Source organism: Mesorhizobium sp. P2_A8, from assembly GCF_056404935.1.
This window is the reverse complement of the sequence record NZ_JBFUDB010000011.1, coordinates 1-54,253: the sequence shown is the minus strand read 5'-3', so window position 1 is coordinate 54,253 and position 54,253 is coordinate 1. Positions and strand designations below refer to the sequence as shown.

Annotated in this window: 60 protein-coding genes and 1 pseudogene; 30 read left to right on the top strand and 31 right to left on the bottom strand. The window is 63.3% G+C overall.

What is annotated here, in order from left to right:
• The first annotated feature begins 19 nt into the window (after positions 1 to 19).
• The 6 genes from AC1D10_RS29630 to AC1D10_RS29605 all read left to right on the top strand — a co-directional run bounded on the left by AC1D10_RS29630 (position 20) and on the right by AC1D10_RS29605 (position 4,792).
• Positions 20 to 526 carry an Lrp/AsnC family transcriptional regulator gene (locus AC1D10_RS29630; protein WP_379098735.1) on the top strand — a complete coding sequence of 169 codons (507 nt, stop codon included), beginning with the start codon at positions 20 to 22 and terminating at the stop codon, positions 524 to 526.
• On the top strand, positions 523 to 1,683 hold the full coding sequence (locus AC1D10_RS29625; RefSeq protein ID WP_477278252.1) for a saccharopine dehydrogenase family protein: 1,161 nt from the start codon (positions 523 to 525) through the stop codon (positions 1,681 to 1,683). The genes AC1D10_RS29630 and AC1D10_RS29625 overlap by 4 nt, the downstream gene beginning before the upstream one ends.
• A gap of 105 nt (positions 1,684 to 1,788) precedes the next feature.
• On the top strand, positions 1,789 to 2,577 hold the full coding sequence (locus AC1D10_RS29620) for an ABC transporter substrate-binding protein (RefSeq protein ID WP_477278250.1): 789 nt from the start codon (positions 1,789 to 1,791) through the stop codon (positions 2,575 to 2,577).
• 102 nt (positions 2,578 to 2,679) lie between these two features.
• Entirely contained in the window at positions 2,680 to 3,351 is a 672-nt protein-coding gene (locus AC1D10_RS29615) for an amino acid ABC transporter permease (protein WP_477278248.1), read from the top strand.
• Entirely contained in the window at positions 3,348 to 4,022 is a 675-nt protein-coding gene (locus AC1D10_RS29610) for an amino acid ABC transporter permease (RefSeq protein ID WP_477278246.1), read from the top strand. Before AC1D10_RS29615 ends, AC1D10_RS29610 begins: the two co-directional genes overlap by 4 nt.
• Positions 4,023 to 4,048: 26 nt before the next feature.
• Positions 4,049 to 4,792: an amino acid ABC transporter ATP-binding protein gene (locus AC1D10_RS29605; protein WP_477278244.1), complete on the top strand. Its 744-nt coding sequence runs from the start codon at positions 4,049 to 4,051 to the stop codon at positions 4,790 to 4,792.
• 87 nt (positions 4,793 to 4,879) lie between these two features.
• Here AC1D10_RS29605 and AC1D10_RS29600 read toward each other — a convergent pair whose 3' ends face one another.
• From AC1D10_RS29600 to AC1D10_RS29555, 10 genes and pseudogenes are all read right to left on the bottom strand, one after another.
• Positions 4,880 to 6,964, bottom strand: coding sequence for a tetratricopeptide repeat protein (locus AC1D10_RS29600; protein WP_477278242.1), 2,085 nt, complete (start codon positions 6,962 to 6,964; stop codon positions 4,880 to 4,882).
• Positions 6,965 to 7,199: 235 nt separating this feature from the next.
• Positions 7,200 to 8,441, bottom strand: a complete 1,242-nt coding sequence (arsK, locus tag AC1D10_RS29595) for an arsenite efflux MFS transporter ArsK (RefSeq protein ID WP_477278240.1) — start codon at positions 8,439 to 8,441, stop codon at positions 7,200 to 7,202.
• Positions 8,434 to 9,861, bottom strand: coding sequence for an NAD(P)-binding domain-containing protein (locus AC1D10_RS29590; RefSeq protein ID WP_477278238.1), 1,428 nt, complete (start codon positions 9,859 to 9,861; stop codon positions 8,434 to 8,436). Before AC1D10_RS29590 ends, arsK begins: the two co-directional genes overlap by 8 nt.
• Positions 9,862 to 9,904: 43 nt before the next feature.
• The gene (locus AC1D10_RS29585) at positions 9,905 to 10,225 is read right to left on the bottom strand and encodes an ArsR/SmtB family transcription factor (protein ID WP_111543255.1); all 321 of its coding nucleotides are present in this window, start codon (positions 10,223 to 10,225) and stop codon (positions 9,905 to 9,907) included.
• Between the two features lie 63 nt (positions 10,226 to 10,288).
• The gene (gene arsC / locus AC1D10_RS29580; protein ID WP_477278236.1) at positions 10,289 to 10,711 is read right to left on the bottom strand and encodes an arsenate reductase (glutaredoxin); all 423 of its coding nucleotides are present in this window, start codon (positions 10,709 to 10,711) and stop codon (positions 10,289 to 10,291) included.
• Positions 10,708 to 10,863 (bottom strand): annotated as a pseudogene (locus AC1D10_RS29575) (aquaporin family protein); the annotation flags it as partial. The pseudogene AC1D10_RS29575 and the gene arsC, both read right to left, overlap by 4 nt.
• A 7-nt stretch (positions 10,864 to 10,870) precedes the next feature.
• Positions 10,871 to 11,569, bottom strand: coding sequence for an RES family NAD+ phosphorylase (locus tag AC1D10_RS29570; protein WP_477278234.1), 699 nt, complete (start codon positions 11,567 to 11,569; stop codon positions 10,871 to 10,873).
• On the bottom strand, positions 11,563 to 11,991 hold the full coding sequence (locus AC1D10_RS29565; RefSeq protein WP_477278232.1) for an MbcA/ParS/Xre antitoxin family protein: 429 nt from the start codon (positions 11,989 to 11,991) through the stop codon (positions 11,563 to 11,565). The genes AC1D10_RS29570 and AC1D10_RS29565 overlap by 7 nt, the downstream gene beginning before the upstream one ends.
• Before the next feature lie 113 nt (positions 11,992 to 12,104).
• Positions 12,105 to 13,538, bottom strand: a complete 1,434-nt coding sequence (locus tag AC1D10_RS29560) for an aldehyde dehydrogenase family protein (RefSeq protein ID WP_477278230.1) — start codon at positions 13,536 to 13,538, stop codon at positions 12,105 to 12,107.
• A gap of 153 nt (positions 13,539 to 13,691) precedes the next feature.
• Positions 13,692 to 14,159, bottom strand: coding sequence for an N-acetyltransferase family protein (locus AC1D10_RS29555; protein ID WP_477278228.1), 468 nt, complete (start codon positions 14,157 to 14,159; stop codon positions 13,692 to 13,694).
• Between the two features lie 285 nt (positions 14,160 to 14,444).
• On the opposite strand from AC1D10_RS29555, the gene AC1D10_RS29550 reads away from it, so the two are divergent.
• Positions 14,445 to 15,035: a cation efflux transmembrane domain-containing protein gene (locus tag AC1D10_RS29550; protein WP_477278226.1), complete on the top strand. Its 591-nt coding sequence runs from the start codon at positions 14,445 to 14,447 to the stop codon at positions 15,033 to 15,035.
• Positions 15,036 to 15,071: 36 nt separating this feature from the next.
• Here AC1D10_RS29550 and AC1D10_RS29545 read toward each other — a convergent pair whose 3' ends face one another.
• The 4 genes from AC1D10_RS29545 to AC1D10_RS29530 all read right to left on the bottom strand — a co-directional run bounded on the left by AC1D10_RS29545 (position 15,072) and on the right by AC1D10_RS29530 (position 17,903).
• Positions 15,072 to 15,812 carry an SDR family oxidoreductase gene (locus AC1D10_RS29545; RefSeq protein ID WP_477278224.1) on the bottom strand — a complete coding sequence of 247 codons (741 nt, stop codon included), beginning with the start codon at positions 15,810 to 15,812 and terminating at the stop codon, positions 15,072 to 15,074.
• A 63-nt stretch (positions 15,813 to 15,875) separates the two neighbouring features.
• Complete coding sequence (locus AC1D10_RS29540; RefSeq protein ID WP_477278223.1) at positions 15,876 to 16,478, bottom strand: flavodoxin; 603 nt, start codon at positions 16,476 to 16,478, stop codon at positions 15,876 to 15,878.
• A 23-nt stretch (positions 16,479 to 16,501) separates the two neighbouring features.
• Positions 16,502 to 17,491 (bottom strand): aldo/keto reductase, encoded by a 990-nt coding sequence (locus tag AC1D10_RS29535; protein WP_477278221.1) that lies wholly within the window; start codon positions 17,489 to 17,491, stop codon positions 16,502 to 16,504.
• Positions 17,492 to 17,507: 16 nt separating this feature from the next.
• Complete coding sequence (locus AC1D10_RS29530) at positions 17,508 to 17,903, bottom strand: (R)-mandelonitrile lyase (protein ID WP_379098679.1); 396 nt, start codon at positions 17,901 to 17,903, stop codon at positions 17,508 to 17,510.
• A 171-nt stretch (positions 17,904 to 18,074) separates the two neighbouring features.
• Between AC1D10_RS29530 and AC1D10_RS29525 the strand changes: the two genes are divergently transcribed.
• The 3 genes from AC1D10_RS29525 (at position 18,075) to AC1D10_RS29515 (ending at position 20,649) form a co-directional block, all read left to right on the top strand.
• Complete coding sequence (locus AC1D10_RS29525) at positions 18,075 to 18,974, top strand: LysR family transcriptional regulator (RefSeq protein WP_477278219.1); 900 nt, start codon at positions 18,075 to 18,077, stop codon at positions 18,972 to 18,974.
• A 78-nt stretch (positions 18,975 to 19,052) separates the two neighbouring features.
• A complete protein-coding gene (locus AC1D10_RS29520) occupies positions 19,053 to 19,466 on the top strand; it encodes an ester cyclase (protein WP_477278217.1) in 414 nt (137 codons plus the stop codon).
• Between the two features lie 121 nt (positions 19,467 to 19,587).
• Positions 19,588 to 20,649, top strand: coding sequence for a YeiH family protein (locus AC1D10_RS29515; RefSeq protein WP_477278215.1), 1,062 nt, complete (start codon positions 19,588 to 19,590; stop codon positions 20,647 to 20,649).
• Positions 20,650 to 20,799: 150 nt separating this feature from the next.
• Here the strand turns inward: AC1D10_RS29515 and AC1D10_RS29510 are convergent, their stop codons facing one another.
• The 5 genes from AC1D10_RS29510 to AC1D10_RS29490 all read right to left on the bottom strand — a co-directional run bounded on the left by AC1D10_RS29510 (position 20,800) and on the right by AC1D10_RS29490 (position 24,488).
• Complete coding sequence (locus AC1D10_RS29510; RefSeq protein ID WP_477278213.1) at positions 20,800 to 21,297, bottom strand: GAF domain-containing protein; 498 nt, start codon at positions 21,295 to 21,297, stop codon at positions 20,800 to 20,802.
• A gap of 184 nt (positions 21,298 to 21,481) precedes the next feature.
• Complete coding sequence (locus AC1D10_RS29505; protein WP_095200474.1) at positions 21,482 to 21,796, bottom strand: GYD domain-containing protein; 315 nt, start codon at positions 21,794 to 21,796, stop codon at positions 21,482 to 21,484.
• A gap of 285 nt (positions 21,797 to 22,081) precedes the next feature.
• Positions 22,082 to 22,240, bottom strand: a complete 159-nt coding sequence (locus AC1D10_RS29500) for a hypothetical protein (RefSeq protein ID WP_477278211.1) — start codon at positions 22,238 to 22,240, stop codon at positions 22,082 to 22,084.
• A gap of 230 nt (positions 22,241 to 22,470) precedes the next feature.
• Positions 22,471 to 24,102, bottom strand: coding sequence for a chaperonin GroEL (gene groL / locus AC1D10_RS29495; protein ID WP_477278210.1), 1,632 nt, complete (start codon positions 24,100 to 24,102; stop codon positions 22,471 to 22,473).
• Positions 24,103 to 24,173: 71 nt separating this feature from the next.
• Positions 24,174 to 24,488 carry a co-chaperone GroES gene (locus tag AC1D10_RS29490; RefSeq protein ID WP_379098644.1) on the bottom strand — a complete coding sequence of 105 codons (315 nt, stop codon included), beginning with the start codon at positions 24,486 to 24,488 and terminating at the stop codon, positions 24,174 to 24,176.
• A 249-nt stretch (positions 24,489 to 24,737) separates the two neighbouring features.
• On the opposite strand from AC1D10_RS29490, the gene AC1D10_RS29485 reads away from it, so the two are divergent.
• Both AC1D10_RS29485 and AC1D10_RS29480 read left to right on the top strand, forming a co-directional pair.
• Positions 24,738 to 24,992, top strand: a complete 255-nt coding sequence (locus tag AC1D10_RS29485; protein WP_111543236.1) for a hypothetical protein — start codon at positions 24,738 to 24,740, stop codon at positions 24,990 to 24,992.
• Entirely contained in the window at positions 24,989 to 25,255 is a 267-nt protein-coding gene (locus AC1D10_RS29480; protein WP_379098641.1) for a DUF1488 family protein, read from the top strand. Before AC1D10_RS29485 ends, AC1D10_RS29480 begins: the two co-directional genes overlap by 4 nt.
• A 66-nt stretch (positions 25,256 to 25,321) precedes the next feature.
• Here the strand turns inward: AC1D10_RS29480 and AC1D10_RS29475 are convergent, their stop codons facing one another.
• The 4 genes from AC1D10_RS29475 to AC1D10_RS29460 all read right to left on the bottom strand — a co-directional run bounded on the left by AC1D10_RS29475 (position 25,322) and on the right by AC1D10_RS29460 (position 27,260).
• The gene (locus AC1D10_RS29475) at positions 25,322 to 25,543 is read right to left on the bottom strand and encodes a DUF6500 family protein (protein ID WP_477278208.1); all 222 of its coding nucleotides are present in this window, start codon (positions 25,541 to 25,543) and stop codon (positions 25,322 to 25,324) included.
• 70 nt (positions 25,544 to 25,613) lie between these two features.
• Complete coding sequence (locus AC1D10_RS29470) at positions 25,614 to 25,805, bottom strand: hypothetical protein (RefSeq protein ID WP_477278206.1); 192 nt, start codon at positions 25,803 to 25,805, stop codon at positions 25,614 to 25,616.
• Between the two features lie 5 nt (positions 25,806 to 25,810).
• Entirely contained in the window at positions 25,811 to 26,017 is a 207-nt protein-coding gene (locus AC1D10_RS29465) for a hypothetical protein (RefSeq protein WP_477278204.1), read from the bottom strand.
• Positions 26,018 to 26,192: 175 nt separating this feature from the next.
• Positions 26,193 to 27,260, bottom strand: a complete 1,068-nt coding sequence (locus AC1D10_RS29460; protein ID WP_477278202.1) for a diguanylate cyclase domain-containing protein — start codon at positions 27,258 to 27,260, stop codon at positions 26,193 to 26,195.
• Positions 27,261 to 27,527: 267 nt separating this feature from the next.
• On the opposite strand from AC1D10_RS29460, the gene AC1D10_RS29455 reads away from it, so the two are divergent.
• The 5 genes from AC1D10_RS29455 (at position 27,528) to AC1D10_RS29435 (ending at position 33,925) form a co-directional block, all read left to right on the top strand.
• Positions 27,528 to 28,571: a LacI family DNA-binding transcriptional regulator gene (locus AC1D10_RS29455; protein WP_477278200.1), complete on the top strand. Its 1,044-nt coding sequence runs from the start codon at positions 27,528 to 27,530 to the stop codon at positions 28,569 to 28,571.
• 62 nt (positions 28,572 to 28,633) lie between these two features.
• Positions 28,634 to 29,881, top strand: coding sequence for an ABC transporter substrate-binding protein (locus AC1D10_RS29450; RefSeq protein ID WP_477278198.1), 1,248 nt, complete (start codon positions 28,634 to 28,636; stop codon positions 29,879 to 29,881).
• 231 nt (positions 29,882 to 30,112) lie between these two features.
• Complete coding sequence (locus AC1D10_RS29445) at positions 30,113 to 31,039, top strand: carbohydrate ABC transporter permease (RefSeq protein WP_477278196.1); 927 nt, start codon at positions 30,113 to 30,115, stop codon at positions 31,037 to 31,039.
• Positions 31,039 to 31,896, top strand: a complete 858-nt coding sequence (locus tag AC1D10_RS29440) for a carbohydrate ABC transporter permease (protein ID WP_379098621.1) — start codon at positions 31,039 to 31,041, stop codon at positions 31,894 to 31,896. The genes AC1D10_RS29445 and AC1D10_RS29440 overlap by 1 nt, the downstream gene beginning before the upstream one ends.
• A 22-nt stretch (positions 31,897 to 31,918) precedes the next feature.
• Positions 31,919 to 33,925, top strand: coding sequence for a glycoside hydrolase family 127 protein (locus AC1D10_RS29435; protein WP_477278194.1), 2,007 nt, complete (start codon positions 31,919 to 31,921; stop codon positions 33,923 to 33,925).
• 108 nt (positions 33,926 to 34,033) lie between these two features.
• Here the strand turns inward: AC1D10_RS29435 and AC1D10_RS29430 are convergent, their stop codons facing one another.
• The gene (locus AC1D10_RS29430; protein WP_477278192.1) at positions 34,034 to 34,747 is read right to left on the bottom strand and encodes a gamma-glutamylcyclotransferase; all 714 of its coding nucleotides are present in this window, start codon (positions 34,745 to 34,747) and stop codon (positions 34,034 to 34,036) included.
• A 142-nt stretch (positions 34,748 to 34,889) separates the two neighbouring features.
• A complete protein-coding gene (locus AC1D10_RS29425) occupies positions 34,890 to 35,798 on the bottom strand; it encodes a LysR family transcriptional regulator (protein WP_477278191.1) in 909 nt (302 codons plus the stop codon).
• A 97-nt stretch (positions 35,799 to 35,895) separates the two neighbouring features.
• On the opposite strand from AC1D10_RS29425, the gene AC1D10_RS29420 reads away from it, so the two are divergent.
• The gene (locus tag AC1D10_RS29420) at positions 35,896 to 37,119 is read left to right on the top strand and encodes an MFS transporter (RefSeq protein WP_477278189.1); all 1,224 of its coding nucleotides are present in this window, start codon (positions 35,896 to 35,898) and stop codon (positions 37,117 to 37,119) included.
• Positions 37,120 to 37,173: 54 nt separating this feature from the next.
• Positions 37,174 to 37,866, top strand: coding sequence for a DUF2270 domain-containing protein (locus tag AC1D10_RS29415; protein ID WP_477278187.1), 693 nt, complete (start codon positions 37,174 to 37,176; stop codon positions 37,864 to 37,866).
• A 99-nt stretch (positions 37,867 to 37,965) separates the two neighbouring features.
• On the opposite strand, the gene AC1D10_RS29410 is transcribed toward AC1D10_RS29415, so the two are convergent.
• The gene (locus AC1D10_RS29410) at positions 37,966 to 38,109 is read right to left on the bottom strand and encodes a hypothetical protein (RefSeq protein ID WP_379098609.1); all 144 of its coding nucleotides are present in this window, start codon (positions 38,107 to 38,109) and stop codon (positions 37,966 to 37,968) included.
• 377 nt (positions 38,110 to 38,486) lie between these two features.
• Between AC1D10_RS29410 and AC1D10_RS29405 the strand changes: the two genes are divergently transcribed.
• The 4 genes from AC1D10_RS29405 (at position 38,487) to AC1D10_RS29390 (ending at position 42,877) form a co-directional block, all read left to right on the top strand.
• Positions 38,487 to 40,751, top strand: a complete 2,265-nt coding sequence (locus tag AC1D10_RS29405) for a PAS domain-containing sensor histidine kinase (protein ID WP_477278184.1) — start codon at positions 38,487 to 38,489, stop codon at positions 40,749 to 40,751.
• A gap of 16 nt (positions 40,752 to 40,767) precedes the next feature.
• On the top strand, positions 40,768 to 41,136 hold the full coding sequence (locus tag AC1D10_RS29400; RefSeq protein WP_477278182.1) for a response regulator: 369 nt from the start codon (positions 40,768 to 40,770) through the stop codon (positions 41,134 to 41,136).
• Between the two features lie 78 nt (positions 41,137 to 41,214).
• Positions 41,215 to 41,448, top strand: coding sequence for a hypothetical protein (locus AC1D10_RS29395; protein ID WP_477278180.1), 234 nt, complete (start codon positions 41,215 to 41,217; stop codon positions 41,446 to 41,448).
• 247 nt (positions 41,449 to 41,695) lie between these two features.
• Positions 41,696 to 42,877 (top strand): aminotransferase class V-fold PLP-dependent enzyme, encoded by a 1,182-nt coding sequence (locus AC1D10_RS29390; RefSeq protein WP_477278178.1) that lies wholly within the window; start codon positions 41,696 to 41,698, stop codon positions 42,875 to 42,877.
• Positions 42,878 to 43,068: 191 nt separating this feature from the next.
• On the opposite strand, the gene betI is transcribed toward AC1D10_RS29390, so the two are convergent.
• Positions 43,069 to 43,671, bottom strand: coding sequence for a transcriptional regulator BetI (betI, locus tag AC1D10_RS29385; protein WP_477278176.1), 603 nt, complete (start codon positions 43,669 to 43,671; stop codon positions 43,069 to 43,071).
• Between the two features lie 108 nt (positions 43,672 to 43,779).
• Between betI and choX the strand changes: the two genes are divergently transcribed.
• From choX to AC1D10_RS29360, 5 genes are all read left to right on the top strand, one after another.
• Entirely contained in the window at positions 43,780 to 44,709 is a 930-nt protein-coding gene (choX, locus tag AC1D10_RS29380; protein WP_477278174.1) for a choline ABC transporter substrate-binding protein, read from the top strand.
• Between the two features lie 62 nt (positions 44,710 to 44,771).
• The gene (locus tag AC1D10_RS29375) at positions 44,772 to 45,626 is read left to right on the top strand and encodes an alpha/beta fold hydrolase (protein WP_477278172.1); all 855 of its coding nucleotides are present in this window, start codon (positions 44,772 to 44,774) and stop codon (positions 45,624 to 45,626) included.
• A 44-nt stretch (positions 45,627 to 45,670) separates the two neighbouring features.
• Positions 45,671 to 46,516 (top strand): ABC transporter permease subunit, encoded by an 846-nt coding sequence (locus AC1D10_RS29370; protein WP_477278170.1) that lies wholly within the window; start codon positions 45,671 to 45,673, stop codon positions 46,514 to 46,516.
• A gap of 650 nt (positions 46,517 to 47,166) precedes the next feature.
• Positions 47,167 to 47,724, top strand: a complete 558-nt coding sequence (locus tag AC1D10_RS29365; RefSeq protein WP_379098600.1) for an OsmC family protein — start codon at positions 47,167 to 47,169, stop codon at positions 47,722 to 47,724.
• A 38-nt stretch (positions 47,725 to 47,762) separates the two neighbouring features.
• Positions 47,763 to 49,004: an NAD(P)-binding domain-containing protein gene (locus AC1D10_RS29360; RefSeq protein ID WP_477278168.1), complete on the top strand. Its 1,242-nt coding sequence runs from the start codon at positions 47,763 to 47,765 to the stop codon at positions 49,002 to 49,004.
• 70 nt (positions 49,005 to 49,074) lie between these two features.
• On the opposite strand, the gene AC1D10_RS29355 is transcribed toward AC1D10_RS29360, so the two are convergent.
• The 3 genes from AC1D10_RS29355 to AC1D10_RS29345 are packed head-to-tail and all read right to left on the bottom strand — an operon-like array spanning position 49,075 to position 51,253.
• Positions 49,075 to 49,524: a CoA-binding protein gene (locus AC1D10_RS29355; RefSeq protein WP_477278646.1), complete on the bottom strand. Its 450-nt coding sequence runs from the start codon at positions 49,522 to 49,524 to the stop codon at positions 49,075 to 49,077.
• A 5-nt stretch (positions 49,525 to 49,529) separates the two neighbouring features.
• Positions 49,530 to 49,901, bottom strand: a complete 372-nt coding sequence (locus AC1D10_RS29350; RefSeq protein WP_111543472.1) for a 2Fe-2S iron-sulfur cluster-binding protein — start codon at positions 49,899 to 49,901, stop codon at positions 49,530 to 49,532.
• Positions 49,898 to 51,253: a selenium-binding family protein gene (locus tag AC1D10_RS29345; protein WP_477278165.1), complete on the bottom strand. Its 1,356-nt coding sequence runs from the start codon at positions 51,251 to 51,253 to the stop codon at positions 49,898 to 49,900. The genes AC1D10_RS29350 and AC1D10_RS29345 overlap by 4 nt, the downstream gene beginning before the upstream one ends.
• 318 nt (positions 51,254 to 51,571) lie before the next feature.
• On the opposite strand from AC1D10_RS29345, the gene AC1D10_RS29340 reads away from it, so the two are divergent.
• Positions 51,572 to 52,162 (top strand): ankyrin repeat domain-containing protein, encoded by a 591-nt coding sequence (locus tag AC1D10_RS29340; protein ID WP_477278163.1) that lies wholly within the window; start codon positions 51,572 to 51,574, stop codon positions 52,160 to 52,162.
• 12 nt (positions 52,163 to 52,174) lie between these two features.
• Positions 52,175 to 52,678, top strand: a complete 504-nt coding sequence (locus AC1D10_RS29335; RefSeq protein ID WP_477278161.1) for a YHS domain-containing (seleno)protein — start codon at positions 52,175 to 52,177, stop codon at positions 52,676 to 52,678.
• A 15-nt stretch (positions 52,679 to 52,693) separates the two neighbouring features.
• On the opposite strand, the gene AC1D10_RS29330 is transcribed toward AC1D10_RS29335, so the two are convergent.
• Positions 52,694 to 54,253, bottom strand: a 1,560-nt coding sequence (locus tag AC1D10_RS29330; protein WP_477278159.1) for a tetratricopeptide repeat protein, incomplete at its 5' end; no start/stop codon positions are given.

The window sequence follows — 54,253 nt, the reverse complement described above, 5'->3', positions numbered from 1 at the left end:
TTTATGAAAGACAAGGCCTTTGCGGGAACATCTCGATCTGACCGATCGGCGGCTCGTCAAACAGCTGTCGCAGGACGCGCAGCCGGGCATCAACCGCCTCGCCGAGATGTTGGCGATTTCGGTGCCGACGGTGCGCACGCGGCTGCGCAACCTGCTCGACCGCAACCTGCTCAAGATCGTCGGGCTCTTGAACCTGACCGAGCGCCCCGAGCTGATTTCGGCCATTGTCGGCATCAACGCCCAGGGCCGCGGCCGGGCCCGCGAACTGGCGCAGCGCATTTCAGAACTGCCCTTCGTCAACTCGGCTTCGGTGGTCACCGGGCGCTTCGACATCATCGTCGACGTGACGGTGGCCGGTGACGTCGCCGATCTCTACCGCGTCACCAGCGAGTTGATCCCGGGTGCCGGCGAGCCGGGCGAAGTCGTGCGCAGCGAAACCTTCGTCGTCATGGCGTCCTGCAACAAATGGGTCAGCCTGCCGGAAGGCTGCTGGTCTGACGACAGCATCCGCAAGGAGCCGGCATGAGAATAGCGGTTCTCGGCGGCCTCGGCCTGCAAGGCCGGGCGGCCATCGCCGATCTCGTCGCCAGCGGTGTCGAGGACGTGGTTTGCGTCGACACGGCACCGGATGGTGCGGCTCGCCTTGCCGGCCTGACCGATCTTGCCCGCGTGCGCTTCGTGGTACCCGAGGGCGCGATCGGCCCGGCGCTGGCCGGCGTGCTGACGGACGTCGACGCCGTCATCGACCTGTTGCCGCAGCCGCTTATGCGCGAGGCGATCCAGGCCGCGATCGCAACACGCACGCCGCTGGTCACCACCAATTACGGCAAGGCCATCGCCGACCTGGCGCCGGCAGCCGAACAGGCCGGCGTCTCGATCATGACCGAATGCGGGCTCGATCCCGGCATCGACCTTGTGCTCTACGCCCGCGCCGCAAGGCAGTTCGACAGCATCGCCTCGATCGATTCCTATTGCGGCGGCATCCCCGAACCGAAGGCGATGGCCAAGCCGCTGTGTTACAAGGTGAGCTGGAACTTCGACATGGTTCTGGTCAGCCAGAACCGTGACAGCGTGATGATCGAGGACGGCGAACGCGTCGCGGTGCCGGCCGGCCAGCAGCACGACAATCCTTTCATCCACGAGATCGAGGTCGCCGGCCTCGGCCGGCTTGAAGCGTTCCCCAATGGCGATGCGCTGCACTATGTCGAGATGCTGGACTCCGCCAAGGGGCTGCGCCGCTCCGGCCGCTACACGCTGCGCTGGCCGGGATGGTCGGCGTTCTGGGCGCCGCTGAAGGAGCTCGGGTTCCTCTCCGAAGACAAGGTTTCCGGCACCACGGTGAGCCCGCGCGAGTTCCTCGGCCGGCTGCTCGGCCCGCAATTGCAATATGGCCCGGACGAGAAGGACCTGTGCGTGATGCGCAATGTCTTTTCCGGCCTCGAAGGCGGCCGCCGCAAGACGGTGACGTCGGACCTGATCATCGAGCGCGACCTGGCCTCGGGCCTGTTCGGCATGAGCCTCGGCGTCGGCTACCCCGCCAGCATCGTGGCGCAGATGCTGGCGCGCGGCGACATCAGCAAACCCGGCCTCCTCAACCCGCTGCTCGACGTGCCCGACGGTCCCTTCTTCGACGAACTGGCCAGGCGCGGCATCAAGGTCGCCGAGACGGTGGCCTGGGACTGAGGATTTTCGAACGGTGGCCGCCGCCGGCAACGGCGCTGCCGCTCAAAAAAGCACCCCGAAGGGTGAAACAACAACGTGGAACGATAAAACAAGGAGGAATGCCAAATGAAGATTGCCAGACTTTTCATCGCCGGACTTGCGCTCGCCGGGCTGACCACTGCGGCCAGCGCCGGGACGCTGGACGAAATCACCAAGCGCGGCGAACTGCGCGTCGCCGTGCAGACACAGGGACCGCCCTTCTCGCTGGTCGGCGCCAATGGCGAACGCACCGGCAGTTCGGTTGAACTGGCCGAGCTGATGGCCAAGGAAATGGGCGTCAAAATCACCTTCCTCGATTTCGACTGGGACGGGCTGATCCCGGCGCTGCTGTCGGGCAAGGCCGATCTGCTGGTCGCCGACATGACGCCGACACTGGCGCGCGGCATGAAGGTCGCCTTCACCACACCTTACATGTATACGGGCAGCACCGTCTTCACCAAGGCCGACAGCAAGTTCAAGTCGACCGACGACTGCAAGGCCAAGGGCACCAAGATCGCCGTTCTGCTCGGCGCCACCGGCGAAAAGGAAGCCAAGACCGCCTTCCCCGATGCCGACATCAAGAGCTACAAGGGCGGCGGTCCGCTGCTGCTCGACGCCGTCAACAACGGCCAGGCCGATTGTGGCGTCAACGACGTCTCGGCGGTTAAGGGCCAGTCGACGGCCTATCCGGCCGGCACCTTCACCATCATGCCGGATCTCTTGTCGAAGGAGCCGCTTGCCTTCGCCACCCGCTATGACGAGCCGGACCTGCTGGTCTGGATGAACCTGTTCCTCAACCAGGTCAGCATCGACGGCCGGCTGCAGAAGAACCTCGACTATTGGGTCAATTCCGACGCCTGGAAGAAGGACCACTAAGCAGCACTTCGTTCGGACGAAACCGCGCCAGACTGGATCGGCGCGGTTTCGTCCAACACGCTGCCGTCACGGATAGACTTCGCTCTGGGGACTCACCCAACGATGCTCGAAAATTTCAGTTTCCGCACCATCGTCGAATACCTGCCTTTGTTCGGGCAGGGCCTGGTCACGACCGTCTGGCTGTCGGCGCTGTCCTTTGTCGGCGCGCTTGTCGTCGGCATCGTGCTGTGCGCCATGAACCTGCAGCGCGGCTGGCTGTTTCGTACGCCGGCCAAGGCCTATATCGACGCGGTGCGGGCCACGCCCTTGCTGGCGCAGCTCTATTTCCTCTATTTCGGCCTGCCGCGGCTCGGCTTCGTGCTGCCGGAGCTGGTCGTCGGCATCCTCGCGCTGTCACTCAACAGCGGCGCCTATGTCGCTGAAATCATTCGCGCCGGTATCCTGTCGATCTCGCGCGGCCAGGTCGAAGCCAGCGTCGCCTCGGGCATGACCTATGTCCAGCGCATGCGCCTGGTCATCCTGCCGCAAGCCTTCAAGGTGACCATCCCGCCGCTGCTCGGCCAGGCGATCGTGCTGGTCAAGGACTCCGCACTTCTGTCGCTGATCTCGGTTGCCGAGTTGACGCGCGCCGGCCAGTTGCTCGCCTCCGACCGCTTCATGCCGGCGGAAGGTTTTCTCACCATCGCCGCTTTCTACCTCTTGCTCTATTACTGCCTGAAGGGACTGGCTTCTCTGTCCGGCCGCTGGCTCGGCACAGCGGGGGCGCGGACATGATCTGGCAACAGCTGCAAAGCCTCGTCGGCAGCTATCCGCTGGCACTGCGCGGCCTCGGCATGACGGTGGTGCTGTCGCTGATCAGCCTGGTGCTCGGCACCCTGCTCGGCTTCGGCCTCGGCATCCTGCGCACCGGCGGCAACCGGCTGATCGGCAGCGTCATCGGCGCCTGGGTCGACCTGATCCGCGGCACGCCGTTCCTGGTGCAGATCTTCCTGATCTTCTTCATCCTGCCGGAGTTCGGCATCGAGCTCGATGCCTTCACCGCCGGCATCATCGCGCTGACCAATCTTGCCGCCTGCTTCATCTGCGAGATCGTCGCCGCCGGCATCCGTTCGGTGCCGACCGGCCAGGTCGAGGCGGCACTGGCGTCAGGCCTGTCGCGCTGGCAGCGCATGCGCCAGGTGGTGCTGCCGCAGGCGATGCGCATCGTGCTGCCGCCGCTGGTCGGGCAATATGTGCTGCTGATCAAGGATTCTTCGGTCGTCTCGGCGATCGGGCTCACCGACCTCACCCGGGTCGGCTGGCTGGTGGTGCAGCGTGTACCCAACGGCTTGCTGGTCTTCTTCCTCGTCGGCGTCGGCTATTTCATCGTCTGCTATCCGCTGATCATGCTCGCCCGCCGGCTCGAGCGGCGCATGGGTGCGGCGCATGGCGAGGTACAGCTATGACATCGAACCCCAAAGGTCCGGAAAATATGACCAAAACCGGCATGATCGACTTTCGCGGCGTCAACAAATGGTTCGGCCCGCTCAATGTGCTGAAGGACATCACGCTCAGCGTCGAGCCACGCGAAGTGGTCGTCGTCTGCGGTCCGAGCGGCTCCGGCAAGAGCACGCTGATCCGCTGCGTCAACGGCTTGGAGGCGATCAAGGATGGCGATCTCGTCGTCGACGGCCAGCGCCTTGGTGACCCCGCCACCAACATGACGCAGTTGCGCACCGAGATCGGCTTCGTCTTCCAGTCGTTCAACCTCTACCCGCACAAGACCGCACTCGAGAACGTCACGCTCGCCCCCATCCATGTCCGCAAGATCCCGCGCACCGAAGCCGAAAAGGCCGGGCGCGAACTGCTGGCCAAGGTCGGTCTCGCCGACAAGGTCAACGCCTATCCCGCGCAGCTCTCCGGCGGCCAGCAGCAGCGCGTGGCGATTGCCCGTTGCCTCGGCATGCGGCCCAAGATCATGCTGTTCGACGAGCCGACCTCGGCACTCGACCCCGAGATGATTTCCGAAGTGCTCGACGTCATGGTGGCGGTCGCCGAGGAAGGCATGACCATGATGGTGGTGACGCACGAGATGGGCTTTGCCCGCAAGGTCGCGCAGCGCGTGGTGTTCATGGACGCCGGCGCCATCGTCGAAAGCGGCACGCCGGACGAGTTCTTCTCGCACCCCAAGACCGACCGCAGCCGCGCCTTCCTCAGCAAGATCCTGCGGCACTGAAGCAATACCGCAAGGTTATCGCGGCCGCGGAACCTGCGCATCGGACAAGCGGAGAACCCGCCGAGACGCGCATGTTCGAGAAGCGCATCACTGCGCCTTGCCCATGGCGCGAAGCGCGTTGGTCGCCGCGGTGTATTCGATGAAACTCCTCGGGCAATCGCGCACCGCAAGCCGGTAAAGGCGCACGGCCTCTTCCTCGCGATGTTGCAGCCGGTGGAACTCGGCGCCGAAGACATTGGCCTCGCAGACTTGCTCATTCTGCGTCATGCTGTCTTGATCTTCGGCGGCGGCCAGCGCCATTTCGGGCGTCTGGTCGCCCAGCAGCATGCGGACCAGCGGCGCCGGCCATTTCGTCATGTCGAGCTTGGCGTCGCGCAGGATACTCGGCTGCCCATTGTGGCGGCGGGTGAGGTCGAGCCACATCGCGTAGTAGGCATTGTCGGCCTGCAGCGCCGCCGCCTGTTCGAAGTCGGCCTGCGCCTTGACGGGCGAACTGGAATAGAAGCTGAGCATTCCCCTGCCACCGTAGAGATCGGCGTCTTTCGGGTCGATGCGTATGGCTTCGTCGTAGTCGCCGAAGGCGCCGTTGTAATCCGCCTTCTGCTCCCGCACGAGGCCGCGACACTCGAAAGCACTGGCATCTTTCGGACTGAGACTGATGGCCTTGCCGCAATCCGCGATGGCGCGCTCGTGCTCCCCCTTGTAGAGCCAGACAAGGCCGCGACCGCTATAGGCATCGGCATACTTGGGTTCGAGGCTGATCGCCTCATCGTAATCCGCGATGGCTCTGTCGTACTGAGCCTTGCGGCTGAACACCCAGCCGCGCCTCCGGTAGGCAGCAGCATATTGCGGGTCGAGTTTTATCGCCTGATCGTAGTCGGCGATGGCGCTGTCGTATTGGCCCTTGCGGCTGAACACCCAGCCTCGGTTCCTGAAGGCGCTGGCCATATCAGGCTTGATCATGATGGCGACGTTGTAGTCTGAAATGGCGCGGATGTATTCGCTCTTGGACGCCCAGGCCCTGCCCCTCTCGTTATAGATCCAGGCATCTCCTGGAGTGATGATGATTGCCTGGTCGTAGTCCGCGATTGCACGGTCGAGGTCACCCTTTTCAAACCAGATGAGACCCCGATTGTTGTAAGCCTTGGCGTAATTCGGATCGACGCCGATCGCCTTGTCGAAATCCGCCATGGCGCGGTCGGGCTCCTTCTTCAACGACCACGTCCAGCCACGATTATTGTACGCTACCGCATCTCTGGGATCGACATCGATAGCTTGCCCGAAATCCGCGATGGCACGGTCGTAATCTTTCTTTCCGAGCCAGACATTGCCACGATCCCTATAGGTCTCGGCATCCCTTGGATCGAGCTTGATGGCCTCGCCATAGTCGGCAATGGCGCGATCGGTGTCGCCCTTCCTGACCCATGCGTCGCCGCGGCGGTGCCAGGCATTTACGTGTTTCGGATCGAGGCTGATCGCCTGGTCATAGTCGGCGATGGCGCGCTCGTCATTGCCCTTGTACGCCCAGGCTAGCCCGAGGTTGAAATACTGATCGGGGTCTTGCGGATCGAGAAAGATCGCCTGGCTGTAGCTGGTGACGGCGCCGTCGTAATCGCCCGTGCGCAAAAAGGCATTGCCGCGATTGTTGTAGGCGGTGCTGTTTGACGGATCGAGGCTGATCGCCATGTCGAGGTCGGCGATGGCTTTGACATAATCGCGCTTGACGTCGTTCCAGATCATGCCCCGGTTGCTGTAGGCAACGGCGAGTCGCGGATTGAGGCTGATCGCCTGGCTGTAGTCGGCAATAGCGCGGTCGTAGTCACTCTTGTGGCCCCAGGCCAGCCCGCGGTTGTTGAAGGCATCGGCGTCTTTCGGATCAAGGCTGATCGCCTCGCCGTAATCGCCAATGGCGAGGTCGTAAGCACCCATATCGTCCGATGCGTTGGCGCGGTTGTAATAGGCAAGGGCCCGATCGCTGGAGGTCGTCGCCTTGTCCGCGATGACGCCTGTGCAGGCGGCGATCCGCTTGGCGGTTTCAAGCTTGTCGTTACCGCAATCTTCCACACCGCCAGCCACGGCGGGAGCGCCGAGCGCAAGCAGGACAAGAAGACTGGCGAGGACCCGCCGCCCCTGCTGCATCAGCCGCTCGACTTGCCACCCATCAAACATCATGTCAGCAGATTCTGGATCACAAATACGGGTTGCTGGTCTCGTGCTAGACTTGATCAAACAAATCCTTGGTCTTCGCAAGTCGGCACCGCAAAGAAATGGTCAAATCCAACCCGCTACGCAGGCCTGTCAGCGCATGCAGGTCGGATCAGCACGCCCGGGACGCGCTTTCTTCGTCAATATGACGGTGCTGGTTTGCCAAAGCCTCTGCCGCGCCGGAGCAAGATTCTGTGTTGCTCTAGCGCGCCTCTTCCGGCCTGCCGCCAATCGCAAACGCAAACCGGCTGTCGCGCCGTCTCAGCAGCGCGATGGCGAGGAAGGCGATGACGCCACTCGCGGCGACGACGACCAGCACCCACAGCGAATTGGCGACGGATGTCCGCGCCATCATGAAGGCGAGCGCGAACGGCGCGAAGGCCGAGGTGAACTGGCGGGCAGCGCTCGCCCATCCCAGCCGCGCGCCATAGCCTTCGCGGCCGAAGAGCTCGAGCGGCAAGGTGCCGCCGACAATGCTGGTGAGGCCGGAGCCGAGGCCGAACAACAGCACGAACAGGAAGGCGCCGGGCAGCCATGGCGTGGTCAGCAGCAACGCGCACAGCCCGGCCGTGAGCAGCGAAGCGGCAATGACGGCGAGATGCGTTTGCTGAAGGCGGCCGCCAAACAGCATGTTGATCAACCGGCTGGCGACCTGCGCCGGCCCGAACAGGGTCGAAACGAAGAGACCGGCCGCACCGAGCCCCAGTGCCGCCGTCAGCGGCACCATGTGGATGAGGATCGCCGACAGCACGAAGCCCTCGGTGGCGAACCCCGCCAGCATCAACAGGAACGCCGCCCGTCCGCGCCGCGGATCGGGCCGCGCCCCCGCTTCATGGACCGGCCCGCGCTGCTGCGGCGTGGCCGTCGCGTGGCGGCGCGACAGCCGCATCAGCCAGGCGTGGATCGGCAGGCAGAGCCCGAGATTGAGCGCCGCGAACAAAAGATAGACCTCGCGCCATGTCAGATGCGCATGCAGCGCCGAGGTCAGCGGCCAGAACAGGGTCGAGGCGAACCCGGCGATGAGCGTCAGGTGGGTGATGCTTCGTTGCGGCCGGGGCACCCCGATCTGCACGATCGCCACAAAGGCGGCGCTGTAGAGGACGAAGCTGGAGGCCAGTTCCATTGCCAGCAATGCCAGAACAAAGGTCACCCGGCCGGGCGAGACGGCGCACAGCGCCAGCGCGAGGGCCGCCGCGACCGAGCCGACGGTCATGATGCGCCCGGCGCCGAACCGGTCGGCCCAGCGCCCGGCCGTGGGCGCGAACAGGCTGCCGGCAAACAGCGAGGCGGACAAGGCGCCGAACACCCACCCTTCCGCGAGGCCGAACTCCCCAGCCATTGCCGGCGCCAGGATCGAGAAGCTGTAATAGAGCGTGCCGTAGCCGATGATCTGGGTCAGCCCGAGCCCCCAGATCGCCTTGCGCAGGACAGACCGGTCAGGCATCGGCGCCTACGGCCTCCGCCGCCTTGGCGCCAACCGAGGGGCGGCCTGTCGCGCAACCGCAGCCCGACGCGCCCTTTGCCTTGGCGTCCGCATCCCTGGCGCAGCAGGCATCGACATTGACTGGCGAAGGTCCGCCGCAGCAGCCTTCGCTGTCCAACCCCGTGACGACGTCGGCACTGCACACGCCGGTCTCCGGCAGCACCAGCCGCACCTCGCCGGCCGCGACATGGTCGCCGGCAATGTCGGCGACCACCGAACGGACCTGCTCGTAGCCGGTCGCCATCAGGAAGGTCGGGGCACGGCCGTAGGATTTCGAGCCGACGATGGTGAAGCCGGGTTCGGGGTGCGCGAGCTCCCTTATGCCATGCGCGGGAACCGTGCCGCAGGAATGGAAATTCGGATCGATCAGCGGCGCCAGCGCCGGCGGCGCTTCGACGGCGGGATCGAGCGCGATACGGATTTCGCCGAGGAACGACAGGTCGGGCCGGAAGCCGGTGGTGACGACGATGCGGTCGACGGCAAGGCTGAACGGCCTGCCGGCCAGGCTGGCGTCGACGGCAAGTCCCTCGCCCTGCGTCTCGATGCTATTGACGGCGAAGGCCGCCAGCATGTTCAGCCGTCCGTCCGCCATCGCCTGCTTGGCGGCGAGCCCAAGCGCGCCACGTTCCGGCAACTGGTCGTTCAGCCCGCCGCCAAGCAGCCGATCGACGCTGGCGTGGCGCAGCGCCCAGAAGATCTCGGTGTCCGGCGCCGCGTCCTGCAACTCCATGAGCGCCAGGGCGACATTGATGGCCGAGTGCCCGCCGCCAACGACGAGGACCCGCTTGCCCGCATAGCTGTCCCTGGCTTTGCCGACCACGTCGGGAATGCCGTAGGCGATGCGCCCGGAGGCCGTGCTTTCGCCGGCAACCGGCAGCCCGTCGACGCCGATGGGGTTCGGCCGCGACCATGTTCCGGACGCGTCGATGACGGCGCGCGCGAGAACGCGGTGCTCGCCGCCGGCATCGCGGTAGCGGATGACGAAGGGAGCGTCCTTGCGACCGTCATTGGCGACCTTGTCATGTCCCTGACGGGTGATCGCGGTGACCTCGGCGCCGAGCTTCAGGTTGCCGGAGATCCCGGGAAGTGCGGCAAGCGGCGCCAGATAATCGCGCACGATCTCGCCGCCGGTCGGCAGGCCCCGCATGTCCGGCGCCGTCCAGCCGGAGCGGTCGAGCAGCGCCCGCGCCGCCGCGTCGATATTGTATTGCCAGGGCGAAAACACCCGCACATGGCCCCATTCGAGCAGTGCAGCACCGACGCTTTCGCCACGTTCCAGGATGAGCGGACGGAGGCCGCGTTCGACGAGATGCGCGGCGGCGGCGAGGCCGACCGGGCCTGCCCCGATCACCGCCACGGGAAGACTTGCCATCATGTCCATATGTTCGATCCTTCCGGTATCTTCGAATTACAAAGCAAAAAAATCAGGCCAGCGCCTTGCCGACTGCAGGCGCGCAGGTGGCATCGGCGCAGCACTCATCGGCGAGATAGCCGATCAGGGCATTCATGCCGGGATAGTTGGCGCGGCAGATCAGCGTTGTCGCTTGCCGCTCCTGCGTCACAAGGCCGGTGTCGACCAGACGTTTGAGGTGATGCGACAGCGTCGAGGACGGGATGTCGAGCTTGCCCTGGACGCTGCCGACGGCAAGCCCGCCGTCACCGGCGCGCACGAGGATGCGGTAGAGCTGAAGCCGCGTCGGGTTGCCCAGCGCTTCGAGCTGGGCGGCTGCTTTTTCGAGTTTCATGGAAATAAGCTACGCGGCGCTTGCCGAGTCGTCAACCAAATTTCGAAAAATGTGGAAATACCATCAGCCGCCCCGCTTGCCCGAAGCGCCGATGACCACCTCGCCATCCTCCTTGGCGAACGCGCCGATGTCCGGGTTGGGCAGGATGTCCAGCACCTTTTCCGACGGCCGTGCCAGCACGACGCCGAGCGGGCTCACCACGATCGGCCGGTTGATCAGGATCGGATGCGCCAGCATGAAATCAAGGATCTCGTCGTCGGACCATTTCGGATCGGCGAGGCCGAGTTCGGCATAGGGCGTGCCCTTCTCGCGCAGCACCTTACGCGGTGTCATGCCCATGGCCGCGATCAACTCGACCAGCGTCTGCCGAGACGGCGGCGTCTTCAGATATTCGATCACCTCCGGCTCCTCGCCCGACTGCCGGATAATGGCCAGCGTGTTGCGCGAGGTGCCGCAGGCCGGATTGTGATAGATGGTGATGGTCATTTCGCGGCTTTCATCTGTCTGGTTGGTTTCGGTTCGGCAAGCAGCCAGCCCGCCAGGGCCATGGCCAGCAGCGCTCCCAGCAATTCGGCAGCTATGAAACCCGGCAGGTCGACCGGGCGGATGCCGAGCGGACTCGGAGACAGAGCCCGCGCCCTGCCATCATGTGACCGCCAGCACCTTTCCCGTATCGTGCTGGCGTACGAAATCCACCCGGGCGCCGTCCCAATGGTAGCTGTAATGCCGGCCCTGGACCGGGATGGCGATCGCGTCCGGCCAGAAGATGCCGATGCAGCCCCCGCCTGGCATGCGCACGCTGGTCCACACCAGCCCGTCGCTGCCGGCGGCCCGTAGCGCCCGCCCTTCCGCCTGCGAGGCGCTGTAGTCGTCCGGATCGAGCACGCCGGGCACCGCGTTCACGTCATCGAGGTCGCGGTCGACGCTGCCGATCAGGACGCGGAAATCCGCCGTCCAGCCCGGATCCTCATTGGTGGCGCGCATGAATTTCTGATGGTGGTGGATGGTCTCGGCGAGCGCCACCTCTTCGCTGTCGCCGGCATAGTAGAGGCCGTAGCTGCCATCCGAGAACCGGCCCGGCCGCAGGGTCGAACAATGCACGAAGGGCGCCATCACGAAGCTGGCGCCGGGGCCTGAAATCCGCCGGGCGGCCGACACCTTGCCGAGATCGCCGATCTCAAGCCGGATGCGTGGGTTCGTCTTCTCCTCGACGGCGGCCAGTGCCTCCCAGTCGCGCGGGTCGGCAATGTCCTCGAACAGGTCGATCGGCGGATGGATGGAGCGGATGATGCGGAAGGTCTGGGGCCAGTGGACGCGGCGACGAACCGCAAGCCCACTCACCATGCGCCACGCTCCGCATCAAGCCATTCGCGCATCGCGGCAAGGTCGGCGATCTCTCCGCGCAGCATCAGGTCGAGCGCCGATTGGCCGCCGAAGATGGCATTCGGCTTGCGGATCCAGGCATAGCCGCGCGCCGGCTCCGAAAAGAGGTAGCGCAGGCCCTTATGGATGCCCATCAGATGCGCCATGCGGGTGCGCAGGTCGCGATCGATCCTGCCGATGCCGCCCTCCTTCGAGCGTGCCCCAATCTTCCAACGTGCCCACGTGCGCGCCGACATGCCGCCGAGCAGGATGCAGGCCTCCAGGTCGGTGAGATTCCAGGCCTTGAACAGGTTGACAGTGGTGCGCGCCAGCGCGCCCGCCTCGTCGTCGGTGATGACGCTTCCCACCGTGGCCGGTGTGGTGACTATCGGCTGAAGCTGCATTTTTGCTCCTCACTATTGGCAGATATATAGCACGTATCTGCCAATTGGCAAGGCTGGGGTGTGGCGCGCCGCCGCGTCATCAGGGCGGCCCTTGGCGAAACTGGGTCGTGTGCCTACTCCGCCGCCTCGTAACCGGCGATGCCCTTGATCTCGAGGAAATCCTCGAGCCCGTATTCGGCATATTCGCGGCCGTTGCCCGACTGCTTGTAGCCGCCAAACGGCAGGCCGGCGTCCCAGGTCGGATAGTTGATGTAGACATTGCCGGTGCGCATCCGCGCCGCCACTTCGCGCGCCTTCTGCATGTCCTTGGCCTGGATGTACGAGGCAAGGCCGTAGACCGTATCGTTGGCGGTTTCGATCACCTCCTCGACGCTGTCGTAGGGCATGATCGCCAGCACCGGTCCAAAGACCTCCTCGCGCGCGATCCGCATGTCGTGGGTGACGTCGGCGAACACGGTCGGCCGGACATAATAGCCGCGGTTGAGTTCGGCAGGACGGCCGGGGCCGCCGGCAACCAGCGTCGCACCCTCGTCGATGCCGCTCTGGATCAGCTCCTGGATCTTGTCGAACTGGACCTGGCTGACGACCGGGCCGAGCTTGGTGCCGGCCGCGTCGGCGGGACCGACGGTGAACTTTTCCGCCGCGGCCTTGGCATAGCCGGCGGCCTCGTCGTGGCGGTCGCGTGGCACGAACATGCGCGTCGGCGCGTTGCAGGACTGGCCGCTGTTGCTGAAGCAGCCGGCGACGCCCTTGGTGACGGCCTTCGCAAGATCGACATCGGGAAACAGGATGTTGGCCGACTTGCCGCCGAGCTCCTGATGCACGCGCTTGACTGTATCGGCGGCGGCCTTGGCCACCAGGATGCCGGCGCGGGTCGAACCGGTGAACGACATCATGTCGATGTCGGGGTGGCTGGACAGCGCCTGTCCGACGCCCGGTCCATCGCCATTGACGAGGTTGAAGACGCCCTTCGGCACCCCGGCCTCGTCCAGGATTTCGGCGAAGATGATGGCGTCGAGCGGCGCGATCTCGGACGGCTTGAGCACCATGGTGCAGCCGGCGGCAAGGGCGGGACCGACCTTGCAGGTGATCTGGTTGAGCGGCCAGTTCCACGGCGTGATCAGGCCGACGACGCCGATCGGCTCCTTGACCACGAGCGAGCTGCCCTTCACGTGGCGGAACTCGAACGACTTCAGCACGTCCGCCATCTTCTGCAGATGCGCGAGACCGACGCCGACCTGGCTGTCCAATGCCATCTGGCGCGGCGCGCCCATCTCGCGCGACACGGCGAGCGCCAGATCCGCGCTGCGCTTCTTGTAGATCTCTATGATGCGGTTCAAGAGCTCGAGCCGCTCGCCGACGTCTGTGAAGCCGAACGTGCTGAAGGCGCGCTTGGCCGCCGCCACCGCCTTGTCGGCATCGGCCTTGGAGCCGAGCGAGATCTGCGCGAAGGCATCCTCGTTCGACGGATCGATGACGTCGAACGTGTTGGGAACAACCGGATCGACCCACGCGCCATCGATATAGAACTGCAGATTGTGTGACATGGTTTTCTCCCTGGGGTGCGCCGCATGGCCGTGCCGACCGTCATATGTGGCTAGAAATAACGATGCACAAACGGCGCTGTCAAACGCAAGAGCCAAGTGATTGAGCCAGCCTGTGCAATATGCCTTCGTCGTCCTGGGGCGGGCCGCTCGGCATCAGCCTGCCAGCCTCTTGCTCATATAGACCGTCACACCATTCATGAACGGCTCTTCCCGGTCCACGATATAGCCGCATCTTTTGTAGAGCGACACATTGGCCTCGAAGGCGCCGTTGGTCAGCAGGCGCAGCTCGCGGCGCTCCGCTTCGATCGCCTGGCGCTCGGCCCGCTCCAGCAAAAGCCGGCCGATGCCCCTGCCCTGCGCCCGCGGTACGACGCAGACATTCTCGATCCAGAGGTGATCCTCGGCCAGCATGGTTTCGATCATCCCGACAATGGCGCCATCCTCGACGGCGAGATCGAACGGATGCTCGGCAACGGCCTTGTCGTAGTCGGCGCGCATCGGCAGCGGCTCGCGGCCAATCACCGGCACCCATTTGGCATAGGCGGCGCGAACGATATCCCTGATCGCGGGGGCATCCGCCGGCTCGGCCGGCCGAAGCCGGATGGAAGAAGTGATTGTCATCGAAAATGCTCCAGGCATGAAAAACCCCGCCGGCGGCTGTCGCGGGCGGGGCTGGAAACGAACGAACCGGGTCTATCGTGCCGGTCTTTGTCGTCGCGCAATCAGCTTGCCGCTCCGCACTGTGCGAGGGCGGCGTCGCTTGGTGTTGGTGGGCGCAAGGACGAACATGGCGTCAAGCTGGAGCAGGAAGAGCGGCGCTGTCAAGCCGACAGCTCAATCGGTAATGTCTCATCTCATGGAATCGCTAATGCCTTGCGGTAACGGCAATTGATCGATGGACAAAATATGACCAGGACGCTGAACAAGGCGGTGCGGATGGTCGCCATCCTGAACCTTGGCTATTTCGGAATCGAGTTTGCCGTGGCCGTGTGGATCGGATCGGTCTCGCTGTTCGCGGACAGCATCGATTTTCTCGAGGATGCATCCGTCAACCTGCTGATCATGGTCGCGCTGGGCTGGACCATCCGCAATCGAGCGCGGCTCGGAATGGCGCTGGCGGGAATACTTCTGATCCCGGCTTTGGCGACCCTTTGGACGGCCTGGGAGAAATTCAACATCCCGATCCCGCCAGCGCCCGTTCCGCTAACGCTTACCGCGGCCGGCGCGATCCTCGTCAACCTGTCGTGCGCGCTCATGCTCGCTCGCTATCGCCATCACAGCGGCAGTCTTACCCATGCGGCATTCCTGTCGGCCCGCAACGACGTCCTCGCCAATGTCGCAATCATTGCCGCCGGCCTAGTCACGGCCTTCGTGTGGAACTCGGCCTGGCCAGATATTATCGTTGGCCTGGCAATCGCCGCCATGAATGCGGATGCTGCCCGCGAGGTTTTCACGGCCGCAAGACGCGAATTCGCGCAAAGCCAAATTTCAAGCTGAGACACGACCGCCGATCCGGGCACGGTCCTTGCGCCTTCAATACTCCTGGGCCGTCGGCCGGAACAGGATTTCGTTGATGTCGACGTCGTCGGGCTGGCTCATGGCGAACACCACCGTCCGGGCGAAAGAATCGGCCGGGATCGCCACGCGGTCGTAGAGCGCGCGAACGCCTTCGGCGACATCAGGCTCGGTGACGCTGGCGGGCAGTTCGGTCGCCACGGCACCCGGCGAGATGATGGTGGTGCGGATGTTGTAGGGTTTTACCTCCTGGCGCAGGCCTTCCGAGATGACGCGCACCGCGTGTTTGGTCGCGGCATAGACGGCGCCGCCCGGCCCCACCTTGTGGCCGGCCACCGACGACACGTTGATGATGTGGCCGCTCTTCTGCGCCTTCATGTGCGGCAGTGCAGCTGCGATGCCGTAGAGCACGCCCTTGATGTTGACGTCGATCATCCGGTCCCAATCCTCGACCTTACCGCGTTCGAGCGGCGAATGCGGCATCAGGCCGGCATTGTTGATGATGACGTCGACGCGGCCATGGCCCTTCACCGCAAGGTCGACGAGATGCCGGACCTGGCCGACATCGGTCACGTCGGTCGCCAGGATGGCGTCCTTGCCGAGCGAAAGCTCGCCGGCGAGCGCCTGCAGCCGGTCGAGACGGCGCGCGCCGAGCACCAGCTTTGCGCCCTCTTTCGCCAGAAGCCGCGCGGCGGCTTCGCCGAGCCCGCTGCTGGCGCCGGTGATGACGACGACCTTGTCCCTGATGTTCTGGCTCATGATCTCTTCCTTCTGATATTTGGCGTTGCTGACGGCGGCAGCTCTGGCGTTCGAGTGGACGGCTCAGCCCGGCACGTCGACCCGGCCAAGCCAGCCTGTGACCTGCTCGAGCGTCTCGCGCTCCTGGTCGCACTGCTTGGAAAACCCTTCGATGAGCCGCGCCCCCGGCGCATGGTCGGCAAGGACCTTCAGGCTCTGCCCGAGGCCGTAGCCGCCATGCGTGATGAACGGCACCAATGTCTTGCCCGACAGATCGTGCCGCGACAGGAAGGAGCGGATCACCGAAGGCGCGGTCATGCCCCAGATCGGAAACCCCAGGAAGACCGCCTCGTAGGATGCGATGCCCGGCACCGTGTCGGCGAGCGGCGGTTCAAAGCCGGAGTCTCGCTGCTGTTGCGCGACCGCGACCTGTTGCTCGTAGTCTTCCGGATAGGGATCGACGGTCTGGATCTCGAAGATGTCAGCTCCGAGAGCCCGACTGATCTGGTGCGCGATGACGCGCGTATTGCCGGTGCGGGTGTAGTACGCCACCAGAATTTTGGCGCCGTCCGCCCGCCGCGCCTTCGACGCGCTGGCAGGCAGGCTCAATCCAGTGCTCAATCCGGCACCCAGTGGCAATGCAAGCGCGGTCATAAGCGCACCTCGCCTTGAGACTGACTGGCTCATCTCGCTCTCCTAGTGCGCCTGGCTCAGCGATCGATCCTTGCCGCCTGTTGCGGGGAGTAACGCTCTCCCTGCACGGCAATTACCGAGACCGCGCTCTCGATGTTGCGAAGTTCGTCCACCGTCAGCGCAACGGCGGACGATCCGATGTTCTCCTCGAGGCGATTGAGCTTGGTGGTGCCGGGGATCGGAACAATCCAGGGCTTTCGCGCCAACAACCAGGCAAGCGCGACCTGTGCGGGAGTCACCTTCTTCTCGGCCGCGATCGCGACGATCGCATCGACCAGCGCCTGGTTCGCCTTCCGGGCCTCCTCTGCAAAACGCGGGACGGTGTTGCGGAAGTCGCTGCTGTCGAACGTCGTGCTGGCGTTGATGGCGCCAGTGAGGAAGCCCTTGCCCAGGGGGCTGAAGGGCACGAAGCCGATCCCCAGTTCTTCGAGAACCGGCAGGATCGCCTCCTCGGGCTCCCGCCACCACAGCGAGTATTCGCTTTGCAGCGCGGCGACCGGTTGCACCGCATGCGCGCGCCTGATCGTACGCACGCCCGCCTCGGAGAGGCCGAAATGCTTCACCTTGCCCTGTTGGATCAAGTCCTTCACCGCGCCGGCCACCTCCTCGATGGGTACGACCGGATCGACGCGGTGCTGGTAGAGGAGATCGATGTGGTCGGTCCGCAACCGTTTGAGCGAGGCCTCGACGACGTCGCGAATATGCTCCGGCCGGCTGTCCATGCCGTCGTGTCCGGCTGTACCAGCGATGTCGATGCCGAACTTGGTGGCGATCACCACCTGGTCGCGGATTGGCAGCAGCGCCTCACCGACGACCTCCTCGTTCGTGAACGGGCCATAGACCTCCGCGGTGTCGAAGAATGTGACGCCGCGCTCGAACGCCGCCCGGATTAGCCGGACAGCATCCGCCGTTTCCATCGGTTGCCCGTAGGACTGGCTCATGCCCATGCAGCCCAGCCCGATGGCCGAGACTTCGAGACCGCTGTTTCCAAGTGTGCGCTTTTGCATTGCTGTTCTCCTTTGTTCAGGCCTGGTACTGCGCGTCGCTGACATGCTCCATCCAGTCGACGGCCTTGCCGTCGAGCGCCTCCTGGATGGCGATGTGTGTCATAGCGGTGGTGGGTGCCGCGCCATGCCAGTGCTTCTCGCCCGGTTCGAAGCGAACCACGTCGCCGGGCCGGATCTCCTCGACCGGGCCGCCCTCGCGCTGCACGCGTCCGCAGCCGGCGGTGACGATCAGCAGCTGACCGAGCGGATGGGTGTGCCATGCGGTGCGCGCGCCGGGCTCGAAGGTCACGGCATTGCCGGCCGCGCGCGCCGGGGCGATGGCTTGAAACAGCGGATCGATGCGCACCGTGCCGGTGAACCAGTCGCCCGGCCCCTTGCCCGAGGCTTGAGAGCCGCTTCGCTTGATGTCCATGATCTTATCCCTTCTTCAAAAGGCGCCGCCTTCAAACGAGGCAAATCGCTGCCGTCATTTTTCAGGGCCGCCTGATTTTGGGAGCCCGATTGTGATGACGCCTTTTTAGGGCCTGCGATTGGCCGTGATTAGCTGCTATATCCGGCATGTACTTATGAGAAGGACTCATGAATGCCGCGGGATAATCTCAACGAGCTGACCGCCTTTCTCGCCGTCGCGCGTGAAGAGAGCTTCACCCGGGCGGCGGCCAAGCTCGGCGTCTCGCAATCGGCGCTCAGCCACACGGTGCGCGCGCTGGAGGAACGGCTGGGCCTGAGGCTGTTGACCCGCACCACGCGCAGCGTCTCGCCGACCGAGGCGGGCGAGCGCCTTTTGCGCACCGTGGGGCCAAGGCTCGACGAGATCGAGACCGAACTGACCGCCTTGAGCGCGTTGCGCGAAAAACCCGCCGGCACCATCCGCATCACCGCCGGCGAGCACGCCGCCGATGCGGTCCTGTGGCCGGCGATCGCCCGACTGCTGCCGGACTATCCCGACATCAGGATAGAGATCATCGTCGACTATGGCCTGACCGACATCGTCGCCGAGCGCTACGACGCCGGCGTGCGGCTTGGCGAACAGGTGGCGCGCGACATGATCGCGGTGCGCATCGGCCCCGACATGCGCATGGCGGTGGTCGGCGCGCCGGCCTACTTCGCCACCCGGCCAAAGCCGCGCACGCCGCAGGACCTGACCACCCACAACTGCATCAACTTACGCCTGCCGACCTATGGCGGGCTCTATGCCTGGGAATTCGAGAAGGCGGGGCGCGAACTGAAGGTGCGCGTCGAAGGTCAGCTGGTGTTCAACACGGCCGCTCTGCGGTTGAATGCCGTGCTTGCCGGCCTGGGTCTTGCCTATCTGCCCGAGGACCAGGTGCATGCGCACCTTGCCGACGGCCGGATGGTGCGGGTGCTGGCCGACTGGTGCCCGCCCTTCCCCGGCTACCACCTCTATTACCCCAGCCGTCGGCAGGCGACGCCCGCCTTCTCGCTGCTTGTCGACGCCTTGCGCTACCGGGACCAAGTTTGAACGATCTGGATCGCATCCGAGGCCGTTCTATCTTCCTGCCTGAACGTGAACTTTCTTAAGAACACCGGAGCCATCGCCATGACCGAAACCGCGCTTGCCGACACGTATCGCGGCTACATCGCTTGCCTCAACGATCAGGACTGGCAGCACCTGCACCGCTTCGTTCATGACGAGGTGCACTACAATGGCGACCGGGTCGGCCTGGCCGGCTATCGCAAGATGCTGGAGCGGGATTTTTCCGAGATCCCGGACCTGTATTTCGACATCCAGCTGCTGGTCTCCGATATGCCGTTCATAGCCAGTCGGCTTCAATTCAACTGCACTCCAAAGGGGAATTTCCTTGGCCTGCCCGTCAACGGCAGGAAAGTCTCCTTCAGCGAGAACGTCTTCTATGAATTTCTCGACGGCAGGATCAGGCACGTCTGGTCGGTGATAGACAAGGCGGCCATCGAAGCGCAGCTTAAGCGGATGTCGCCTGAAAGTCCCTGCTGATCCCTACATCGAGGCAAAACGGCAATCGTTTTGAAAAATCGATCATTCTAACGAAAATAATTCGTTGGAAAGATTGGTCTAGGAATGGCATTCCTCCAGTTAAGTCGCCTGGAGCATTGCATTGTCTTCCCTTACCCACATCGCGAACGATATTCCGAAAAGCCTGATTTCCGCCGAACTCGCCCAGGGGCGAAAGTCGCTCAATTCGGCGTGGAACGGCGTCATTCCCGGCATCGTGCTTGTGGCGATGATCACCGGTGTCGCCTTCTCGGCCCGCAATGTCTCCGGCTTCGCTCTGTTCAGCCCGATGATCCTCGCCGTCGTCGCCGGCATGATCTATTCCAACGTGCTCGGCACGCCCGCCCACGCCAGGGCCGGCATCGCCTTTTCGCAGCGCCGGCTGCTGCGCTTCGCCATCGTGCTGCTCGGCTTCCAGCTGACGCTTGGCCAGGTGGTCTCGATCGGCGCCGGTGGTGTCGGCATCGTCGCGCTGACGCTTGGCGCCACCTTCGTCTTCACCATCACGCTCGGCCGGCTGATCGGCGTCGACGCCAAGCTGGCGCAGCTGATCGCCGCCGGCACCTCGATCTGCGGCGCCTCGGCCATCGTCGCCACCAACATCGTCACCGATGCGCGCGACGAGGACGTCACCTACGCCGTCGCCTCGATCACGCTGTTCGGCACCGTCGCCATGCTCGGCTTCCCGCTGCTGGCACCCGTGCTCGGCCTCGACCAGCACGCTTTCGGCCTGTGGGCCGGCGCCTCGATCCACGAGGTCGCGCAAGTCATCGGCGCCGGCTTCCAGAACGGCACCCAGTCCGGCGAGATCGCCACCGTCGCCAAGCTGACCCGCGTCGCCATGCTGGCGCCGATGGTCATCGTGCTCGGCCTGATGGCGCGCCGCAAGGGCAGCGACCCGTCGGCAGCACGGCCGCCCATGCCGTGGTTCGTCGCCGCCTTCGTCGCCGTGGTGGCACTGAACAGCCTCGTCACCGTGCCTGCCGAGGTGAAATCGGCGATGGCGCTTGCCACCACCATCATGCTGACCATGGGGCTGGCCGCCATGGGCCTGCAGGCCGACATTTCGCAGCTGCGCTCGCGCGGCCTGCGCCCGCTGGCGCTCGCCTTCTCGGCCTTCCTGTTCATCGGCTGCTTCAGTCTGATGCTGGTGAAGTTCGCCTGAGCCAGACCAGGGCATGTTGAGATTCAGGCCAGGCCGAGCCGAGAACGATGGCTTTCGAGAACCGGAGCGGAGCGTAGCTAAAGTACGTGAGCACCGAAAGCGCAGAGAGCCGCCGTTCGCAGGCCGGCCTCACCTGAATATCAATATGCCCTAGTCCTCGAACGAGCTCGCCGCGGTATAGATCGCCGCCAGCGTCTCGATGCCGGCCTGGTCTGCCTTGTCGAAGCGGCCTGGCAGCGGGCTGTCGAGATCGAGCACGCCGAAGACGCCGTCATCGTCCTCGAGCAGCACGACCAGTTCCGAGCGCGAGTCGGCGTCGCAGGCGATGTGGCCGGGGAAATCGTGCACGTCCTTGATCAGCATCGAGGTGCCGAGTTCGACCGCCGTTCCGCAGACGCCCTTGCCGACCGCGATGCGCACGCAGGCCGGCTTGCCCTGGAAGGGGCCGAGCACCATTTCCTCGTCGGATTGCAGGAAATAGAAGCCGGCCCAGTTGAGGTCCGGCACCATCTGGAAGATCAGGGCCGCGGTGTTGGCGGCGTTGGCGATCGAATCGCGCTCGCCGTCGAGCAGCGCTTTCAGTTGCGTGGCGAGGTCGCGGTAGAACGCGGCCTTGTCCGACGTGTCGATGGCCTTGGCCGCAAACATGGCTTGTCTCCGTATCGAGAATCGCGGTTCCGTTTCCGCAAGCTCCCTGCACCAAACGACCACTGCGCGATACTAGCGTGAATTCCGGTCGCCGCGAAAGTCGGGGAGAAGATGCCCTGTCCGACACTCGGGCAGCACGGCACGTCCGTCGAACCGTGCTGCCTTGATCAAGACGGCAAGTCGATCAGCCGGCGGGTTTGTAGGCGCCGGCAGCCTTGTTGGCAGCCGCGAGCACTGCCTTCATGTCGAGTTCTTCCAGGACAACCATCTCGGTCAGCGAGCCGCTCGCTCGCACCGCAAGGGACATGCCAATCCCCGCGGACTGGTCCGGCACCTCGCCATTGACGACGACGTCATAGATGCCGCGCGTGAACATCACGCTGGTCACCTTGCCGCCAACGCTTTCAAAAAGCGCCTTGACCGCAGCTTGCCTGTCCGAGCCTTGCATCAATCCTTTGGCGGCATGAGGCGCATAGTTTGCCAAAATAGTCACTTTCATGGGTATTTCCTCCAAATGTCATTGTCTCGTGGCTGCTCCACAATTCGAGCGGCACGGAGCGATTTATTTTTCGGAACAATTGCAGGCGCCCTTGGACGCCTTGGCGGCCAAGGGCCCACTGCCGGATGAATATGCGCTGAAGCTAATATAATGACAATACCGGGCACGCCGATACCGCCGACAGGAAGGTGTCTGGCTGGACGACCCTCGGCCAGCGCGATCGACCCGCGCCACTGGTGCGATGTGGTACCGACGTTGCGTGGAAGCAGCGGCGGCGCCGCAGACTCACATCGGGCGTTTGGGTTCACCCTTTGATGGCGTTGCCGTGTCGGAGTCGGATTTCTTGTGCTTGTCGGCGGCAATCCTGCGGATGCGGTCGAAGCGGCTTTCCTCGGTGGCTTCGGTCGTGACGACCGTCTCTGGCTTCTGCACGAACGTGATCATGGATCCGTCTCCTGGGCTAGAGGCCTGTGCGCCGGGAGAGAATCCCCCGGCGGTATTTATCTCGATGTCGAATCCGGCAAGAGCCAGCGATTCAGGTCAGGCCGCGTCGGAGTCGAAGACGGGCGCGAAGCGGCCAAACAAGGTGGTTTCCGAGAACCGGAGCCGAGCGTACTTTTCGTACGCGAGCACCGGAAGCGCAGGAAACCGCCGTTTGCAGGCCACCTGAATCTTTAGTAGCCGCCCATGCCGCCGCCGCCACCGCCCGCAGGTGCGGCATCCTTGGCCGGGATGTCGGTGATCATCGCTTCGGCGGTGATCAGAAGGGCTGCGATCGAGCCGGCATCCTGCAGTGCGGTGCGCACCACTTTCGCCGGGTCGACGATGCCTGCCTTGATCATGTCGACATAAACCTCGTTCTGGGCGTCAAAGCCCTGATTGTGGTCCTTGCTGTCGGTGAGCTTGCCGACGACGATCGAGCCTTCGACGCCGGAATTCTCGGCGATCTGGCGGATCGGCGCTTCGAGTGCCCTCAGCACGATCGAGATGCCCGCGGTGACATCCTCGTTGGCGCCGGTCAGGCCGGCAAGCGCCGACCTTGCGCGCAGCAGGGCCACGCCGCCGCCGGGCACGATGCCTTCTTCAACCGCTGCGCGCGTCGCATTCAGTGCGTCGTCGATGCGGTCCTTCTTTTCCTTGACTTCCGACTCGGTGACGCCGCCGACGCGGATGACGGCAACACCGCCGGAGAGCTTGGCCAGCCGCTCCTGCAGCTTTTCCTTGTCGTAGTCGGACGTCGTCTCCTCGATCTGACCCTTGATCTGGGCAACGCGCGCCTGGATGGTCGCCTTGGTGCCGGCGCCGTCGATGATCGTGGTGGTGTCCTTCTCGATCAACACGCGCTTGGCGCGGCCGAGCATCTCGATGGTGACGTTCTCGAGCTTGATGCCGAGATCCTCGGAGATCATCTGGCCGGCGGTGAGCACGGCGATGTCTTCCAGCATCGCCTTGCGGCGATCGCCAAAGCCCGGCGCCTTGACGGCCGCGACCTTGAGGCCGCCGCGCAGCTTGTTGACGACCAGCGTGGCCAAGGCCTCGCCTTCGACGTCCTCGGAGATGATCAGCAGCGGCCTGCCGCTCTGCACCACCGCTTCGAGGATCGGCAGCATCGCCTGCAGATTGCCGAGCTTCTTCTCGTGGATGAGCACGTAGGGCTCTTCGAGCTCGACGCGCATCTTGTCGGCGTTGGTGACGAAATAGGGTGAGAGGTAGCCGCGGTCGAACTGCATGCCCTCGACGACGTCGAGTTCGGTCTCCGCGGTCTTGGCTTCCTCGACGGTGATGACGCCGTCATTGCCGACCTTGTCCATCGCCTTGGCGATCATCTCGCCGACGCTGGCATCGCCATTGGCGGCGATGGTGCCGACCTGTGCGATCTCGGCCGACGACTTGACCTTCTTGGCCCGCGCCTTGATTTCCCCAACGACGGCGGTGACCGCCTGGTCGATGCCGCGCTTGAGGTCCATCGGGTTCATGCCGGCGGCGACCAGCTTGGCGCCTTCGCGCAGGATCGAGGCGGCCAGCACCGTGGCGGTGGTGGTGCCGTCACCGGCGAGGTCATTGGTCTTCGAGGCCACTTCGCGCACCATCTGCGCGCCCATGTTCTCGAACTTGTCGGCAAGCTCGATTTCCTTGGCGACGGTGACGCCGTCCTTGGTGATGCGCGGCGCGCCATAAGCCTTGTCGATGATGACGTTGCGGCCCTTGGGGCCGAGCGTGACCTTCACCGCATTGGTGAGGATCTCGACGCCGCGCAGCATGCGGTCGCGAGCATCGGTGGAGAATTTGATTTCCTTGGCAGACATTTTTTTAATCCCGTTCGTGTGGTGGAGTGAACCGCTCGCCGGAGCCTGGCAAAGGCCGGCTCCTCATATGGTCAGGCGGCCTTCTTGGCCTCGACGGCCTTGTCGATGACGCCCATGATGTCGGCTTCCTTCATGATCAGCAGGTCCTCGCCGTCGATCTTGACCTCGGTGCCCGACCATTTGCCGAACAGGATGAAGTCGCCGGCCTTGACGTCGAGTGCGATCAGCGCGCCGCTTTCGTCGCGTGCACCCGGGCCGACGGCGATGACTTCGCCTTCCTGCGGCTTTTCCTTGGCATTGTCGGGGATGATGATGCCGCCCTTGGATTTGGTATCGCCTTCAGCGCGACGAATGACGACGCGGTCGTGGAGTGGCCGAAATTTCATGGGAACTTCTTTCTGGGGCCGGCACAGGCGGCCACGCCCGTCCTATATAGACGCGTTGGCACTCGATAGATAGGAGTGCCAAAAATTATTCGCCGCCGGAATTAAATATTCAAAAGTATTATTTTGGTACCCAGTTTCGTGATATCGCGGACTGGTCAAATAATTCAAAAAATTGAATTTTGCCGATTGAGTGCCTATTTATCGGACAAGTTCGTTTTCACGATTTCAGGCACAAGGGAGATTTCTTCGATGGCCGAAGGCAATCAGACGATCATGGAAAAAGCTGAAGCCCGCTTTGTCGACAAGCAGAAGAAAACGGCGGAGCGCAACAAGGCAACCGCCGAGTACATGTCCGAGGCAAGGGCCAGGGAGATCAAGACGGCAAGGCTGCGGGAGCTGCGGCTGGCCAAGGAAGAGGCCGACCGCGTCGCCGAAGCCCTGAATCCGACGCCCAAGAAGAAGCGCGTGGTCAAGAAGGCCGCCGCGACGGAGGTGAAGACATGAGCCTGACATTCCCCAACCGCAGCCGCAGCTATGACGAAGCCGGCAAGCGCATTCGTTTCGTCGGCCATGACGGCATGTTCCAGATTTCGTTCTCCGTCGCCGCCGATGCCATGGCCAAGATGCAGCCGGGCGCCGCGGCCAATGAGGCCGGCTACCTCGCCACATTCGACACCGAGAGCAGTGCCATCCGCGACGTGGCGTCGAGGGCCTACGACCGCACCCGCAAGAGCATGTATGTGCTGACGGCCGCCGACTTCGGCTGATCAGCCCAATGCATGTCGCTCAAAAGCGTCCCGTCTTCGAGACGACGACATGCATGGAAACGACGATTAAGAGTCCATCTTCTCGACCATCGTGCGTATCTTTTCAGCCTTTTCAAAATGGTCGAGGCGGTGGGTTCTGATCCACCATTCGGCGGCTTCCATCAGCAGGTCGGGGTCGTCGTTCCTGTTGGCGAAAAACGCGTAGAACGACACGCCGACGCCGGGCCCTTTTTCGGAAATCTTGCGGTCGCAGACCTCCAGTATCTTCTGCTTCAGGCTGGCTCGCACGGGAATCCTCTGGTTTGCGGTGCGGCAGGCTCATGCCGGCGGCAAGCCGTCGGGCAGTGCCCGCGGCAGTTCAGGCCTTGCGCTCCGCCCTTTCGCGGCGCTTGACGTCGCGGATATTCATCTGCACGACCATGTCCTCGGCCTCGCGCGGGCCCATCCCGACCATCACCTTTTGCCGGATTACAGCAGGCTGGCCGGTGAAGACGTCGACGATGGTCCAGCTCTGGGGCAGTTCCATGCGCAGCGTGTAGCGATTGGCCATGCCGATCAGCCCTGCATCATGAAAAACACCGCGGCCAGGATCAGCACCGTCCAGGCGATGACCGACAGCTTCAGCACCATGCCGCCATGCGCGGCCAGAAGCTCCCGAAGCCGCGACGCGACGCCTGCCGACGAGGCCGGTGCCGTGACAGTGGCGACAGGCGCCTTGACGCCAAGTTTTCCGAACACGGGCAGCAGCGACGGTTCACGCACGAAAATGACCTCGAATGTCGGGAAGGAGCCGGAGCAAGTTTGCTCGCTTGGCTATCATAGCACCCTTTCGCGAACACCCTGCATGCCAAATGCAGATGGACGCCACGGATTGCATTGGCAAGAGATGGGCAGGCCCCCTTCGGCGAGGCCGTACAACAAGCCGCCTCTAGCACCCTCAAGCCGCGGCGCTGCGGCCTTTCGCGGCGGCGTCCAGCTTGAAGATGCGGAACGTGTTGCGCCCTGCCGCCTTGGCGGCGTAGAGCGCGGTGTCGGCCTGCATGAACAGGTCGCACGGCATGCTCGCCTTGGCGAAGGCGATGCCGACCGAGGCGCCGAGCCTGAGCGACTGGCCGCATGCCGTGACCGGCTTGCCCATCGCCTCGATGATGCGGCGCGCCACGCCGGAGACCGCGCCGCGGTCGAGATGCGATCCAAGCAGCACCGCGAACTCGTCACCGCCGACGCGCGCCACCAGGTCCGCCTCGCCGCAGCCGTCGGCAAGGCGCTTTGCCGCCTCCTTCAGGCATTCGTCGCCGACGACATGGCCGAACGTGTCGTTGACGGTTTTGAAGCCGTCGAGATCGATCAGCAGTAGCGCGCCGAGCGGTCGGTCCACGTCCGCATGTGCAAGCCGCGCCTGGAAGCGGCCGCGGTTGGCCAGCCCCGTCATGACGTCATATTCGGCCAGATAGCGCATCCGGTCCGACAGGATCTTTTCCTCGGTGATGTCCTGTTTCATGCCGAAGATGCGCACGGGAACGCCGTCCTCGCACTCGACGGTGGCGGTGATGCGGATCCAGCGGCTGCGGCCGGCAAAGGTGGTGATCTCGGCATCGAGATTGAAGCCGTTGCGCTCGGCGATCGCGCGGCCGCGCAGGCTGTCCAGCGCCTTGCGCGACTCCGCCGGGTAGCACTTGACGATCTCTGAGCGATCGAGCGCCGAGCCGCGCGGCAGGTCGAACAAATCATAGACCACGTCGGTCCAGGTAAGCCGCTCGTCAGGCAGGCTGCATTCCCAAACGCCGAGGCGCGCGGCGGCCGAGGCGCGGTCGAAGATCTTGCGGCTGTGGGCCAGCGAAAGCTCCTGCCTGGCGATCAGTGCCGCCTGTGCGGCGAGTTCCGCCTTGAGCCGGGCGATGGCGGCGGCTTCGCGACGCTCGTCGGAGCGGCTGTCGCGCCCTGCCCGCCTGCCGGGTTGCGAGACCCGCGCCGGGCCTTTCGGACTGTAGGGCGTATCGGACATGTCGAGGCTCTGCTGTCTTGGCGGGAGACCACCTTGGCGGGCAAGCGATTAACACTTCGCTGAAGGTGGCCCGACTTGCCCACGATTACCGCGAAAATCCCACCCCACGGACGGCCGCAATTTTTCTCTTGAACAAGCCCCGGATGTAGCCTAGCCTTTGATTTGAGAAAAGGTTTTTCCAACAGTTTTGACTGGGTTGGCCGCAAGGTTGGCCGTCTCTTCGGATTGTAAGAGAAAACCTTTTCCCAGCTAAGGATTCTCGGCGCGATGGCATCGGACGATCAGCCTGTCCAGGTCTTTCCCAAGCCCGTCACCTTGCGTGACGTGGCGGGCGAGGCCGGCGTCAGCGTCGCCACCGCCTCGAAGGCGCTCAACGATCAAGGGCGGATGACCGCCGAGACGCGCGAGCGCATTCGCGAGACGGCCCGGCGTCTCGGCTTCCGGCCCAACAGCCTGGCGCAGAGCCTGCTCAGGCGGCGCAGCTTCACCGTCGGCCTGCTCACCAACGACACCTATGGCCGCTTTTCGCTGCCGCTGATGTCCGGCATTTCGGACGCATTGGTCGACAACGGCGTCTCGGTATTCCTGTGCAATGTCGAAGAGGATCCGCGCCTCGGCCAGATGCATGTCGACGCCATGCTCGACAAGCGCGTCGACGGCATCATCGCCACCGGCAAGCGCATCGACCGCCATCTGCCCATCGACCTGTCCAATCTGCGCGTCCCGGTGATCTACGCCTTCACGCAGCCCGATCCCGACGCCATCGCCTTCGTCTCGGACGATGCCGGCGGCGCCCGGCTGGCGGTCGAGCATCTGTGCCGGCTCGGACGCAAGCGCATCGCCCATGTGACGGGACCGGCGAGCTTCGCCGTGGTGCACGCGCGGGCACAGGCCTATCGCGACGTGCTGGGCGAAAACGGCTTGCCAGTCTCTGAGCCGCTGCTCGGCTCCTGGTCGGAAGCCTGGGGCCACGAGGCGGTGACGCATCTGTTCGATGGCAAGCTCGAAAGGCCGGACGCCGTCTTCTGCGGCAACGACCAGATCGCGCGCGGTGTCATCGATGCCTTGCGCGAGCGCGGCCTCGACGTTCCCGGCGATGTCGCCGTCATCGGTTTCGACAATTGGGAGATCGTGGCCGAGGCAACGCGCCCGCCGCTGACCTCGGTCGACATGAACCTGGTCGCACTCGGGCGCGAGGCGGGGTTGACCCTGCTGTCGCTGGTCGGCGGCCAGCCCGCCGCGCCGGGCATTCGAAAACTGCCGTGCCGGCTGGTGGTGCGGCAGTCATGCGGTCATCCGCTGGATGGCTGAAAACCAAGCGCCGCGCAATCGGCGCCAAGCCGCGGACCGCGGCCAACCTGGAGGAGGAGAACATGAGGAACCTGATTGCCAAACTGGCCCTGGCCGCTGCCGTTCTGGGTGGCGGCATCAGTGCCGCGGCCGCCGAGACGGCCAACATTTGGGTGCGCGCCGACGGCTCTAATTTCATGCCGAGGATCGTCGACGCCTACAACAAGGCGCACACCAACCAGGTCAAGCTGGACATCATCCCCAATGCCGAGATCATCCCGAAATATGGGGCGGCCGCCGCCGGCGGCACGGCGCCCGACGCGCTCTCGCTCGACCTGATCTACACGCCGTCCTTCGCCGCCGCCGGCCAGCTGGAGGACATCACCGAATGGGCGAAGTCGCTGCCCTATTTCTCGAGCCTGTCACCGGCGCATGTGAAGACCGGCACCTACAAGGACCACATCTACGGCCTGCCATTCTCGGCCGACGCCTCGGTGCTGATCTGGAACAAGAAGCTGTTCAAGCAGGCCGGCCTCGACCCTGAAAAAGGCCCGACCAACTGGGTCGAGATCGCCGCTGACGCCGAGAAGGTCAACGCGCTCGGCGGCAACATCAAGGGCTTCTACTTCTCCGGCAATTGCGGCGGCTGCAACATCTTCACCTTCACGCCGCTGATCTGGGCGTCGGGCGGCGACATCCTCAGCGAGGACGGCTCCAAGGCGACGCTGGACAGCCCGCAGCTGCGTGGCGCCATCGATCTCTACCGGTCGATGGTCAAGAAGGATCTGGTGCCGGCAGGCGCGCAGACCGATACCGGCGCCAACTTCTTTGCCGCCTTCGCCGCCGGCAATATCGGCATCTCGCCGTCCGGCGCCTTCGCCATCGGCGCGCTCAACACCCAGTATCCCGATATCGACTATGGCGTCACCTTCCTGCCGGGCAAGGACAGCGGCTGGTCATCCTTTGCCGGCGGCGACAATTTCGTCGTCACCAAGGGCACCACGAAACTCGCCGTCGTGAAGGAGTTCCTCGATTTCGCCTATTCGCTCGAGGGCCAGACCATCCTGGCGAAGTACGGCAGCCTGCCGGTGCGCGGCGACATCGCCAAGGACGCGCTGAAGGATCTCGATCCGCGCTACCAGATCGCCGCCGAGGCCATGGCCAAGGGCCGCACGCCCTATTCGGTGGTGTTCAACGACCTGATCAACTCCGCCAACGGCCCGTGGACGCAGATGATCAACGAGGTCTTCTTCGGCGACGATGTCGATGGCGCCATCGCCAATGCGCAGGAGACGATGCAGTCGATCATCGACCAGGCGCCGCAGAAATAAGGGCTGGCCGACGGCAGGCGGTGCGCAACGCTCCTGCCGTCCAAGGTCCTGATCCGGTCGCCCGCCCCTCTCCCTGGTCGGGCGGCCGGAGCGCTCCTTACCCTCTCCTTGTGGGGAGGGTCGCTGCGGAGCAGCGGGGTGGGGGGCGCCAAGCCCCCCAACCGGACCTGCGGTCCGACCACCCCACAGGGGGGGAGGTAGGGCGCCCACTGGATCCAACGGAAGAACAGCATGACCTCCATCGCAGCAACCCCTGCCCCACCACGCGCCCGAAAGCTCATCGGCGCCGGCCGCCGGCAGTGGATCGGCCTGCTCTATGTCGCGCCGGCCGTCGCCTTGGTCGTCGTCTTCTTCCTCATCCCGCTCGGCATGACGGCGTGGATGTCGCTGCACAACTGGCCGCTGATGGGCGAGCACAGCTATATCGGCCTCGGCAACTATGTCGCTATCCTGCGCGACACCAGGTTCTGGAACGCGCTCAAATTCACAGCCTACTACACCGTGATCGTCACCATCGTGATCTTCGCGGTGGCGTTTCCGCTGGCGCTGTTCGTCGAGCGGCCGCGGCCGCTGACCAATCTCTACCGGACCATGTTCTTCATGCCGGCGGTTGTCGGCTTCGCTTCGGCCAGCCTGCTGTGGTCATGGCTGCTGAATGTCGATTCCGGCCTGTTCAGCCCGGCCGCCTACGACCTCGGCCTGATCGACAAGAAATTCAACCTCCTGGCCACCTTCCAGCCGGCCTTCTGGTCGATCATCGCCATGGTCGTCTGGAAGGTCGCCGGCTTCACCATGATCATCCTGATGGCCGGCCTGCAATCGATCCCACAGGACCTGCAGGAGGCGGCCGTCATCGACGGCGCCGGGCCGTTCGCCAGGTTCAGGGCGATCACGCTGCCGCTGATGCGCCGCACTTTGGCGCTGGCGCTGATCCTGTCGGTCGCCGGCTCGATCCTCGCCTTCGACCAGTTCTACATCATCCTGCGCGGCGGCCCGCGCAACCAGACGCTGACGGCGGTCTACTGGATCTTCAACCAGTCCTTCGTATCGTTCAAGCTCGGCTATGGCGCCGCACTCTCGATGGTGCTGCTGGTGGTCCTGGTGGCGCTCAGCCTCGTCCAACTGTGGCTGCTGCGCAAGCCGGAGGGCCTCGACTGATGGCGCAGGCCGCCTCCCGCAACCGCAAGCTCGCTGCCCGCATCGCCGAGCACTCGACCGGCATCATCGCCTCGGTGCTGTTCGCGGCGCCGATCGTGTGGGCGGTGCTGTCGGCCTTCAAGCCGGCGCAGGAAGCGCGCCTGCCGCCGCTGCCGCCCTGGCCGACGACAGGATTCTCGCTGGAGAACTATGCCACGCTCAACACCTTCGGCGACGGGCTCTGGGTGTCGGCGCAAAACAGCATCTATGTCTCGGTGATGACCGTGGTGCTGTCGGTCGCTGTCAGCGTGCTGGCCGGCTACGGCTTTTCGCGCTTCCGGTTTCCGTTCAAGGACCTGTTCTTCATCCTCATCCTGTCGACGATCATGATCCCGTTCCAGTCGATCCTGACGCCGATCTTCCTGGTGCTGACCAAGCTTGGCCTGCACAACACGCTGACCGGGCTGGTCGGCGTCTATGTGACGCTGCAACTGCCGTTCTCCATCTTCATGATGCGCAACGCCTTCGACGCGGTGCCGCGCGAGATCGAGGAAGCCGCCCGCATGGACGGCGCCAACAACATCACCATGCTTTTGAAGGTAATGCTGCCGCTGGTCTGGCCGGGCGTCGTCACCATCGCGCTGTTTGCCTTTCTCGGCGCCTGGAACGAGTTCCTCGCCGCGCTCGTGCTGATGACCGACCAGTCCAAATTCACGCTGCCGGTGATGATGACGGCGCTGCAGTCGGGCCGCTTCGGCGCCATCGACTGGGGCGCGGTGCAGGCGGGCGTCACCGTGATGATGGTGCCGTGCCTCATCCTGTTCCTGGCCCTGCAGCGCTTCTACATCCGCGGCCTGATGGCCGGGGCCGTCAAGTAAATCGACCGAATGGAGTAAGTTCATGACCGCATCGCCATCCGCCCGAACCGCCCAGACAGGCACGTTGGAAAAGACCGGCAAGCCGAAACTCGCCTTCCGCCCGCTGCCGGTGCCGCAGGTCGACGTGCACGGCTTCTGGGGCGACCGCGCCGACGCTGTGGCCGCGCGTACCGCCGACATCCTCTACGACCGCTGCGTCGAGGCGCGCATGCTGGAGCAGATCGACCCGGACCGGCCTTCGCCCGGCCTCGTCATCCCGTTCCACTCGCCCTCTCCCGACGAAGCCGAACGCCAGGGCGCGGAATTCACCGGCTCGACGGTGACCACGCAGATGTTCTGGGATTCCGATCTCGGCAAGACGATAGAGACCGCTGCCTATTCGCTCTACCGGCGCAAGAACCCCGAACTGGAGAAGAAGATCGATGCCGTCATCGACATGTACGGCAGGCTGCAGCAGCCGGATGGCTATCTCTCAAGCTGGTACCAGCGCATTCAGCCCGGCCTGCGCTGGACCAATTTGCGCGACTGCCATGAGCTCTATTGCGCCGGCCATCTGATCGAGGGCGCGGTCGCGTACTACCAGGCGACCGGCAAGCGCAAATTCCTGGATATCATGTGCCGCTATGCCGACCACATCGCCTCGGTGCTGGGCCCCGAGCCGGGCAAGAAGAAGGGCTATTGCGGCCATGAGGAGATCGAGCTGGCGCTGGTCAAGCTGGCGCGGGTGACCGGCGAGCAGAAATACATGGAGCTGGCGAAATACTTCATCGACCAGCGCGGGGTCGAGCCGCACTATTTCGACGAGGAGGCGCGTGCCCGCGGCGCCGACCCGAAAGCCTATCATTTCAAGACCTACGAGTACAATCAGTCGCACAGGCCGGTGCGCGAGCAGGACAAGGTCGTTGGCCATGCGGTGCGGGCGATGTACCTCTATTCGGGCATGGCCGACATCGCCACCGAATATGGCGACGACACGCTGCGGACAGCGCTCGACCGGCTGTGGGACGATCTCACCACCAAGAGCCTCTACATCACCGGCGGACTGGGACCGTCGGCGCACAATGAGGGCTTCACCAGCGATTACGACCTGCCCAACGAGAGCGCCTATGCCGAGACCTGCGCTGCGGTCGGGCTGGTGTTCTGGGCCAGCCGCATGCTCGGCATGGGGCCGAACGCCCGCTATGCCGACATGATGGAACGCGCCCTCTACAATGGCTCGATCTCGGGCCTGTCGCTCGACGGCTCGCTGTTCTTCTACGAGAACCCGTTGGAAAGCCGGGGCGCCCACAACCGCTGGAAATGGCACCGCTGCCCCTGCTGCCCGCCCAATATCGGGCGCATGGTCGCCTCGATCGGCAGCTATTTCTACAGCCTGGCCGACGATGCCATTGCCGTACATCTCTATGGCGACTCGGCCGCCCGCTTCGACATATCGGGCGTGCCGGTGAGCCTGACGCAGGCGAGCCGCTATCCCTGGGACGGCGCCGTCGCGATCACGCTCGAGCCGCAGGCGCCGGTGGAGTTCACGCTCCATCTGCGCATCCCGGCCTGGAGCGCCGGCGCCGGGCTCACGGTGAACGGCGAACCGGTCGGTCTGGAGGATGTCACCAGCGACGGCTATGCCGCGATCCGGCGGACATGGAAAAAGGGCGACCAGGTCCGGCTCGATCTCGAAATGCCGATCGAGCGGCTCTATGCCAACCCGCAGGTGCGGCAGGATGCCGGCCGCGTCGCGCTGTCGCGCGGTCCGCTGATCTACTGCGTCGAGGCGACCGACAATGACAGCCAGCTGCATCGCCTGACGCTGCCGAGGACAGCGAGCGTCGAAGCGCAGCAGCGGCCGGAGCTTCTCGGCGGCGTGGTGACGCTTTCGGCCGTCGCCCAGTCGGACGCCGGCGACGGCTGGCAAGGCGGGCTCTACAGGCCCGCGCCTCCGGCCACTGCAGAAACGCGCCTGACCGCCATTCCCTATTTCGCCTGGGACAATCGCGAGCCCGGCGAAATGCTGGTGTGGCTCAGGGACGGGTGAGAGAGCCTGTAGAGTTTCCAATCAGGCTCAGACCGCTCAGCCTATCTTGTAGACCAGACTGAGCCGTCCGCCGGGCAACTGCTCGACCTTGGTGAGTTCTTCGCGCCTTCAGCCGCCGCCGGTACGGCCAATCGCCTCGGCCACCAGCGCTTGGAGTTGCCAGAGATTGCGGTCGCGGATGCCGCAGGCTTCGAGATGGCGGATGGTCTCGAAGAGGTACTCCGCACCCGAGCCCCAATGGCCGACGGCCGTGGCCAGCGTCGCCGCGATCGCCTGCTTGTCGAGCTTGCCGGCATAGCGCGGGTTGGCGGGATCGACGACGAAGCCGAGCGCGCGGCACATGCCCTCGCTTGTCCTGACCTGCAGCCAGCGCGGCACGTTGACGGCCGGCAGGATGGTCATCTCGCGGCGCAGCAGCGCTTCGAGATTGGCCGCCACCGGCTCGGCGATCTCGAACACCATGCCCTGGCACTGGCCGCCTCGGTCGAGCGCCATCATCAGGCCGGGGTTCTCGACCGTGCCCCGGAAGCGCTTGACGGTAAAACAGAACGACCGGTGCCAGCCGGTCGCCACCGCCCGTTCGCCACCCCTCACCTCACCGGCCGGCTTCCACAGCAGCGAGCCATAAGCGAACAGTTTCAGCGGCCCAGGCGGCGCGGCGGCCAGCACCTCGTCACGGATGCGCGCATAGTCGGCGTCGGTCATATAGGCCATGCCCGGCGTCGGCCCGGCATCCTCGACCACGCGCATGGTGCGCGCGACGAGCTCCTCGGTCAGTGCCATCGGCGCCTTGCGCGATGCTGCAGAAATCGGCTTGTTCATTCTCGTGTCTCAAGCATTGCGCCATGTTGCTGAAGGCATGGAGATTCTCAAGGGCTGGTCGGCCCGGCGCGGACTCAAAATCTGAACCGCCGCGCCCAACCGCCTGAAAGGATTCGTAAGTATCGACTATCCCTGCCCAGATCTAAGACACCAGCGGCATCGGCACCTCAAGCCCTTCGATCAGCGCGTCGCGAAACAGCGCGATGGGACGGCCGAGCCGTCCGGCCGGCGGCCGGTGCAGCAGCCAAGCGCGTACCTGCGGCTTGAAATCCGGGCAGTCGATGACCTCGACCGCATCACGCCACCGGCTGTCGGCAAAGGCGCCCGGCGTGACGATGCCGATGCCGTGGCCGCGCGCCACCAGCGACATTCTGAGATCGACGCTGAGCGCCTCCACGCCGACGTGGAACGGCAACCTTGCGGCCTCGAAACTCTGGCGGATGAAGGCGCGGAAGCCGCAGCCGTTCTCATTCATCACCCAGGGAAAGCGCGACAGCGAGGCAAGATCGGCGAGCCTCGGTACGCCAAGGCCGGGTGACGCGACCAGCAGCACCGACTGCGCGCCGAGATCGTCGCTGACCAGTTCGTCCGGCGGCGCCACGCCCTCGGCGAGGCACACCGCCACCGCGTCGAGCTCGCTGCGCGCCACCTGCTCCACCAGCCTCGGCGACCAACCGGAGGTGATGCGCAGCGTCAATTGCGGAAAGGCCGCGCGCAGACTGTCGAGTGGCACCGCCAGCGCAGCATCGGAGAGATAGGGCATGATGCCCAGCCGGAACTCGCCCTTGACCTCGCCTTGCGGCGACACGCCGGCCTTCAGGTCTTCGAGCGAACGCAGCACCCGGCGGCCATGCTCATAGGCCTCGCGGCCGGTGGCAGTCGGCTTCAGCGGCTTCGACTGGCGGTCGAGCAGCGCCGTCGCCAGCCCGTCTTCCAGATTCTGGATGCGGCGCGTGACGCCCGGTTGGGTGAGGTTGAGCCTGGCCGAGGCGCCGACGATCGAGCCGGTCTCCACCACAGCGATAAAGGCTTCGAGATCATGGATGTTCATGCGCTTCTCGCATAATCATTATCGAATTGATTGAATTGTAGCATGATCATGCTTCGGCATAAAGTCCTTCCACGATATGCAATTGGCTGAGGACTCAATGCTCGATACAAATGACGCCCGGCTGGCCGAACGGCCACCAGCCGCGACCATCACTGGCCCGCAGACGCTGCTCTTTGCCGCCGCGGTCGGCATCATCGTCACCAATCTCTTTGCCCCGCAGACGCTGGTCGGCCTCATCGGGCCTTCGCTCGGGGCCGATGCGGCGAGCGTCGGCCTCGTCGCCATGGCGACCCTGCTCGGCTATGCCGCCGGACTGTTCTTCCTGGTGCCGCTCGCCGACCTCTTGGAGAACCGCGCCTTGATCCTGCGCATGCTGATCGCCGCGGCTCTTGCGGCGGGCGTCGCCGCATCGACGCCCACCGCCGCCGCGCTGCTGATTGTGCTGTTCATCCTGGGTGCGGCCTGCTCGGCCATCCAGATCCTGGTGCCGATCGCCGCCTCGATGGCGCCACCCGGACAGGATGGCCGCGTTATCGGCGACGTCATGAGCGGGCTGATGGCTGGCATCCTCTTGGCGCGCCCACTGGCCAGCCTGATCGCCGATGCCTGGGGTTGGCGCGCCTTCTACGGCGTCAGCGCCGCAGCCCTTGTGGTGCTCGTATGCGTGCTCGCCCTCACCTTGCCGCAAAGGCGCCCGGCAGCGAAATCGTCCTATGGCGCGCTGATCGCCTCACTGCTCGACCTGCTGCGCGACGAGCCTCTGCTGCGGCGGCGGGCGCTGACAGCGGCCCTGGTGATGGCGGCATTCAGCCTGTTCTGGACGGCGGTGGCGTTGCGCCTTGCGCAGCCGCCTTTCAATCTCGGTCAGCGCGGCATCGCGCTGTTCGCCCTGGTCGGCGCCGGCGGCGCGGTGGTGACGCCGCTGTTCGGTCGGGCGGGCGATCGCGGCTGGACGCGTTTCGCCACCATCGCCTGCCATCTCGTGCTGATCGGCTCGATGGCGCTTGCGGCCTGGGCCGGCTCCTTCCAATTCGCGGCGTCATGGTGGCCATTGGCGCTGATGGGCATCAGCGCCGTGCTGCTCGACATCGGTGTCACCGGCGACCAGACACTTGGCCGCCGCGCCATCAACCTGCTGCAGCCGAAGGCGCGCGGCCGCCTCAACGGCCTTTTCGTCGGCATCTTCTTCATCGGCGGCGCCATCGGCTCGATGCTGGCCGGCATGGCTTGGACATGGGGCGGCTGGCCGGCGGTCTGCGTGATTGGCGCTGCGTTTGGCCTCTTTGCCCTTCTGGTCGATTGGATTGGCGGATCCGAGTGAGCGACAGGGAACCATGTTGCCGGCAAACTGTTCTAGTCTTCGCCGGAGGATGCCATGAACGACGCGTCGGCAAAGCCCGCGGGCCCCGTCCTTTCATCGACGGAGCGCGTGAATACGCTGTCGCATTTTCACCGCGCAGAGATTGCGCGCATGGCGGGATGGCGAGATCGGCTCGACAGGACGACGAACTGGGCGATCACGGTGGTGGCGGCGCTGCTTTCCGTATCGCTCTCCACGGCCAGTGCGCATCACGGCGTGCTGCTGTTCGCCATGCTGCTGATCCTCCTGCTGCTGTGGATCGAGGCGCGCCGCTATCGGTTCTTCGACTTCTACCGGTCTCGCGTGCGCCAGTTCGAGCGTCATTATTTCGCGCAGATCTTTTCGCCGCAGCCGGACTTTGCCTCCGACTGGCTGCTCATCGTCGGCGAAGGCTTGCGCGCGCCGAAGTTTCTGCTGTCGCAGCGCGCTGCGCTGGCCCGCCGCCTGCGGCGCAACTACATCTACCTGTTCCTGATCCTGCTGTTGGCCTGGGTGGTCAAGATATCGACCCCCAGCCTTCAGACCACGGGCCTCAGGACCGGGTTTGTCGGTTCGCTTCGCGAGGCCGTCGACAGCGCCGCCCTTGGCCCCATTCCCGGTGTGGCGATCGTGATCGTCGTGACGGCTTTCTATGCCGCGCTGTTCGCCTTCGCCTTTTTTGCGTCCGACGACGACGGCGAACTTTCCTTCGGTGACGTACATGTCTGACGTCGACGTCCGGCGAAAGGCGGCTGCAGCGGAAAGGGCGACCCGCGCGGTCGTGCTTGCGGCTTGCTTGCCGTTCCGCCGAGGGTCGGTTTTCGGAGTCTAGATGCCGAAGAACTGCCTGCCGATCATGTAGCCCAGCGCCGCCACGACCAGCGGAAACAGCGCCGGCGCGACCTTGCCGAGAACGGAGACTTGCTGGACCTGCGCCGGCGTGTGGAGCGCGTTGCCGAGATTCTTGGTCATTGCTTGCCTCAGGTTGGAATGATTCATTAGAGAATACTGAATTAACACCATGACCGCATTAACGGCTTGTAAAGAAATTAGTTCGAATAGCGGACCATTGCCTGTCCGCTACGCGCTGCCCGACGCCTGGCCACCAGTGAAAAATCGATGCGCGGCGGGAACCGAATGGCTCGTCCCGTGTTGTGGCGCTCGGGGGCGTAAATGTTGTTCAAGATCTCATCAAGCGCCGGCAGTCGGTCGGCGCGCTTGTGGCTCGAAGGTCAGGCTCGCGCCGCGACAGCGCTGGTCGACAGAGATGCCCGGTCGTCCCAGGATTCTGACATTCTAGCGGAAACCAATCCAACGTCGAAACAGTGCCGACCGATCCATGAGACGCCATGCCAGTATCCAGTACAAAGACCGTAGGCGATCGCAGGCATGCCTTCCTCGCTGGCGGCGGCCAGCTCGGCTGCCTGATCGCGGCGTTCGACTGGGCGTCAACCTCGATCGGCTCGATTGAAAGCTGGCCGCAGAGCCTGAAGACGGCGGTGTCGCTGATCCTGCGCTCGAAGGTGCCGATCGTCATGCTGTGGGGCGAGGACGGCGTCATGATCTACAATGACGGCTATTCGGAATTCGCCGGCGGCCGCCACCCGCGCTTGCTCGGCTCCAAGGTGCGTGAGGGTTGGCCCGAAGTGGCCGACTTCAACGACAACATCATGAAGGTCTGCCTGGCCGGCGGCACGCTTGCCTATCGCGAGCAGATGCTGACGCTCGACCGCACGGGAAAACCCGAGCAGGTCTGGCTCGATCTCGATTATTCGCCGGTACCAGACGAAAGCGGCGAACCGGCCGGCGTCATCGCCATCGTCATCGAGACGACGCAGAAGGTCGCCGCCGAGCGCTGGCGGGCGAGTGAACGCGACCGGCAGCGGCAGATGTTCGAACAGGCACCGGGTTTCATGGCCATGCTGTCCGGGCCCCAGCATGTCGTTGACCTGACAAACGCGGCCTACATGCAGCTGGTCGGCCACCGCGACATCATCGGCATGCCGATCCGCGAGGCCTTGCCCGAGGTCGAAGGGCAAGGTTTCTTCGAGCTGCTTGACCAGGTTTTCACCTCCGGCGAGGCCTTCGTCGGCTACGCGTTGAAGGCCGAACTGCAGCGCACGCCGGGGGCCGAGACCGAAGAGCGCTTCATCGACCTCGTCTATCAGCCGGTGCGCAATCCGGCGGGCGAGGTCTTCGGCATCTTCGTGCAAGGTGTCGACGTCACCGACCGGCTGGTTGCCGAACATGCGCTGCGCCAGAGCGAGATGCAGTTCCGCACCTTCGCCGAAGCGATGCCCAACCATGTCTGGACCGCCTCCCCCGACGGCTTGCTCGATTGGTTCAACCCGCGCGTCTACGACTATTCCGGTGCTTCCGCCGGCGAGCTCGACGGCCAGGCCTGGGCCGCCATCGTGCATCCCGACGATGTCGGTTCGGCCGCGCAAAAATGGCAGCAGGCGCTGGCGGCGGGCATCTTCTACGAGACCGAGTTCCGCTTGCGCCGGCGAGACGGTGCTTATCGCTGGTTCATTGCGCGCGCCGTTCCGATCCGCGATGCCGATGGCGTGATCCTGCGCTGGATCGGCACCAACACCGATATCGACGACCAGAAGCAGGCGGCGCAGGCCCTGCTGCAGAGCGAGCGCCGCCTGCAACTGTCGCAAAATGCCGCCGGCATCGCGGCGCTGGAGCTCGATATCGCCAGCGGAACCGTGGTCGGCTCCGAGGGCTTCTGGGGGCTCTGGGGTTTGTCGCCCCGGGACAGCATTCATATCAGCGTGCTGGAAAACATCGTCATTCCGGAGGACAAGGACGTCCGCTCCAACCCGGAGACGCGCAGGCAGGGGACTGCGGTGCCTGCCGTCGAATACCGCATCCGGAGGCCCGACAATGGCGAATTGCGCTGGCTGTCGCGCCATATCGACTTCGTCCATGACGAGACGGGCAAGCCGATCAAGATGTTCGGCGTCATGCAGGACGTCACCGACCGGCGCGAGGCGCAGACGAGACAAGAGCTGCTGACCCATGAACTGGAGCACCGCATCAAGAACATCCTGGCCATGGTCTCCGCCATCGCCTCGCAGACCTTGCGCAACACCGACATCGAGACCGCCAGCGCCACCTTCAACGAGAGGCTGCGGGCCCTGGCCAACGCCCACGACATTCTCAACAAGACCCGCTGGACCAGTGCCTCCATTCGCGAGGTGGTCGACAACACCATCGCCGCCTTCCCGGTCGCGCAGATCTCGGTTTCAGGCCCGGCCCTGCCGATCAATCCGAAGATGGCGCTGACGCTCGCGCTCGCCGTCAACGAGCTCGCCACCAACGCGCTGAAATATGGCGCGCTGTCGACATCCGACGGCCAGGTGTCGATTGAATGGTCGCTGCAGCCGTCGTCCGAGACAGCCGGCGAAACGCGGCTGATCTGGCGCTGGCGCGAGCGCGGCGGGCCGCCGGTGACACCGCCCAGCCGGCGCGGCTTCGGCCGTTTCCTGATCGAGCGTGTGCTTGGCACCGATTTCGGCGGCACAGTGCAGATCGACTACCACGTCGACGGAGTCGAATGTGTCCTGAATGCACCTGCGCCCCGGTTGCCGACAGCGCGCTACTGACTACATAGGCTGTGTCATGACACTTCAGAACCCCGCCACCGTACTTGTCGTCGAAGACGAAGCGTTCCTGCTGTTTGCCATCGCCGATGAGTTGCGCGAGGCGGGATTCGACGTGCTGGAAGCCACCAACGCCGACCAGGCGATCCGGCTTTTGGAGACACGGCAGGATATCGCCATCCTGTTCACCGATATCGACATGCCGGGTTCGATGGACGGCTTGCGCCTGTCGGCCGCCGTGCGCGACCGCTGGCCGCCGATCAAGATCATCATCACTTCGGGCAAGCGCCGGCCGGCGCAGGATACGATGCCGAGCGGCGGCGTCTTCCTGCCCAAGCCCTATGCCCCGGAGACGGTCGCCGCCACCATCCAGGGACTGCTTGCCTAGAGCCCTGGGGCGCTATCCGCCGAGATAGAGCGGGTGCAGCTCGTCCGGCGACTTCAGCAACTTGATGCAATCGCCGTCATGGACGACCCGGCCGCGGCGCATGGCATACGCGCGGTTGCCGATGTCGACCAGCTCATCCTGCAGGTGCCGCGCTCGACCTTCGGCGACGACACGCTCGCCAGCCTTTCGGCGCCGCTGCCGCTGCCCGGCAAGGACGACAGCCTCACCCATATCGTCTCCGGCTTGATGCAGATGGCGATCGGCGAGGCGCACAAGCTCGACGAGGCCGGCAGCCTCGACGGTGGTGTCTAGCCACATTTCGACAGCTGCTCAGACAGCAACCGACGGGCGATCAGGGCCGACGAAAGCTAGGACTATCACCGCCAGACGCGAACAAGCGTGCTCCGTGAGTGCCCACTCTGTGGAATAAGCAGGAGTGCGGTGAATCTCCGTGAAATCGCAGGCGATCGCAACGAACTTCTGTTCGACGGCTGCTATTAGGCAGATTACGCCGAATTCGGCAGGGTATTGTCGGTTGAGACGCACAGGATGATGTCACATGAACTATTTTGCGGCGGGTCGGATGGTCGAAAATGAGAGCGAAGCGATATGGGAGCATGTCCGTACGGGTTACCCCGTACAGCACCCGTATCTGAACTTGAACAACGCTGCTGTCAGTCCCCCGCCGATCATTGTTGAGGAAGCGGTGATCGACGCGTATCGCTTCATCAGCCGCAACCCGGACTACAATATGTGGAGCGAACTCGACGCCCAACTACCTAGTGTTAAGCGAGACTTGGCGGAACTGATTGATTGTGCCCCCGAAGAAATCGCGCTGAACCGAAACTCATCGGAGGGCCTTTCGACAGCGATCTTCGGAATACCGCTTGTGACTGGCGATGAAGTGCTGATCTCGCCCTGGGACTACCCCAGCGTCCGTTCAGGATGGCTTCAGCGGCAGCAGCGTGAGGGCATCCGGGCCGTAGACTGTGCCTTCGACCTCAAGGACAGCGATGACGATGTCGTCGAAGCCTACGTTGACGCGATGACTCCGCGGACCCGCGTCATGCAGTTGACGCATATGTACCATTGGAATGGGCGTGTTCTTCCCGTGAAGCGGCTTTGCGAGATCGCGCGCGAGCGTAATGTCATCACGATCGTCGATGGCGCTCAAACATTCGCCCAAATGCCAGTCAGTTTTCGCGAACTTGATTGCGATTTCTTTGTTACCAGCCTTCACAAATGGCTTGGCGCGCCGGTAGGCAATGGAATGTTAGTCGTCAATGAGCGTCAGATCGAACCGACATGGCCGTTGCTTGCCCCCTTTGATCAGCCGGCCTTGCACATAGACAAGTTCGACCACTGGAACCTGGGCACATATAATTCCGCAATACAGGCCGGAATCGCTCCTGCCATCAAATTCTACAAGGCGATTGGCGCGGAGAGGATGCACGCGCGATTGCGCGAACTTACCCGATATTGGATTGGTCTCGCTCGTGACATTCCGGGGTTCAGGCTCCATACGGACACCGATACGGACAGCCTGGGCGCGATCAGTCTGTTCTCAATCGAGAACCTGGACATGAAGCAGCTCGAGCGGGATCTGCGCGACAAACATCGAACCCACGTAAAATACCGTAAGGTCGAGCAAGTCGAGGGTCTGCGGGTTTCACCGCATATCTACATGCGCAAGGCGGATCTCGATCAATTCGTCGCCGCCTTACGAAGCGCATTGACGTGACAGGTGTCGACCCTTCCAGGCCATTCGGCTGAAGGCTGGTCGTTGAACTCCATGACTGGCAACACGCCGCCGCGTGTACAACGGCCCCAACGCAGGCTGCCGCCGCAGCGTTGCATCGCCGCGCCCCCACTTTGCCGAAGCCAATACGATCCTCGCTAAATTCGAATGCGCGCTGACGCGCGCCATTGCGACTATTCGCCCTTCGCGGTGATCGAAAAACCGGGGATGCGGTGCGTGATGTAATCAAGCATTTGATCGATGGCGCCTTGCGCATCGATACTTTCCTTGTTGACTGCGCTCCGCAACCATAGGCCGTCGATCAAAGTGGTGATGCCGAGTGTGATCGGTTCGACATCGGCCGGTGCGACAAGGTCGACAAGCGCCGACTTTACATTGGAGCGCATCCTCGCGTGGATCACCTTCTGGAGTCTTGCGAATTGCTCGTCGCTCGAAACCTCCACACACAGTGCCAACCAATTGTGGCATGTAGTCGGCTCGAAAACAGCAGGCGACAGGTTTGTCGCCACGATTGACCACAACCTGTCCGATGGCGTCCTTGCAAGGCGCATCTGCGTGACCACTTCATCGCGAAGTCGTGCATTCGCGTAGAGCATGGTGGCATGGAAAAGCCCCTTCTTGCTGTCAAAATAGTGCAGCACGGTGCTCTTGGATGTGCCCACGCGTTGGGCCACGCGCTCCAATGTCGTCGCGTTAACACCCTCGCTCCTGAGTACATCCATTGCCGCCGAGACCAGTTCGGTGCGCCTGATTTTGCTGAGAGAGGTCAGAGCCATGAACAATCCATTGAGTCGAATTGACCCACCTTGACACGCCTGAACGTGAGTGGCAATTATTGACTGACGGTCAACAAATCGTCCAAAGGTCAAGAAAGGAACCCGAAGATGAGGGGTATTGTCGTATCGTTTGCACTAATTTTGGCAGGAGCGGCGCCGGCTTATGCGCTCGACCCGCAGAGTTGCGCGACTGTGCGCATGGCTGAGCCGGGCTGGAATGACCTCGCCTTCACCACCGGCATCACCGGCGTAGTCCTCGAAGGATTGGGTTACTCGCCAAAGTCCTCGTTGCTGGGTGTGACCGTCATTTTTCAGAGCTTGGCGAACAAGGACCTGGACGCATTCCTGGGCTATTGGGATCCGGCGATGGTAAACGAGTTTGGCAGTTACAAGAACAAAGGCGTCGTTGACACCGTGCGGACCAATCTGACCGGCGCCAAATACACGCTTGCAGTCCCCACCTATGCCTGGGAGGCGGGCGTCAAGGATTTCTCCGATCTAAGCAAGTTCGCCGACAAATTTGCCGATACGATGTATGGCATCGAGCCCGGCTCCAACGCCATCATGTTCAACATTATCGCCGACAAGAATCTAAAGCTGGACGGTTGGAAAGTCGTGGAATCGAGCGAGCAAGGCATGCTGGCGGAAGTCGCTCGCAAGACGCGTCGCAAGGAATGGATTGTGTTTCAGGGCTGGGCGCCACATCCGATGAATACGAAATTCGACTTCAAATACCTCACCGGAGGTGACCAATTCTTTGGCCCCGATTTCGGAGCAGCAACGGTATCGACCCTGGTTCGCCACGGCTACACGGCAGAATGCCCAAACGTCGCGAGGCTTCTGAAGAATCTCGCTTTCGACATAGACTTCGAAAACAAAGGCATGCGCTATTTGATCGATGACAAGATGCAGCCCAAAGACGGGGCGATCAAAGCGCTCAAAGAAGAGCCGCAAAGACTCGATGCCTGGCTCAAGGACGTGACCACCATCGACGGCAAGGACGGACTTTCGGCCGTCAAGGCATATCTGGGCTTGTGAGTGCGCAGAACCGGCGCGCTCCCGGGTAGCGCGCTGAGCCAAATAACCGCAAAGAGGATACAATGTCCGACAAACTGGCGACAACGGTCATGCGCGCGACCGTGTCAGCACCTGTGGTTCCAGCATTTGCCGAATGGGAGAAGGGCAAACAACACGTACGGTTGCCCAATGGCCAGATGCTTGCCTTCATTGACTTGGGAGAGAGCGAGGAAATCCCGCTCCTGCTTCTGCACGGCCTTACCGATAGCAGCGTGAGCTTTGCCGGCATCACCCCCTTTTTCCCTGGACGGCGGCTGATCATCCCGGACCTTCGCGGTCACGGTGCTTCCGGCAGGCCGCAGACAGGCTACTCAGTGACTGATTTCGCCGAGGATGCGAGGCTGTTGCTAACGGAACTTGGCATTCGCCGCGCCGAAGTGGTGGGCCATTCACTCGGTGGCATGGTTGCGCAGTGCCTCACCGGCCTCTACCCCGAGACCACAAGCCGACTGATCCTCATCGGCACCTCCCTGAACCCCACCGGCCCGAGCGGACGCCTGAGTAGTGAACTTGAAAAGCTTGAGACGCTCGAGCCTGACGGCGACTTCCTGAAACGATGGTACGCCAATCCCGGAAATGTTCCCGAGCCATTTCTTGCCAAGCTGCGGCTTGATGCGAGCACTATGCCCATCATCATATTGCGGCAAATCCTGCACGAGTTGGCTCAGGGCCAGACGAATAGACGCCCTTTAATCACAAAACCAGCACTCTTGATCTGGGGCGAAGAGGATCCGTTTTTCGATTTGTCGCATCAAGAAGCACTGCTTTCTGCCATTCCTGGCGCCAGCCTTTCGCGTCTTCCCGGTCACGGCCACAACCCCTTCTGGGAATCGCCCGAGCGGGTGGCGAGCCTGATGCGCGATTTCCTCGTCCCGTAAGCTGTTGCTAGAGTCTTCTTTTTCCCCACGTTAAGGACTGCCGGATGGATCGCTTCGCTGAATGGCTCTCCAGCTACAAGATTCCCATTGGATCGGCGGGTGAGCGTTTTTTCACCTTGGTCACCGACAATTTCTCAGGGTTTTTCGATGGCATCTCCGCCTCGCTCGGATTTCTGATCGATGGTCTTGTCAGCATCCTGCTGTGGATCCCATCGCCGGTCATCATCTTGACGGCCGCGGTCGTTCTTTATCTGACGAAGCGATCCTGGAAACTCTCGGCCGGTGTGGCGGCAGGCCTGCTCATGATCGCCAATCAGGGTTTCTGGGTCGAAACCATGCAGACCCTCGCGCTGGTGGTCTTCGCCACCGCAAGCTCCATGCTGATCGGTGTGCCGATCGGCATCTTTCTTGGCCATCGCAAACGGCTGTATCAACTGGTGCTTCCAGTGCTCGACCTCATGCAGACTCTGCCTACGTTTGTTTATCTCATACCAACGCTCGTTCTGTTCGGTCTGGGCACAGCACCTGGCCTGGTGGCCACAATCGTATTTACCGTGCCAACGGTTATTCGAATGAGCTACCTTGGCTTTAGTTCGGTGCCGCAGCAGATACTTGAAGCCGGTCTCGCGTTTGGCGCATCGCCTTCGCTACTCTTGTGGAAGATCGAAATGCCAAGTGCCCTGCCGGTGATTATGGAAGGGCTAACGCAATGCATCATGCTGGCGCTGTCCATGGTTGTGGTCGCCGCCTTGGTCGGTGCCGACGGCCTTGGCAAGCCGGTGGTGCGAGCCCTTTCGGCCGTCAACATACCGCTCGGACTGGAGGCAGGTTTGTCGATTGTAATGCTCGCCATCATCCTGGACAGAGCGCTCAAAGTCGTTCGCAAGTAGGTTCATGGGCCGTGTACCTTCGAGTGCGAGCTTTCGATCGCGACCTGAGCCGCGCGAATGGCATTATGGCCAGCGGCATATGAAGAGCCGCACCTACGGGTCGGATACATGGACCGCACCAACCAGTAACTGCAGAGCGCTCAAACAGAACCCTTGCCAACGGAGAGCCGTCCATACACGGCCCAAGGCTGTCGGGGTGTATGCGCCTCATGTCGGCCATGGCGGCGAACCTTGCCTCCGCCCGGAACCAGACATTGCAGTTGACCACGCCAGAGGTCGTGGTTGCGCCAGAAGCCGAAGTTGATTTTCATAGCGTTTGAATGCCGTTAACGGCGGCGAACCAGCTGTTCGCAACGCCGGCAAGATGGCCCTGCGGAAATGCCGTCGGCTAGGTTGCCGGCGGCCTTCAAGAACTGCATCGCGACGCCTCTGGCCTGGCACCGGGCTGCGGAACCAACGCCGACAGACACGCAGGGCACCCTTAGCCCGCAAAGGCGCAACTCGGTACACGAGGGACGACCATACCTCTGCGGAAACAACTTGAAGAAACGCTTCGCTACCCATAGCATGCCTTCCCCTGGCGAAATCTGATCAGGAGGTCAATGGGATCGGTCGGGTTTTTAAGCCAGTGCAAAGTAGGGAGGATAATTATGGCTTCCGAAGTACAGGCAAACAATGGCGTTAACGTCGAGGCGCTGCTCGGCGCACGCGAAGCTCTTACCAACGCCCCGGAGGCTGCGCAGTTCAAGTGGCGCGCGGCCTGCGAATGGAAGGATGGCACCCACAGCCACTCGACGGTCGAGAGCTTTTACGGTCTCGGCCAGGACCAGCATCGCAAGACCACCTTCACATTCGATGCCGACCATCCGGAGGTCTTCGCTTCCTTGGATCAGGGCGCCACGCCTGTCGAATACGTGCTTGTCGGGCTCGCGAGTTGCCTGACCGCCGGCATCGCCGCGGTTGCCCAGAACCGGAACATCCAGTTGAAGTCGGTGAAGGCGACCATCGAAGGCGACATGGATATTGCGGGCATACTCGGCATCGACAGCGACGTCCGCAACGGCTTCAGCGGCATCACGGTGAAGTACAACATCGACGCCGACGCCAAGCGTGAGGACATCGAGGCTCTCGTCGCTCAGTCGCAAAAGCGGTCGGCAGTCTATGACATTGTTACCAATCCGACGAACGTCACGGTCGTAGTGAATTGAAAGGCGCTTCGAGCCGTAGACTCTCCTGATGAGAGGGCGTGATTAGTTCCGTCACCACAGTGATCGTCGGTGCAGGGCACGCGGGGCTCGCGATGAGCCGCTGCCTCGCGGAGCGCTCGATCGACCATGTGCTGCTGGAGCGCGGCGAGATTGCCCATACCTGGCGCACGGAGCGATGGGATTCGCTGCGGTTGCTTACCCCGAACTGGCAGAGCCGGCTGCCGGGCTTCCGCTATGAAGGCGACGACCCTGACGGCTACCGCACGATGCCCGAGGTGATCGATTTCCTCGGGAACTATGCCAAGGCGATCTCGGCTCCGGTCAGAACCCACACGACCGTTACCTCGGTTCGCAGCGACGGAGCGGGATATCTGGTGCGCACGGACCGCGGCGAGTGGCGGTGCCGGACCGTGGTGCTGGCGTCGGGCGCTTGCAACATCGCGCGCCTGCCCGATTTGGCCGCCCGCGTGCCGCGGTCGGTCACCATGCTGACGGCACAGTCCTACCGCAATCCGGGCCAGGTCGCCGACGGTGGCGTGATGGTGGTGGGCGCGTCGTCGAGCGGCACCCAGATCGCACAGGAGCTGCAGCGTTCGGGGCGTCAAGTGACCTTGTCGGTGGGCGAGCACATCCGGGCGCCCCGCGTCTATCGCGGCAAGGACCTGGAATGGTGGATGGATGCCGCCGGCGTGCTCGATGAGCGCTACGACGAGGTGGACGACATCAGGCGGGCGCGACGCGTTCCTTCGCTGCAGCTTGCCGGCACGCCCGACCGCACCACCCTCGACCTCAATGCGCTCGACGACCTCGGCGTCCGGCTCATCGGTCGTCTCGCCGGCATCACCGAAGACGGCAAGGCCCAGTTTGCGGGGTCGTTGCGCAACATGTGTGCGCTTTCCGATCTCAAGATGGCCCGGCTGCTCGACCTCATCGACGATTGGGCGTGCGCCAACGGCCTCGACGCCACGGTCGGGCCGCCGGATCGCTTGCCGCCGACCCGTGTCGAGGACAACCCGCCGCTCGGCCTCGACCTCGCCACTGGCGCGATCAGGACGATCATCTGGGCCACCGGCTACCGGCCGGACTACTCCTGGCTGGAGCTGCCGGTCCTCGACCGCAAGGGCCACATCCGTCACGACGGCGGTGTAGCGGAACATCCGGGCCTGTACCTGATGGGGACGCAGTTCCTGCGCCGCCGCAAGTCTGCGCTGATCGACGGCGCTGGCGACGACGCGCGTGATCTCAGCGATCATCTGGCATCGTATCTCGGGCAAAATTGAAATCTGCTGGCAGGATCAACGTCGGACCAAAGGGGTTGCCGCGACAACGCCGAATTCTATGCCCCTGCAATCATATTCCCAAGTGCAGCTTTGGCTTCCAGAACGGGCGGAACAACTCAATCTTGGGACAGCGGTTCATCACCACTTTCAAGCCCGCATCCTCCGCCAACTGGGCGGCAGCGTCATCGCGCACCCCAATCTGACCCCACAGAACCTTGGCATTGATTGCGATGGCCTCCTGTGCAACTTCCAACAGATCTTCGGAGCGGCGAAAAACCTCAACCATATCCACCGGCCGGTCGATGGCCGCCAGTGATGCGTACACCTTGAGCCCTCGAATTTCATCCAGCCCGGGACTGGGGTTGACCGGGATCATGTCATAGCCGATTTCGTGCAGCACCCTGAGAACACCATAGGAAAACTTGGTTTTGTCGGGGCTGGCCCCCACCATCGCGATGGTTTTGACCGATTTCAGAATGTCTTGCAGATAAGCCTCCGAATAGGGCTCATCATGATTCATATGGGTCATTTCTTTGCTTCCAACGGGGTCGCAATATCGGCTTTCAATTCATGAGCAGCCAGCGGGTCAAGGAAGGGGTTGCGGTAGAGCTTGTCGTGACTCTCGACACCGACCTCCAGCGTGCAGTCGCTCATAGGGCGGGCGACGCAAAGGATTATATAGCCATTGTTGATCTGGCGGTTGTTCAGCGCCCGCTGCGCCTTTTGATCGACTTTGCCGCTGATTATTTTGGCCGCACAGGTTATGCAGCCGCCATACTTGCACCCATACGGCAGATCCACGCCCTGCTCGCGCAAGCTTTGCAAGAGGGGCTTGCGGTGATCGACGTCAAAGGCCGCACCGCCTTGATTGGCGAGAGTGATGGTGAAGCTGGTCATACCCAGATGTCGCTCGTGCAATCACCGCCGGGATAACGGGTTTCGTGGCAGCGGCTTGGTCCGTTTGGTTCCTTGCCAAAATCAACAACGAATAGCGGATCGATTTCCATGCCGCCGTTTTCCGTATCGCAATTGACCATCAGCATGCATCCGCCATTGGTGCGGATTTCCGGATAGAACTGATTATCCCAGGTCGAGAAGAGTGAGGTCGTCACATAGAGGCGCTTGCCGTCGAGGCTGAGCTGTATCATCTGAGGCCCGCCAGTCACTTTCACGCCATTGACCTCAGGCGCACGGCCGAGAAGGCCGCCCATCCACACTTGCCCAGAAAGCTTGGCATTGTGAGGGTCCGAGATGTCATACTGACGAATGTCGCCGTGCAACCAGTTGCACAGATAGAGGTATTGATCGTCCATACTGAGCAGAATGACCGAGATCACGCCCGGTATCGGGATCGGCCATTCGGGGTGCGGCTCATTGTCGACATCGACAATTTTTTCCCATTGCCAATCACCCGCCGCATCCTTCCACCAATGGATGATATTTGCAGAAAGGGCCGCGCCGACAAAGCCGTGACTGCTGTCGGGGTTATGATGGAAGCGCACTTCCAGTGGGATCAAGCCATCTTCACCGAGATAGAATGTCTGCTTTGGCTCCTTCTTTTCAAAATCCCAGAAATGAATCTCTCGGCCATATTTCAGATGGCCAACCTCTTCCAGGTCAAAACCAGGCATGAAGGTATTGGGTGCGGCCCACTCCGAGCTGACCATCACGTTGTGTCGCGGCTGGTACCAGAAATCATAACCAAACTTGATGCTGCCCATGGAGTTTTCCCAACGGCCGACAATCTCGAACTCCTTGCTGAGCTGTAAATATCCGCCGGGGGCATTGCCTTGAGCGTCGCCAAGCATGGAAATGATGATGTCCGAGCCGAGGCAATGCACCGTGTGTGGTGCCGACAAGTTGGTCCTGGCTTTGATTTCAGCGCCGTCTATGACCTTGAATAGTGTCGGATTGCGGGGATCGGTACCGCAATCGACAATATGCAGATTGGACGAGCGCACACCCGGCACAATCAGATATTTCCGCTCCATGCCCGCATCGCCATGGCACGACGAACAGGCATTCCAGCCCGAGTGATGAAGCTCATCGCCAATCCCCGGCATTTGCAAACGTGAAATCACTTGGCTGTAGGTCGAACTCTCCGGGTCGACATCAATGGTACACAGATAGTCCGGCTTCTGAATGCCCGTGCCAGTGTAGATGGCAATCGTATAGAGCAGCTTTTCGCGAGGTGCCCTCATCGCCTCGGCTGGAGAAGCATAGCCCGGTCCACAGCAATGATTGGTCATGGGTACTTCCCCAATTTGAACAGATCACTGGCCAGCCCCAACGGGGTCAAGCTGGAATGTTAGTGCATGCTTGGCATTGGCGCTACAGCCGGGGTGGCTCGAAGGTCCGCCTCTGGCCTTCAGAGCCTCGAATCCGCCCATCCCCCTGTCGGCCCAAATGCTACCGGGCGGCAATGCGCCAATCCCGGTCGTTCGTGGCGCAGTCCGAATTGGACATTCCGTTCTACTGGCTCGCAGGCGGGCAAAGCCAAAGCGCCATGTCGCGGAGTACGACCCTGACGAACTTGTACGCCATCCTCGCGCGTGATATCGATACTCATGCGTGGACTGTTGACACTTGTCGTGTTGGCGTTTGCCGCGACCAATGCAGCGGCGGGCGATGTGCTGTTCGACGCCATAGCTGCCGGCGACAAAGTGGGTGTCGAGCAAGCTCTCGCGAGCGGCGCCGACGTTGACAGGCGGGCACGCGACCAAGCAACCCTCCTCATCGCTGCTGCGCTCGACGACCAGCCCGCAATTGCGGAATTGCTGGTGAGCAAGGGCGCCGACGTCATGGCCCGGAACTCGGGCGGCTTCACTCCGCTTCATGCGGCGGCCTTCTCGGGCAGCCTGCCGATCGCCAAGCTGCTGCTGGAAAAAGGCGCGGTGCTCGAAGATGCTGCCAACAAGGCGGGTGCTACGCCGTTGTTGGTGGCCGCCGAGGAAAACCACGTTGAAGTGGCCGAATTCCTTATTGCGAAAGGTGCCGATGTGAACCACCCCGAGGGCCATGGCTACATGCCGATAACGCGCGCATTCTGGAAGGGCAACACGGATATCATACGACTGTTCAAACGCCATGGTGCTACCTGCCAAGCCAAAATCCTTGGCGAGGCGAACGCGGCGAAGTGCGCCGAGATCCACGATTGACGGAGGATACAGATGAGCACGATGATCAAGTCACGACTGGTTCGGAATTTGGGGGCGGCTGCCCTGGTCGCGGTAGCTGCGGTCGCCGGCGCGGGATCGGCCTGGGCCGACGATTCGGTAAACACCGGCTATTTCGGCGGTGTGGCGATCATGGGCTACGACACGGTCGCTTACTTCACCGACGGCAAGGCCGTGAAGGGCTCCGAAGAGTTCACTTATGACTGGCTGGGGACACCCTGGCATTTCGCCAGCAAGAAACACCAGGAAATGTTCATGAGCGAGCCGGTCAAGTACGCCCCTCAATATGGCGGCTACTGCGCCGGCGAAGTCGTGGGCGGAGGGGTAACGGTCAACGTCGATCCCGAGGCATTCAAGATTATCGACGGCAAGCTCTACCTGATCTACGACGTCGGCAATGCGGACACTTTCGCCGCCCATGCGGATGAAGAAATACCGAAAGCCGATGCCAACTGGCCGAAGGTCGCGGCCAATTTGGAGCTCGATAAGTATCACTGAGACGCGCGCGCGCGTCTACTGAACCACCGTGAAGTGAAACACCTTGCTTGTATTGGCATAGGAGTAGCCTTTGCCGGCTTCGTCATTGCGCCTGTAGACGTGACCGCAGTCGGGGCGCCCGAACAGGTTCTCGCTCTGCTCGCACAAGAGATCGCCATCGACGTAGACGGTCTCGGTGACCAGCCGCGTCGTCGAGCGGAAAGCTGCCCTGCCGTCGCTCCCGATCTGAAGGAAGGCTGGTTGGAGACCGGGTTCGATCTGGCCTTGCAGTGTATGGCCAATGACGAGGGACGCGATCTCAGCACCCTTCAACTGGTCGTGTTCGTCCGGGGTAAAGCCGAAGCGCCATTGGGGTAGGCCTGCTTGGCGCAGTGCGTTGACGAGAATCGCCAGATCCTGCGGGTTCCGGAAATGTGCGTGAGTCATCTGCCACCCAGCCAAGGAGTCCACGTAGCTGGACCCCGCTACGAGGCGGAGCCCATCGGCGATTGCGGCTTTCGCATCCGGTAAACGGCCCCCGCGGACATACGCCGCGGCGAGCGTAAACCGAAAGTTGCCAACCGTGGGCGCATCGTCGCGTGTGCGTTCGAGAGTCGCGATCGCTTTCTCGACATTCCCTTGGAGAAGGAAAACCAGCCCAGCAGCTTCCCGGTTGATGGGTGAAAGATTGGGATCGAGCCTGAGCGCCGTCTCGACCGCGGCGGCTGCGTCGGCATGATTGCCGGCGTATGACTGAACATATCCAAGGGCTGCTTGCGCCTCTGCATCGCCCGGACCGATTGAAACAGCCTTCTTGGCAGAGGCAATCGCATCTTCGTAGCGGCGATTGACGACTTGCATGATACCGAGAATTGCATAGGGCGATGAAAGGTCCGGTTCGAGTTCCAGAGCTCGGCTCGCCTTCTCATAGGCTCTCTTTCGTGCTGGCGCGCTCTGCATGATGTCGTTGAAAGCCTCGCGCCAGACATAGACGGTCGTGCGCGCGTCGGCCGCGAAGGCTTCGGCGAAAGCGGGGTCGAGCTCCTCCGCCTTGTCGTAGAGCGTGAGCGCCTCCCGCAGCCCGGCCAGCAGGACGCTGCGTGACGCCGTCTCGGCCTGTAGATAGTAATCGTAGGCCTCGAGATTGTTCGTCGGCGGGCGCGCCATGCGCTCGCTTTCCGCCGCCGAAGCCCGGATGCCCAGCGCCTTGGCGATCTCCCGGCTCATCTCGTCCTGGACACTGAACACGCCAGCCATGCCGCGGTCGAACCGGTTGGCCCACAGATTGTCGCCCGTGGCCGTATCGATGAGCTGGGCATTGAGGCGGATCTGCTCGCCTGTGCGGCGGACGCTCCCCTCGACGACGAAGCGGACGCCAAGGTCGCGCGCGACGTCCGCCAGCGCGGCAGGCTTGTCCTTGTAGGCGAACACCGAGTTGCGCGCGATGACGTCCAGACCGGAAAGCTTGGTGAGGTCGGTGATCAGATCTTCGGTGATGCCGTCAGCGAAATAGTCCTGGCCTGGATCGCCGCCGAGGTTTGCAAACGGCAGCACCGCAACCGATGGCCGCGATGGCACCGAGAACTTCTGCCACCA

Coding starts and splice junctions, on each gene's coding strand:
- AC1D10_RS29590 (WP_477278238.1), bottom strand. CDS start 9,861: ATGGACATGATGGCAAGTCTTCCCGTGGCGGTGATCGGGGCAGGCCCG.
- AC1D10_RS29335 (WP_477278161.1), top strand. CDS start 52,175: ATGAGCACGATGATCAAGTCACGACTGGTTCGGAATTTGGGGGCGGCT.
- AC1D10_RS29390 (WP_477278178.1), top strand. CDS start 41,696: ATGAACTATTTTGCGGCGGGTCGGATGGTCGAAAATGAGAGCGAAGCG.
- choX (WP_477278174.1), top strand. CDS start 43,780: ATGAGGGGTATTGTCGTATCGTTTGCACTAATTTTGGCAGGAGCGGCG.
- AC1D10_RS29470 (WP_477278206.1), bottom strand. CDS start 25,805: ATGGCCAATCGCTACACGCTGCGCATGGAACTGCCCCAGAGCTGGACC.
- arsK (WP_477278240.1), bottom strand. CDS start 8,441: ATGCCTGACCGGTCTGTCCTGCGCAAGGCGATCTGGGGGCTCGGGCTG.
- AC1D10_RS29560 (WP_477278230.1), bottom strand. CDS start 13,538: ATGTCACACAATCTGCAGTTCTATATCGATGGCGCGTGGGTCGATCCG.
- arsC (WP_477278236.1), bottom strand. CDS start 10,711: ATGACCATCACCATCTATCACAATCCGGCCTGCGGCACCTCGCGCAAC.
- AC1D10_RS29620 (WP_477278250.1), top strand. CDS start 1,789: ATGAAGATTGCCAGACTTTTCATCGCCGGACTTGCGCTCGCCGGGCTG.
- AC1D10_RS29370 (WP_477278170.1), top strand. CDS start 45,671: ATGGATCGCTTCGCTGAATGGCTCTCCAGCTACAAGATTCCCATTGGA.
- AC1D10_RS29535 (WP_477278221.1), bottom strand. CDS start 17,491: ATGCAAAAGCGCACACTTGGAAACAGCGGTCTCGAAGTCTCGGCCATC.
- AC1D10_RS29435 (WP_477278194.1), top strand. CDS start 31,919: ATGACCGCATCGCCATCCGCCCGAACCGCCCAGACAGGCACGTTGGAA.
- AC1D10_RS29625 (WP_477278252.1), top strand. CDS start 523: ATGAGAATAGCGGTTCTCGGCGGCCTCGGCCTGCAAGGCCGGGCGGCC.
- AC1D10_RS29480 (WP_379098641.1), top strand. CDS start 24,989: ATGAGCCTGACATTCCCCAACCGCAGCCGCAGCTATGACGAAGCCGGC.
- AC1D10_RS29345 (WP_477278165.1), bottom strand. CDS start 51,253: ATGACCAATCATTGCTGTGGACCGGGCTATGCTTCTCCAGCCGAGGCG.
- AC1D10_RS29430 (WP_477278192.1), bottom strand. CDS start 34,747: ATGAACAAGCCGATTTCTGCAGCATCGCGCAAGGCGCCGATGGCACTG.
- AC1D10_RS29440 (WP_379098621.1), top strand. CDS start 31,039: ATGGCGCAGGCCGCCTCCCGCAACCGCAAGCTCGCTGCCCGCATCGCC.
- AC1D10_RS29555 (WP_477278228.1), bottom strand. CDS start 14,159: ATGACAATCACTTCTTCCATCCGGCTTCGGCCGGCCGAGCCGGCGGAT.
- AC1D10_RS29525 (WP_477278219.1), top strand. CDS start 18,075: ATGCCGCGGGATAATCTCAACGAGCTGACCGCCTTTCTCGCCGTCGCG.
- AC1D10_RS29605 (WP_477278244.1), top strand. CDS start 4,049: ATGACCAAAACCGGCATGATCGACTTTCGCGGCGTCAACAAATGGTTC.
- AC1D10_RS29500 (WP_477278211.1), bottom strand. CDS start 22,240: ATGATCACGTTCGTGCAGAAGCCAGAGACGGTCGTCACGACCGAAGCC.
- AC1D10_RS29350 (WP_111543472.1), bottom strand. CDS start 49,901: ATGACCAGCTTCACCATCACTCTCGCCAATCAAGGCGGTGCGGCCTTT.
- AC1D10_RS29520 (WP_477278217.1), top strand. CDS start 19,053: ATGACCGAAACCGCGCTTGCCGACACGTATCGCGGCTACATCGCTTGC.
- AC1D10_RS29405 (WP_477278184.1), top strand. CDS start 38,487: ATGCCAGTATCCAGTACAAAGACCGTAGGCGATCGCAGGCATGCCTTC.
- groL (WP_477278210.1), bottom strand. CDS start 24,102: ATGTCTGCCAAGGAAATCAAATTCTCCACCGATGCTCGCGACCGCATG.
- AC1D10_RS29510 (WP_477278213.1), bottom strand. CDS start 21,297: ATGTTTGCGGCCAAGGCCATCGACACGTCGGACAAGGCCGCGTTCTAC.
- AC1D10_RS29550 (WP_477278226.1), top strand. CDS start 14,445: ATGACCAGGACGCTGAACAAGGCGGTGCGGATGGTCGCCATCCTGAAC.
- AC1D10_RS29450 (WP_477278198.1), top strand. CDS start 28,634: ATGAGGAACCTGATTGCCAAACTGGCCCTGGCCGCTGCCGTTCTGGGT.
- AC1D10_RS29505 (WP_095200474.1), bottom strand. CDS start 21,796: ATGAAAGTGACTATTTTGGCAAACTATGCGCCTCATGCCGCCAAAGGA.
- AC1D10_RS29530 (WP_379098679.1), bottom strand. CDS start 17,903: ATGGACATCAAGCGAAGCGGCTCTCAAGCCTCGGGCAAGGGGCCGGGC.
- AC1D10_RS29460 (WP_477278202.1), bottom strand. CDS start 27,260: ATGTCCGATACGCCCTACAGTCCGAAAGGCCCGGCGCGGGTCTCGCAA.
- AC1D10_RS29565 (WP_477278232.1), bottom strand. CDS start 11,991: ATGCAGCTTCAGCCGATAGTCACCACACCGGCCACGGTGGGAAGCGTC.
- AC1D10_RS29615 (WP_477278248.1), top strand. CDS start 2,680: ATGCTCGAAAATTTCAGTTTCCGCACCATCGTCGAATACCTGCCTTTG.
- AC1D10_RS29570 (WP_477278234.1), bottom strand. CDS start 11,569: ATGGTGAGTGGGCTTGCGGTTCGTCGCCGCGTCCACTGGCCCCAGACC.
- AC1D10_RS29410 (WP_379098609.1), bottom strand. CDS start 38,109: ATGACCAAGAATCTCGGCAACGCGCTCCACACGCCGGCGCAGGTCCAG.
- AC1D10_RS29545 (WP_477278224.1), bottom strand. CDS start 15,812: ATGAGCCAGAACATCAGGGACAAGGTCGTCGTCATCACCGGCGCCAGC.
- AC1D10_RS29365 (WP_379098600.1), top strand. CDS start 47,167: ATGGCTTCCGAAGTACAGGCAAACAATGGCGTTAACGTCGAGGCGCTG.
- AC1D10_RS29395 (WP_477278180.1), top strand. CDS start 41,215: ATGGACGACCCGGCCGCGGCGCATGGCATACGCGCGGTTGCCGATGTC.
- AC1D10_RS29540 (WP_477278223.1), bottom strand. CDS start 16,478: ATGAGCCAGTCAGTCTCAAGGCGAGGTGCGCTTATGACCGCGCTTGCA.
- AC1D10_RS29485 (WP_111543236.1), top strand. CDS start 24,738: ATGGCCGAAGGCAATCAGACGATCATGGAAAAAGCTGAAGCCCGCTTT.
- AC1D10_RS29420 (WP_477278189.1), top strand. CDS start 35,896: ATGCTCGATACAAATGACGCCCGGCTGGCCGAACGGCCACCAGCCGCG.
- AC1D10_RS29585 (WP_111543255.1), bottom strand. CDS start 10,225: ATGAAACTCGAAAAAGCAGCCGCCCAGCTCGAAGCGCTGGGCAACCCG.
- AC1D10_RS29355 (WP_477278646.1), bottom strand. CDS start 49,524: ATGAATCATGATGAGCCCTATTCGGAGGCTTATCTGCAAGACATTCTG.
- AC1D10_RS29445 (WP_477278196.1), top strand. CDS start 30,113: ATGACCTCCATCGCAGCAACCCCTGCCCCACCACGCGCCCGAAAGCTC.
- AC1D10_RS29490 (WP_379098644.1), bottom strand. CDS start 24,488: ATGAAATTTCGGCCACTCCACGACCGCGTCGTCATTCGTCGCGCTGAA.
- AC1D10_RS29340 (WP_477278163.1), top strand. CDS start 51,572: ATGCGTGGACTGTTGACACTTGTCGTGTTGGCGTTTGCCGCGACCAAT.
- AC1D10_RS29375 (WP_477278172.1), top strand. CDS start 44,772: ATGTCCGACAAACTGGCGACAACGGTCATGCGCGCGACCGTGTCAGCA.
- AC1D10_RS29400 (WP_477278182.1), top strand. CDS start 40,768: ATGACACTTCAGAACCCCGCCACCGTACTTGTCGTCGAAGACGAAGCG.
- AC1D10_RS29455 (WP_477278200.1), top strand. CDS start 27,528: ATGGCATCGGACGATCAGCCTGTCCAGGTCTTTCCCAAGCCCGTCACC.
- AC1D10_RS29610 (WP_477278246.1), top strand. CDS start 3,348: ATGATCTGGCAACAGCTGCAAAGCCTCGTCGGCAGCTATCCGCTGGCA.
- AC1D10_RS29415 (WP_477278187.1), top strand. CDS start 37,174: ATGAACGACGCGTCGGCAAAGCCCGCGGGCCCCGTCCTTTCATCGACG.
- AC1D10_RS29600 (WP_477278242.1), bottom strand. CDS start 6,964: ATGATGTTTGATGGGTGGCAAGTCGAGCGGCTGATGCAGCAGGGGCGG.
- AC1D10_RS29425 (WP_477278191.1), bottom strand. CDS start 35,798: ATGAACATCCATGATCTCGAAGCCTTTATCGCTGTGGTGGAGACCGGC.
- betI (WP_477278176.1), bottom strand. CDS start 43,671: ATGGCTCTGACCTCTCTCAGCAAAATCAGGCGCACCGAACTGGTCTCG.